Annotated in this window: 46 protein-coding genes and 1 tRNA gene; 33 read left to right on the top strand and 14 right to left on the bottom strand. The window is 37.2% G+C overall.

All coding sequences use genetic code 11. The features are described 5' to 3' along the window. The first annotated feature begins 56 nt into the window (after positions 1 to 56). From CVS92_RS03520 to CVS92_RS03445, 16 genes are read left to right on the top strand one after another with little or no spacing between them, the layout of a single operon-like run. Positions 57 to 1280, top strand: coding sequence for an argininosuccinate synthase (locus tag CVS92_RS03520; RefSeq protein WP_107788522.1), 1224 nt, complete (start codon positions 57 to 59; stop codon positions 1278 to 1280). A 23-nt stretch (positions 1281 to 1303) separates the two neighbouring features. Next, entirely contained in the window at positions 1304 to 1750 is a 447-nt protein-coding gene (gene rplI / locus CVS92_RS03515; protein WP_054196623.1) for a 50S ribosomal protein L9, read from the top strand. Then, complete coding sequence (gene hslV / locus CVS92_RS03510) at positions 1751 to 2284, top strand: ATP-dependent protease subunit HslV (protein ID WP_002940451.1); 534 nt, start codon at positions 1751 to 1753, stop codon at positions 2282 to 2284. It begins immediately after the preceding gene. Positions 2285 to 2292: 8 nt separating this feature from the next. Continuing rightward, positions 2293 to 3615 (top strand): HslU--HslV peptidase ATPase subunit, encoded by a 1323-nt coding sequence (gene hslU / locus CVS92_RS03505; protein ID WP_107788521.1) that lies wholly within the window; start codon positions 2293 to 2295, stop codon positions 3613 to 3615. Further along, positions 3612 to 4481 carry a GTPase Era gene (gene era / locus CVS92_RS03500; protein WP_107708505.1) on the top strand — a complete coding sequence of 290 codons (870 nt, stop codon included), beginning with the start codon at positions 3612 to 3614 and terminating at the stop codon, positions 4479 to 4481. Before hslU ends, era begins: the two co-directional genes overlap by 4 nt. A gap of 59 nt (positions 4482 to 4540) precedes the next feature. Further along, on the top strand, positions 4541 to 6061 hold the full coding sequence (locus tag CVS92_RS03495) for a C4-dicarboxylate ABC transporter (protein ID WP_107788520.1): 1521 nt from the start codon (positions 4541 to 4543) through the stop codon (positions 6059 to 6061). Then, positions 6058 to 6705 (top strand): pilus assembly protein PilO, encoded by a 648-nt coding sequence (locus CVS92_RS03490; protein WP_087584471.1) that lies wholly within the window; start codon positions 6058 to 6060, stop codon positions 6703 to 6705. Before CVS92_RS03495 ends, CVS92_RS03490 begins: the two co-directional genes overlap by 4 nt. Beyond that, positions 6705 to 7118, top strand: a complete 414-nt coding sequence (locus CVS92_RS03485) for a hypothetical protein (protein WP_180381461.1) — start codon at positions 6705 to 6707, stop codon at positions 7116 to 7118. Before CVS92_RS03490 ends, CVS92_RS03485 begins: the two co-directional genes overlap by 1 nt. Continuing rightward, positions 7096 to 8616, top strand: a complete 1521-nt coding sequence (mshL, locus tag CVS92_RS03480; RefSeq protein ID WP_107788519.1) for a pilus (MSHA type) biogenesis protein MshL — start codon at positions 7096 to 7098, stop codon at positions 8614 to 8616. The genes CVS92_RS03485 and mshL overlap by 23 nt, the downstream gene beginning before the upstream one ends. Further along, positions 8609 to 9436, top strand: a complete 828-nt coding sequence (locus tag CVS92_RS03475; protein WP_107788518.1) for an ATP-binding protein — start codon at positions 8609 to 8611, stop codon at positions 9434 to 9436. The genes mshL and CVS92_RS03475 overlap by 8 nt, the downstream gene beginning before the upstream one ends. Then, on the top strand, positions 9429 to 10307 hold the full coding sequence (locus tag CVS92_RS03470; RefSeq protein ID WP_107788517.1) for a transformation system protein: 879 nt from the start codon (positions 9429 to 9431) through the stop codon (positions 10305 to 10307). The genes CVS92_RS03475 and CVS92_RS03470 overlap by 8 nt, the downstream gene beginning before the upstream one ends. Further along, positions 10304 to 10843, top strand: a complete 540-nt coding sequence (locus CVS92_RS03465; RefSeq protein WP_107788516.1) for a hypothetical protein — start codon at positions 10304 to 10306, stop codon at positions 10841 to 10843. Before CVS92_RS03470 ends, CVS92_RS03465 begins: the two co-directional genes overlap by 4 nt. A gap of 9 nt (positions 10844 to 10852) precedes the next feature. Continuing rightward, positions 10853 to 12604, top strand: a complete 1752-nt coding sequence (locus tag CVS92_RS03460) for a GspE/PulE family protein (protein WP_054196613.1) — start codon at positions 10853 to 10855, stop codon at positions 12602 to 12604. Continuing rightward, the gene (locus tag CVS92_RS03455; protein ID WP_107788515.1) at positions 12601 to 13839 is read left to right on the top strand and encodes a type II secretion system F family protein; all 1239 of its coding nucleotides are present in this window, start codon (positions 12601 to 12603) and stop codon (positions 13837 to 13839) included. Before CVS92_RS03460 ends, CVS92_RS03455 begins: the two co-directional genes overlap by 4 nt. 21 nt (positions 13840 to 13860) lie before the next feature. Continuing rightward, a complete protein-coding gene (locus CVS92_RS03450; RefSeq protein ID WP_103618488.1) occupies positions 13861 to 14361 on the top strand; it encodes a PAS domain-containing protein in 501 nt (166 codons plus the stop codon). Positions 14362 to 14363: 2 nt separating this feature from the next. Further along, complete coding sequence (locus tag CVS92_RS03445; RefSeq protein WP_107788514.1) at positions 14364 to 15623, top strand: methyl-accepting chemotaxis protein; 1260 nt, start codon at positions 14364 to 14366, stop codon at positions 15621 to 15623. 9 nt (positions 15624 to 15632) lie between these two features. On the opposite strand, the gene CVS92_RS03440 is transcribed toward CVS92_RS03445, so the two are convergent. The 3 genes from CVS92_RS03440 to CVS92_RS03430 all read right to left on the bottom strand — a co-directional run bounded on the left by CVS92_RS03440 (position 15633) and on the right by CVS92_RS03430 (position 17725). Next, positions 15633 to 16127 carry a SixA phosphatase family protein gene (locus CVS92_RS03440; RefSeq protein ID WP_087577026.1) on the bottom strand — a complete coding sequence of 165 codons (495 nt, stop codon included), beginning with the start codon at positions 16125 to 16127 and terminating at the stop codon, positions 15633 to 15635. Next, positions 16127 to 16936 carry a ferritin-like domain-containing protein gene (locus CVS92_RS03435; RefSeq protein ID WP_107788513.1) on the bottom strand — a complete coding sequence of 270 codons (810 nt, stop codon included), beginning with the start codon at positions 16934 to 16936 and terminating at the stop codon, positions 16127 to 16129. Before CVS92_RS03435 ends, CVS92_RS03440 begins: the two co-directional genes overlap by 1 nt. 108 nt (positions 16937 to 17044) lie before the next feature. Continuing rightward, positions 17045 to 17725 carry an NlpC/P60 family protein gene (locus CVS92_RS03430; RefSeq protein WP_103641090.1) on the bottom strand — a complete coding sequence of 227 codons (681 nt, stop codon included), beginning with the start codon at positions 17723 to 17725 and terminating at the stop codon, positions 17045 to 17047. A 141-nt stretch (positions 17726 to 17866) separates the two neighbouring features. On the opposite strand from CVS92_RS03430, the gene murA reads away from it, so the two are divergent. The 15 genes from murA (at position 17867) to CVS92_RS03355 (ending at position 30760) form a co-directional block, all read left to right on the top strand. Then, positions 17867 to 19135: a UDP-N-acetylglucosamine 1-carboxyvinyltransferase gene (gene murA / locus CVS92_RS03425; protein ID WP_107788512.1), complete on the top strand. Its 1269-nt coding sequence runs from the start codon at positions 17867 to 17869 to the stop codon at positions 19133 to 19135. A gap of 2 nt (positions 19136 to 19137) precedes the next feature. Continuing rightward, positions 19138 to 20298, top strand: a complete 1161-nt coding sequence (locus CVS92_RS03420; protein WP_107788511.1) for a molybdopterin molybdotransferase MoeA — start codon at positions 19138 to 19140, stop codon at positions 20296 to 20298. A gap of 51 nt (positions 20299 to 20349) precedes the next feature. Beyond that, positions 20350 to 20424 (top strand) — tRNA-Gly (locus tag CVS92_RS03415). Between the two features lie 65 nt (positions 20425 to 20489). Then, positions 20490 to 21296, top strand: a complete 807-nt coding sequence (gene flgA, locus CVS92_RS03410) for a flagellar basal body P-ring formation chaperone FlgA (RefSeq protein WP_107788510.1) — start codon at positions 20490 to 20492, stop codon at positions 21294 to 21296. Then, positions 21293 to 21844: a UbiX family flavin prenyltransferase gene (locus CVS92_RS03405; RefSeq protein WP_103599945.1), complete on the top strand. Its 552-nt coding sequence runs from the start codon at positions 21293 to 21295 to the stop codon at positions 21842 to 21844. Before flgA ends, CVS92_RS03405 begins: the two co-directional genes overlap by 4 nt. Next, complete coding sequence (coaD, locus tag CVS92_RS03400; protein WP_012001782.1) at positions 21841 to 22311, top strand: pantetheine-phosphate adenylyltransferase; 471 nt, start codon at positions 21841 to 21843, stop codon at positions 22309 to 22311. Before CVS92_RS03405 ends, coaD begins: the two co-directional genes overlap by 4 nt. Before the next feature lies 1 nt (position 22312). After that, complete coding sequence (tmk, locus tag CVS92_RS03395; RefSeq protein ID WP_107788509.1) at positions 22313 to 22900, top strand: dTMP kinase; 588 nt, start codon at positions 22313 to 22315, stop codon at positions 22898 to 22900. A 28-nt stretch (positions 22901 to 22928) separates the two neighbouring features. After that, entirely contained in the window at positions 22929 to 24155 is a 1227-nt protein-coding gene (gene hisS, locus CVS92_RS03390; RefSeq protein ID WP_107788508.1) for a histidine--tRNA ligase, read from the top strand. Next, positions 24152 to 25987 (top strand): biosynthetic arginine decarboxylase, encoded by a 1836-nt coding sequence (gene speA / locus CVS92_RS03385; RefSeq protein ID WP_107788507.1) that lies wholly within the window; start codon positions 24152 to 24154, stop codon positions 25985 to 25987. The genes hisS and speA overlap by 4 nt, the downstream gene beginning before the upstream one ends. 11 nt (positions 25988 to 25998) lie before the next feature. Further along, positions 25999 to 27177, top strand: coding sequence for a pyridoxal phosphate-dependent aminotransferase (locus tag CVS92_RS03380; protein WP_107788506.1), 1179 nt, complete (start codon positions 25999 to 26001; stop codon positions 27175 to 27177). Then, positions 27177 to 27380 carry a sulfur carrier protein ThiS gene (gene thiS, locus CVS92_RS03375; protein ID WP_103628245.1) on the top strand — a complete coding sequence of 68 codons (204 nt, stop codon included), beginning with the start codon at positions 27177 to 27179 and terminating at the stop codon, positions 27378 to 27380. Before CVS92_RS03380 ends, thiS begins: the two co-directional genes overlap by 1 nt. Before the next feature lie 7 nt (positions 27381 to 27387). Then, positions 27388 to 28239 carry a sulfur carrier protein ThiS adenylyltransferase ThiF gene (thiF, locus tag CVS92_RS03370; RefSeq protein ID WP_107788505.1) on the top strand — a complete coding sequence of 284 codons (852 nt, stop codon included), beginning with the start codon at positions 27388 to 27390 and terminating at the stop codon, positions 28237 to 28239. Between the two features lies 1 nt (position 28240). Then, on the top strand, positions 28241 to 29005 hold the full coding sequence (locus CVS92_RS03365; RefSeq protein WP_107788504.1) for a thiazole synthase: 765 nt from the start codon (positions 28241 to 28243) through the stop codon (positions 29003 to 29005). Beyond that, on the top strand, positions 29005 to 30159 hold the full coding sequence (gene thiH, locus CVS92_RS03360; protein ID WP_107788503.1) for a 2-iminoacetate synthase ThiH: 1155 nt from the start codon (positions 29005 to 29007) through the stop codon (positions 30157 to 30159). Before CVS92_RS03365 ends, thiH begins: the two co-directional genes overlap by 1 nt. Beyond that, positions 30146 to 30760, top strand: a complete 615-nt coding sequence (locus CVS92_RS03355) for a thiamine phosphate synthase (protein WP_234398691.1) — start codon at positions 30146 to 30148, stop codon at positions 30758 to 30760. The genes thiH and CVS92_RS03355 overlap by 14 nt, the downstream gene beginning before the upstream one ends. 161 nt (positions 30761 to 30921) lie before the next feature. Here CVS92_RS03355 and CVS92_RS03350 read toward each other — a convergent pair whose 3' ends face one another. From CVS92_RS03350 to CVS92_RS03300, 11 genes are all read right to left on the bottom strand, one after another. Then, the gene (locus CVS92_RS03350) at positions 30922 to 31365 is read right to left on the bottom strand and encodes a hypothetical protein (RefSeq protein ID WP_199906404.1); all 444 of its coding nucleotides are present in this window, start codon (positions 31363 to 31365) and stop codon (positions 30922 to 30924) included. Continuing rightward, positions 31366 to 31905 carry a molybdopterin adenylyltransferase gene (gene mog, locus CVS92_RS03345; protein ID WP_084041370.1) on the bottom strand — a complete coding sequence of 180 codons (540 nt, stop codon included), beginning with the start codon at positions 31903 to 31905 and terminating at the stop codon, positions 31366 to 31368. Positions 31906 to 31915: 10 nt separating this feature from the next. After that, positions 31916 to 33592 (bottom strand): ATP-dependent metallopeptidase FtsH/Yme1/Tma family protein, encoded by a 1677-nt coding sequence (locus tag CVS92_RS03340; protein ID WP_413784234.1) that lies wholly within the window; start codon positions 33590 to 33592, stop codon positions 31916 to 31918. Continuing rightward, complete coding sequence (gene mtaB, locus CVS92_RS03335) at positions 33555 to 34796, bottom strand: tRNA (N(6)-L-threonylcarbamoyladenosine(37)-C(2))-methylthiotransferase MtaB (RefSeq protein ID WP_199906403.1); 1242 nt, start codon at positions 34794 to 34796, stop codon at positions 33555 to 33557. Before mtaB ends, CVS92_RS03340 begins: the two co-directional genes overlap by 38 nt. Then, positions 34793 to 36382 carry a mechanosensitive ion channel domain-containing protein gene (locus tag CVS92_RS03330; protein ID WP_107788502.1) on the bottom strand — a complete coding sequence of 530 codons (1590 nt, stop codon included), beginning with the start codon at positions 36380 to 36382 and terminating at the stop codon, positions 34793 to 34795. The genes mtaB and CVS92_RS03330 overlap by 4 nt, the downstream gene beginning before the upstream one ends. Continuing rightward, entirely contained in the window at positions 36379 to 37416 is a 1038-nt protein-coding gene (aroB, locus tag CVS92_RS03325) for a 3-dehydroquinate synthase (protein ID WP_107788501.1), read from the bottom strand. The genes CVS92_RS03330 and aroB overlap by 4 nt, the downstream gene beginning before the upstream one ends. 2 nt (positions 37417 to 37418) lie before the next feature. Continuing rightward, positions 37419 to 38837: a COG3400 family protein gene (locus tag CVS92_RS03320; protein ID WP_107788500.1), complete on the bottom strand. Its 1419-nt coding sequence runs from the start codon at positions 38835 to 38837 to the stop codon at positions 37419 to 37421. A gap of 92 nt (positions 38838 to 38929) precedes the next feature. After that, complete coding sequence (locus CVS92_RS03315; protein WP_021090524.1) at positions 38930 to 39490, bottom strand: ABC-type transport auxiliary lipoprotein family protein; 561 nt, start codon at positions 39488 to 39490, stop codon at positions 38930 to 38932. Continuing rightward, positions 39487 to 40419, bottom strand: coding sequence for an MlaD family protein (locus tag CVS92_RS03310; protein WP_087577005.1), 933 nt, complete (start codon positions 40417 to 40419; stop codon positions 39487 to 39489). The genes CVS92_RS03315 and CVS92_RS03310 overlap by 4 nt, the downstream gene beginning before the upstream one ends. Further along, a complete protein-coding gene (locus CVS92_RS03305; protein ID WP_107788499.1) occupies positions 40420 to 41160 on the bottom strand; it encodes an ABC transporter ATP-binding protein in 741 nt (246 codons plus the stop codon). Then, positions 41157 to 42263, bottom strand: a complete 1107-nt coding sequence (locus CVS92_RS03300) for an MlaE family ABC transporter permease (RefSeq protein WP_103580338.1) — start codon at positions 42261 to 42263, stop codon at positions 41157 to 41159. The genes CVS92_RS03305 and CVS92_RS03300 overlap by 4 nt, the downstream gene beginning before the upstream one ends. A 78-nt stretch (positions 42264 to 42341) precedes the next feature. Between CVS92_RS03300 and tgt the strand changes: the two genes are divergently transcribed. Both tgt and CVS92_RS03290 read left to right on the top strand, forming a co-directional pair. Further along, positions 42342 to 43472, top strand: coding sequence for a tRNA guanosine(34) transglycosylase Tgt (tgt, locus tag CVS92_RS03295; RefSeq protein ID WP_103580337.1), 1131 nt, complete (start codon positions 42342 to 42344; stop codon positions 43470 to 43472). Then, positions 43462 to 43974 (top strand): peptidylprolyl isomerase (locus CVS92_RS03290; RefSeq protein WP_107788498.1); only part of this gene is annotated, 513 nt, incomplete at its 3' end. The genes tgt and CVS92_RS03290, both read left to right, overlap by 11 nt.

Genomic DNA, 43974 nt, shown 5'->3' with positions numbered 1-43974 from the left:
ATTAAAGATTAATCAATTTAGGCTAAAATACGACCATTTTCAACAAAAGGACAGCTATGAAAAAAGATGTAAAAAAAGTTGTTTTAGCATACTCTGGCGGACTTGACACAAGTATCATTTTAAAATGGCTTCAAGATGAATATAACTGCGAAGTAGTCACATTTACAGCTGACATCGGCCAAGGCGAGGAGCTAGAGCCTGCACGCAAAAAAGCCCTAGCACTTGGCGTGAAGCCTGAAAATATTTTTATTGAAGATTTAAGAGAAGAATTTGTACGTGATTATGTATTTCCAATGTTTAGAGCAAATGCAGTCTACGAGGGCGAATATATGCTCGGCACATCAATAGCGCGCCCACTAATAGCAAAACGACAAAGCGAGATCGCAAGGCTTGTTGGCGCTGATGGCGTGAGTCACGGAGCAACAGGCAAAGGCAACGACCAAGTTCGCTTTGAACTTGGATACTACGCACTTGGCGACAACCTAACTATCATAGCTCCATGGCGCGAGTGGGATCTAAACAGCCGTGAAAAACTTTTGGCATACGCTGAGAAAAACGGCATAGATATCACCAAAAAACCAGGCAAAAGCCCATACTCAATGGATGCAAATTTACTTCACATCAGCTACGAAGGTCTAGTGCTTGAAGACCCAAGCCACGCACCAGAAGATGATATGTGGAGATGGACAGTAAGCCCCAAAGATGCTCCAGATAAGAGCGAGATCATTGAGATTGGCTATGAAAAAGGCGATCCAGTGAGCATAAACGGCAAAAAAATGAGCCCAGCTGAAATTTTAACTGAGCTAAATCGTCTTGGCGCAAAACACGGCATCGGCAGACTTGACATCGTAGAAAACCGCTCAGTTGGTATGAAGAGCCGCGGCTGCTACGAAACTCCTGGCGGCACGATAATGCTAAAAGCTCACAGAGCGATAGAGAGCATCACACTTGACCGCGGTGCAGCTCACTTAAAAGATGAGATCATGCCAAAATATGCCGAGCTAATTTACAACGGCTACTGGTGGTCACCTGAGCGAAATATGCTCCAAGCCCTTATCGACAAGAGCCAAGAGCACGTAAATGGCTCTGTAAAAGTTGAGCTTTATAAAGGCAACGTGACTATCCTTGGCAGAAGCAGTAAAAATGATAATCTATTTAGCGAGGCATACTGCACATTTGAAGAAGATAGCGTGTATGACCAAAAAGATGCAGAGGGATTTATCAAACTAAACGCGCTTCGCTTCATCATCGCACGCAAAAATGGGCGAAAATTTGACTAAAAATAAAATTTAAAAGGATAAAAATGAAAGTATTATTAATAAAAGATGTAAAGGCGCTTGGTAAAGCTGGCGAGATAAAAGAGGTAAAAGACGGCTACGGCAACAACTTCTTAATCGGCAAAGGCTTTGCAAAAGCAGCTACTCCAGACGTTCTTCGCCAATATGAAGCAGCTCAAAAAAGAAAGGCAGAAGAGCTAAAATATGAGATCGCAAATTTAGAAAAGCTTAAAGAAGAGCTTGAAAAAGTGACAGTTGTCATCAAGAAAACTCTTGGCGCAAATGGCTCGCTTTTTGGCTCAGTTTCAAAAGAAGAGATTGCAGCAGAGCTTGAGAAAACGCATCATTTAGTTGTCGAGAAAAAAGCGATCGACATGGACACTCACCTAAAAGCAGTCGGCCTTTATGACGTTCATGTAAAGCTAGGACACTCGATAAATGCGAGCTTGAAGGTTGATGTGCAAGGAGAATAGATGTTTCATGCGACAACCATCTTAGCCTACAAAGGCAAAAATAAAGCGGTCATCGGTGGCGACGGACAGGTGAGCTTTGGCAACACCGTCTTAAAAGGCAATGCCGTAAAAATTCGCAAAATTCACAACGGCAAAGTTCTAGCTGGTTTTGCTGGTAGCACTGCTGACGCGTTTAATCTTTTTGATATGTTTGAGAAAAATTTAGAGCATACAAAGGGCGATTTGCTAAAGGCGGTTATAGAATTTAGCAAAGAGTGGCGCAAAGACAAGTATCTAAGAAAGCTTGAAGCGATGATGCTTGTGCTTGATAGGGATAAAATTTTCTTACTTAGTGGCACTGGAGATGTTGTAGAGCCAGAAGATGGCAAGATAGCAGCTATTGGAAGTGGTGGCAACTACGCTCTCTCAGCGGCCCGTGCTTTAGATAAATTTGCTGATATCGACGAAGAAGAGCTAGTCAAAGAGAGCCTTAAGATCGCCGGCGAAATTTGCATCTATACAAATACAAACATCAAAACTTATGTTTTAGAATAAGAGAGAAAATGAACTTAACACCAAGAGAAATTGTCAAATTTTTAGATGACTATGTGATCGGTCAAAAGGACGCCAAAAAGATCATAGCGATCGCGCTTCGCAACCGCTACCGCCGCATGAAGCTTGAAAAGAGCTTGCAAGATGACATCATGCCAAAAAATATCTTGATGATCGGCTCAACAGGCGTTGGTAAAACCGAAATCGCAAGGCGTCTTTCAAAGATGATGGGGCTGCCATTTATCAAGGTCGAGGCTAGCAAATATACCGAGGTTGGCTTTGTTGGTCGTGACGTTGAGAGCATGGTAAGAGACCTTGCTATGGCATCATATAATCTCGTAAAAAACGAGCAAAGCGAGAAAAACCAAGACAAAATCAACGCCTACATCGAAGAAAAGATCGTCTCAAAGCTATTGCCACCACTTCCAAAAGGTGCAAGCGAGGAAAAGCAAACAGAATACACTAAGAGCTATGAGAAGATGCTAAATAGGCTAAGAAACGGCGAGCTTGACGAGCTAAGTATCGAGATCGAGGTACAGCAAAACCCGCTTGAAGCTGGCTCAAACGTGCCACCTGACATGGCGCAGATGCAAGAGAGCTTTATAAAGATAATTGGCATCGGCGGTAAAAACATCAAAAAAGAGATGAAGGTAAAAGACGCTAAAAAAGCTCTTCAAAGCGAAGCAAATGATAAAATTTTAGACCTTGAGAGCATAAAAACTGAGGCTTTAAGAAGGGCTGAAAACGAAGGCATCATCTTTATAGACGAGATCGATAAGGTAGCCGTCGGCTCAGGTGGCTCAAACAGGCAGGATCCTAGCAAAGAAGGCGTGCAAAGAGACTTGTTGCCTATCGTTGAGGGCTCTAATGTAAATACCAAATTTGGAAATTTAAAAACGGATCACATTTTATTTATCGCGGCTGGTGCCTTTCATATAAGCAAGCCAAGCGATCTCATCCCTGAGCTTCAAGGGCGTTTTCCACTAAGAGTGGAGCTTGATAGCCTTGATGAGGACGCGCTTTATCAAATTTTAACTCAGCCAAAAAATTCGCTTTTAAAACAATACATCGCCCTGCTCTCAACCGAGAATGTCGAGCTAGAATTTGACGATGAAGCGATAAAAGAGATAGCTAGGATCGCTCATGCCGCAAACGAAAAGATGGAAGACATCGGTGCTAGACGCCTTCATACGGTGATCGAGCGCGTGATAGAAGATATCAGCTTTGAGGCTAGCGAAAAGAGCGGCGAGAAAATAAATGTGACAAAAGAGCTCGTAAAAGAGCGTCTAAAAGATGTTGTCGAAGATCAAGACCTAGCGAGGTATATACTTTGAAATCAGGCTTTGTTAGCATCATAGGACGCACAAATGCTGGCAAAAGCTCATTTTTAAATGCGTTATTAAACGAAAAGATCGCTATCGTCTCGCACAAACAAAATGCAACTCGCAGAAAGATAAATGGCATAGTAATGAATGGTGAAGATCAAATCATCTTCACCGACACACCAGGACTTCACGAGAGCAACAAGGCGATAAATCAACTACTAATTAGTCAAGCGATAAAATCGATGGGAGACTGCGATCTTATCGTATTTTTAGCGCCTATTCACGATAATACCGACGACTATGAGAAATTTTTAGCTCTAAAACCTGAAAAACCACACATACTAGTGCTAACAAAAGTAGATGAGAGCACAAATGCAAAAGTTTTAGAAAAAATTACCCAGTATCAGAAATTTCAAGATAAATTTGCATCTTTGCTTACTTTTAGCACCAAGCAGCCTACCTATAAAAAGCCACTTCTTGATGAAATTTGCAAGCTTTTGCCAGAGCATGAGTACTTTTATGATCCAGAATTTCTTACGCCAACAAACGAGAAAGAAATTTTTAGAGAATTTATACTTGAAGCGATCTATGAAAATTTAAGCGACGAGATCCCATATCTTAGCGACGCAATAATAAAAAGTGTAAAAGAAAAGTCGGGTATTACTGAAATTTATGCAAGCATTATTACAGAGCGTGATATTCATAAGAGTATGATCATTGGCAAAAATGGTGAAACGATAAAACGAATAGGAATTTTTGCAAGAAAGTTAATACAAAATTTAACCGGATCAAAGGTCTTTTTGAAACTCGATGTAATCGTTAAAAAAGGCTGGAGTAAAGAAGAAAAGAGCCTTAATAAAATAATTGGATATTGATTTTTTATTGTAAAAATATTAAAATACAGCCCAATTAGAGCATTATGAGGTAAATTTTTATGTTAAAGCTTAGAAAAATTAACGATAATCCAATCGTTACGCTAAATCCTTATGAATATGAAGGTTTTAGATTTTCTAATAGCAATGTCGATTCGCTAAGTCTCTCAAAGAATATTTTAAAGCGAGACTTTTTTATATCTTATATCGAGTACAAAGATATAATAACAGCTACCATAAACATCTCAAGAACAATAGATGATGAGGATATTGAAAATAATATCTCGATCAAAATTTATGAAGAGCTCTCTCTTGATCCTGCGATTGACTATAAAATAGTTTATTTTGAAAGCAATGTTGAAAAAGAAGACAGAATTTTTAATGTTTTTATTGCCACAAATGAAACGATAAATAAAATATTTAAAAATATTTCTAAAAGAGTACCTTTTATAGATTATGTCGTTGTAGAGCCACTCTTATATAGTGCTATCTACAAAAAGGGCTTACTTCCTAGCACTCAGAGTGATTGTTTTTTGACATTTAGGGCCGATGAAGCATTTATAAGCATTTATGTAAATGGAGAATACCTTACATCAAGAGGTTTAAGATACACACTAAATTATCTAAAAGATAAATTTATAGAGCAAAGCGGCGAAAGAGTAAGCCTAGAAAGCTTTTTAGATATCCTAAAAACAAGAGGACTTTTAGATAGCAATGAAGAAGGCTTTAGCTACGATTTAAATACTGTTTTTGAGGACTATATATTTTACGTAAATGACACGATAAATGTTGTCAATAGAATCTATAGCATAAATATAAAAAATATCTATATTGACTGCGACTATAAAATAGAGCGTTTTGAAAAATTTATCAATACAAAGCTCGGCACAAATGCTACGAAATTAAATACAAGCACTGTAATAAATTCTAAAAATTTAGCCATTAGCGAACGATATAACATGATGGCTTTATATGCAAATTTTTACAAAAAAGAGGCCTTTAATGCCGATTTTAACTTCTCAAATTTACTTAGGCCTGATCCGTTCACAAAGAGAAAAAGCGGTAAATTTATACTGACATGTGCCGCTGCTTTTTGCCTAAGCATGTCCTATCCACTTTATAATTATATAGCTGGCAGTATTTTAGAGGCAGATTCACAAAAGCTAAGTGATGAGCTTGATGTTCTTAATGCACAAGCAGCACAAATAAGAAGTACTCTTGAAAGACTAAAAAAAGATCAAAATGATATAAAGGGATTGACTGACAAAGAGGAAGAGAAGTTAAATTTTAGAAAAGGGTTGCTTCAAGAAATTGAAAATAAAAAAGATCATTACGTAATGAAAGGTTTAAATCTTTTTGAAATTACCGATATGATAAACAACAATAGCGTTTTTATAACAAATATTAAAAATAATGATAAAAATTTAACTGTAACGGTTGTTAGCGATAATGAAAAAAGGATTACGCAGCTAATAAAAGATATCAGCAAGACGCCTAAATATTCAGTAAATACAAAAAAAATTAAAGAAGATAAACAAAATAACGAGTATGAAAGTAATATAAGTATAGAGATTAGACAATGAGACAAGACGTTTTAAGTAAAATAGATAAGTATTTTGACGCAAAAAAACAAAGCGAAACAAATATAATTTTTTTGGGTTCAGCTTTAATTATTATTTATATTGTTTATATGCTTTGTTTTGATCCGTCGCAAGATTTTTATGATGAAAGATTTAATACGCATACTAAAATTAGCAATGATCTTTCAAGAACAAGAGATTATTTAAGATCGACTAGCTCACCTAGTGGGGATAAAAATTTTAAAATAAATGAAGAGTCAAAAATACTTGAAACGCTTAAAGGCAAATATTCTAGCGTTTTAAAATTTAATGCTCATTTTGACTCAAAGCTAAAAGAACTATCGTTTTTATTATTTAACGATCAAAATTGGGCAAATTTCTTAGACAATATCGTATCTTTAGCGAAGCAAAATAATATAAAAATTTTAGAGTTAAAAAGTGATATAAAAGAGCCAAATTTCCAAAAAATTGAGCAAATTTTAAATATTGACTTGACATTTTTGGGAGGTTTTAAAGATATGCTTTCATATATAAATGGCCTTGAAGAATCAAAGCTAGTGGTTGATCTTCATAAAATGGATGTAAATTCTACCCAAAAAGAGCTTGGCGCTAAGATCTCGATATCTGTTTGGGGGATGAAATACTAATGAAAATAAAAATTTTATTGGCTTTTTTATTTTTAAATATTGCTTTTGCTAATCAGCTTCAAGAGGAAATGGATTCTTATGATAAAATTTTTGAAAAAATAAAGGAAAAAAGAAGCGGTCTTAGCGATATTGAGCTTTCTAGTATAAAAAATCCTTTTAAGCAAGAGCCTATCAAGACGGTAACAGATCAAAATTTATCAATTATCACTCAAGCTTCAAAAGGGCTTAGTTTAAAAGCAATTTTATTAAACAAAGCAAATATTGATTCCAAATGGTATGCTGTCGGTGATATTGTTGATGGTTACAAAATAGCTAACATTACTAAAAATAGCGTTTTTTTAGTAAAAGGCGATGAGAAACAAGAGCTAATTTTAAAAAATGGAAGTAAAAATGTTGAGATTAAGATTAAATAAAATATTAATAATGGGTGCACTCATTTGCTTAAATATGAATTATGCTAGTGCTAATGAGAGTAGTTGTTTAAGCAAGAATTTTAATATGAAAATTTCAGATGATGTTGCGCTAGTAGATGTGTTAAATCAGCTTTCAGAAATGTGTAACTTTAGTATTGTTGCAAAGGATACTTATAGCAAAACAGAGCTAAAAGATAAAGTTTTTGGTGTTAATATCAGAAATATGAGTCTTAGCGAAGTTTTCGACCTACTTTTAAGTGAGAAAAATTTAAGCTACGAGTTTTCAAATAATGTATTAAAAATTTCATCTTTAAAAACTCAAATTTTTAAACTAGATTATATAACTTCTATTAGAGAAGGAACTGCTGTCACCCAAGCTTCAGTGGATGCTACTCCATCTGAAATTTCTAGTGGTTCAAGTAGTAGCGATAATTCCCAAGATGATAGTTCTCAAGGCTCAAGCAACCTTATAAAAACTACTGAAAGGTTTGACTTTTGGGAAAAACTAGATGCTGAGCTTAAAGCTATTTTAAATAATAGTAGCGAACATATCACAGCGCCTGATCCTATCATAAATCAAAATGCAGGTCTTATCACTGTTACAGCTACCCCTTCTCAACTTAAGCGAGTTGAGAAGTATATAGATGAAATGCAAAAAAGACTAAAAAAACAAGTAATTATTGATGTTTCTATTATCTCAGTTGAGTTAAATAATGAATACAAACAAGGCGTTGATTGGAGTAAATTTGAACTTGGATTTAATACATACATTGGTAATTCAAGAAACAATCCGAGCTCAAGTGCAACTTGGACAAATAAAGGCAATAGCCTAAGCGATGGATTTGGACGTACATTAAATATCGCAGCTAATTTAAATTTTAGCCTTGATGGAATGATAAATTTTCTTGAAACAAATGGAAAGACAAAGGTTATATCAAGTCCAAAAGTAACAACACTTAATAATCAGCAAGCGCTAATCTCAGTTGGTGATAACATAAACTACCGTGTTCAACAAAAGACTGACAATGGAAACAGCAATAGCGATAGGTTGACAACCACTTACAAACAATACTCTGTTTTTATAGGCATATTATTAAATTTACTACCAGAAGTCTCTGATAATAATAAAATCATGCTTCGAATCAATCCATCGCTTAGTAACTTTAAATACGCTGAAGACGACACAAGACAAAATGCGTTAAGAGAGATTGCTCCAGATACAGTGCAAAAGAAGCTTTCAACCGTTGTTCAAGTTGATAGCGGTGATACTATTATTCTTGGTGGATTAATAGGCCAGACAAAGGGTAAAAATAATACTTCTGTGCCTCTTCTTTCTGACATCCCACTTATAGGTGGCGTCTTTAAAAGTACAAGAGACAATATAAAAACAACAGAGCTTATCTTTGTCATCACTCCTCATGTAGTTGATTTTGACAAAAAAAAGCCACTTAATCAATCATTAAAAGACTTAGGTTTTTCTAAAACGATCTATGAATAATAAGAATATTTATACAGATATAAAAGATATCTTTATCAACGAAGACGAAGTAGCTGATTTTGTTAATCTAGATAACTCAATCACTTGTTACAATAAGATCGTCTCGGCTCTAAAAAAGCCATTAAAGCTTATACTTTTTTATGGCAAGCCTGGCAGTGGAAAGACTTTTTTGTTAAACAAGATAGCCTCTGATCTTCAAAAGGATAAAAAATTAATTTTTTTCCCGCATCCTTTTTTTAGCGAGGCTACATTTATAGAAGCTCTTTGTGAAGATATATACGGAAATAAACTTGATAATATAAATAATTTTGAAAGTTTTGTCGCACACTACTCAAAAGAATTTAAAAATAAAGATGAAATTTTACAAAACCAAATAGTTGTCATCTTGGATGAAGCGCAACTTTATCCTACTGAATTGATCGAAAAAATAAGGCTGATGGCCGATACAAGATTATTTAAATTTCTATTTACGATTCATAAAACTGAAAATGAAGATGTGTTAGCAAAAGACTATTTTCAAACTAGAATTTGGGAGAGTATAGAGCTTGGAAGTGCAAACACGAATGAAATCATAGTCTATTTGCAAAGAAAAATAGGACAAAAAGGCTACGATAAATACCTAAATTTTCATAAAAAAGACTATGACAAAGCCTATGAGCTTTGTTGCGGAAATCTACGCACACTAAATAAAATTATGTATAAATTTTATGAAATTTGTGAATATTACGAACAAAACCAGCCATCAAAATTAAGTAGCGAGGACGCAAATATTAAAATTTTAACAATGTCTGCACTTGATACAGGAATAATTCATGCTTGAATTACAAGAAATTCAAAGGTTAGAAAAGCTCTATGAAGAGTACGAAAAAAAGAATAAAAATAGCTTTTTAAAATTGTTATCACATAAAAAGCTAGGCCTTTTAATAATTATGATCTTGCTAATCGCTTTTATTTTTGGTGCTTTTTTATTTTTCTCAAATGCTAAAAACAAAAAAGAGACAACCAATACTCCAACTTTAGTTGAGAAAAATTTGACGATACAAAAAGATATAAAAGAAAAGAACACAACCTTTACTGAAACTAATGTCAGTAAAAATATTTTAGAAGATGGCAAACAAAAAAGTGAGCAGGCAAAAGAGAGATTTGAATCAGATAAAAAACAAGATGAGCTCGCTGAGAAAATAGCTAAAAAGCTAGAACAATCCATAAAGCTAAATGAAGATAATAAAGAGCAGGCATCAGATAAAAAACAAAGAAATGGTGGCGGTTGGCTAAAGCTAAATTTACCAACTGAAAATGAAAATATACAAAATGGGCAGCCTCTACCAAATGAAGAGATAATAGAATTAGAACCAAAGACAAAGCCAAAAATTGATATTCAAATTTCAAGTGAAAATAATGAAATTTCTATGCTAAAAGAAGATTTTAATAAAAATAAAAATCCAGAAATCGCCCTTAAAATAGCAAGAAAATGCTATCAAGATAAAAGATACAGTGACACTATAAAATGGGCACTATCGGCAAATAATTTAGATAGTAGCATTGAGGAGTCTTGGGTTATGTTTGCTAAGGCAAAATATATGCTAAAACAAAAAGATGACGCATTGCGTGCATTAGAAGAATATAATAAAAATAAAAATAAGCTAGAAATAAATGAGCTAATAAATAAGATAAAAAGTGATACGTTGTGAAATTTTTGCTTGTTATATTTTTATCATTAAATGCCTTTGCGCTTGGGGCGGCTGATATTAAAAGTTATTTTGAAAAAGCTGAATATTCTAAAATTTGTAATCAAAAAATACAAGATCTTTTAAAAGATTCACAAAATGAAGAATTTCTTAATATCTTTGGCATATCTTGTTTAAAAACAAATGATATAGATAGGCTTGCTCTTCCAGCAAGCAAACTATCAAAAACACAAAGTTCAAGAGAGAATGCAGCATATTTTGCTGATATATTGCTTAAAAAAAAGCTATTGCTTCATGCTATCTTGGATGGGGCTGATATAAGCTATATTAGGCTTCCAAAGAGCGATTATATTCTTTCATTTATATTTGATAAATTTGTCAAAAAAGAATACATTGAGGAGCTTGGTGTATTCATTTTTGAAGAGCCAAATTCAGATACAAGATATGAGCTTAGTGCAATCGTTGGCTCAAATTTTGCAAAAATGATTTTAAAAATTTTTAAAAATGACGATCTTACTTCGCAGATTGAGTATAGATAAAGAGAAGAGATGAATAATTTAGAAAATTTAACGCTAAAAACATTAGAGCAACTTAATAAACTAAATGATGAGCAAATTTTAAAGATTATAGAGATAAAAAAGATAAACGAAAAAAGTCTTTTGGCTATTTTGCTTGAAGAAAATATGCTAGAGGAAGAGATTTTTTTTGAAATTCTATCTGATATTTATAGAAGAGGACACACTGACATTGATGAAATTTCGACTAGTCTTCAGATAGATCAAAAGCGCTTTATTCAATATGTGTGCGATAAATTTAAAATCACATTTTTTGATCTTGATGACATAGATATCGACTACCGTATCAGTGAAAAGCTAAGCACCTCGCAGCTAAAATCATATAACGCTATCCCAGTAAAAGAAGATGAGATAAGCGTTTATGTAGCTTTTAAAAATCCTTTTGATGTGATCATTCAAGATAAAGTTCAAAATTTATTTAACAGAAAGCTATTAAAAGTAGCTTGCGCCGATCCAGCCCAGATAGAAAAATATATAAACAAAATAGCTCTTAATGAAAGCATAAAGGACGTTATTACAGAGATTAGAAAAGAGCTTTCAAGCTCTAGCAGCCAAGGACAAAGCACAGAAAGCTCTGGAATTTTAAAGCTAATTGAGATAATTTTAAAAACATCTATTCAAAGCAGAGCGAGCGATATTCACATCGAGCCAACCGAGACAAACTGCATCGTAAGAAGCAGGATAGATGGCATGCTAAGCGAGACATTTATATTTGATAAAGATATCTATCCGCCGATGGTAAGCCGTATGAAGCTACTTTCAAACATGGATATCGCGGAGCGCCGCCGCCCACAAGATGGTAGATTTTCAGCTCAAATTTTAGATAAAGAGTACGATTTTCGTATCTCTACACTACCTATTTTAAACGGCGAAAGCATAGTTTTAAGAATTTTGGACAAATCAAAAGTTATCATAAACATTGAAGACCTCGGTATGCATCCAGATAACTTTGCTAAATTTAAAAAGAGCATGAAAGCTCCTTATGGCATCATCCTAGTTACTGGTCCTACAGGATCAGGAAAAACGACTACACTTTATGGCGCATTAAATGATATAAAAAGTGTAAAAACTAAGATTATTACTGTTGAAGATCCGGTCGAGTATCAGCTAAATATGATCCAACAAGTACATGTAAATGAGAAGGCTGGGCTTACTTTTATCTCAGCTCTTCGCTCTATTTTAAGGCAAGATCCAGACATTATTATGATAGGTGAGATCAGAGATCAAGAGACGCTTAGAATCGCGATTCAAGCGGCACTAACTGGTCACTTAGTCTTTTCTACACTTCATACAAACGACGCTATTAGCGCTCTGCCTCGTATGGTTGATATGGGTATTGAGCCATATTTAGTAAGTGGTGCACTAGTTTGCATTGAGGCTCAAAGGCTTGTAAGAAAGCTTTGCCCGTATTGCAAACAAAAAGTCACGCTATCTCAAAAAGCTCTTGATGAGATCAAGAAATTTCTTCCCGAAGATTATCAATTTTATAAAAGCGTGGGTTGCCAGCACTGCTCACAAACCGGATATCTAGGGCGTGAAATGATAAGTGAGATATTATCTATCAGCGATCACATAGCAAGTATCGTAGCAAATAACGCTTCAAAAGAAGAGCTTAAAAAGGCTGCCTATGACGAAGGCTTTATAGATATGTTCCATGATGGCGTTATACGTGCAGCAAATGGTGTAACAACAATCGAAGAAGTATATAGAGTTGCCAAGATATGAAATTTTATGAAATAGAATATATAAAAGATGGCAAACGCCAAAAGATGAGCCTAAAGGCCAATAGCAAAAATGATGTAAAAAATCGTGCAAATATTCAAGGCATGATAGTAAAGATCAAAGAAACTCAAGTTTCAAGTATCAACAATGATTTTTTGGACTTGCAAGAAAAATTTAATAAAATATTCTCTTCTTCAAAAGTAAAAATTCCAGCTCTAGTTGCTACCATAAGGCAACTTAGCGTTATGACTAATGCTGGTATATCAATACATGATGGCATAAAAGAGACAGCAAATGCTACCGAGGATAAAAGGCTAAAAATAATATTTCAAACATTAGATGAAGACCTAAATCAAGGTGCAAGCTTAACTCAAAGTATAGAAAATTTTCAAGAAGAGCTAGGCGATGTCACTGTTGCCATGGTAAGGCTTGGAGAGAGCACTGGTAATATGGCTGATGCATTATCAAAGCTAGCTTCTATCTTGCAAGAAGTCTGGTATAACCAGCAAAAATTTAAAAAAGCTATAAGGTATCCAATAACCGTAATATGCTCTATAATTTTGGCTTTTATTGTGCTTATGACATCAGTTGTTCCACAATTTCGAGAAATTTTTAGCCAGCTTAATGCCGACCTCCCCCTTCCTACTAAAATTTTACTAAACATTGAATACATAATGAGCAATTACGGCATATATATAATAGTTGTTCTTGTTGCATTTGCTTTTTTGCTAAAAAAGCAATATTCAAATGATGAAAATTTTAGGGATAAGGTCGATAGATACCTACTAAAAGTCTATCTTGTGGGCAAAATAATATTTTTTGCAAATATGAGTAGATTTAATCTAATCTTTACAGAGCTTGTTCGTGCTGGACTTCCTATCGCTGATGCGCTAGATACTGCCGTTGTAACTGTTTCAAATCAAGACATAAGAAATAAACTAACTGCTGTAAAAGTGCTGGTTGGCCGTGGCATAAGCTTAACCGAGGCCTTTAGGCAAACTGGACTTTATGAGGGTATGCTTATACAAATGATAGGTGCTGGCGAACAAAGTGGTAGCTTAGATGACATGACACAAAAGGTTACTGATTATTATAGAGTGAAATTTAATGATATTATTGATAATATTTCAAACTATATTGAGCCGATACTACTAATATTTATCGCAGCTATGGTGCTTTTGCTCGCCCTTGGTATATTTATGCCAATGTGGGATATGGCAAAAGCTGTTAAAAATTAAATCTATATTTAAAGGAGTAAAATGTCTATAGAAAAAGAATATGGCGTTGATGAGAACGCATTTTTAGTTTCAAAAACGGATACAAAAGGAAGGATTACTTATTGCAACGAGCCTTTTTTAAATATCGTAGGAGTAAAACAAGGTGATCTCTTGGGAAAACCGCACAATATAATAAGGCACACTGATATGCCAAGAGTTATTTTCAAGCTACTTTGGGAACGTATACAAAATAAAGAGGAAATTTTTGCCTTTATTAAAAATAAAACTCTCAATGGTGGATTTTACTGGGTATTTGGTAATATCACAGCCTCGCTTGATCAACAAGATAATATCGTTGGATACTATTCTGTTAGACGTAAGCCAAATGCAAAAGCGATAGAGATCATAAAACCACTTTATGCAAAATTACTTGAGCTAGAACGAGATGGCGGTATTGAAGCATCTAAAAAATATTTATTAAAATTCTTAGAAGAAAAATCAACAAGCTATGATGAATTTATAAACAACTTGCAAAGGTTCTAGATATGTTTAAGAAAAAATCAAATGCAATAAATGAGATTTTAAGTGTTGTCAAATCGGCAAGAAATGGCATACTAGAGCCTCGCATTGTAAATGTTGGAGAAAAGGACGAGATGTATGAAGTCGCCCTTGGCATAAATGATTTGCTAGATCAAGTTGAAGCGCTTCAACGTGAAATTTCAACCTCAGTCCAAGCTGCACAAAACTCAAAAACATATAGAAATATATTTGTAGAAGGGTTTAGAGGCGCATTTAAAAGAAATGCCATATCTATGAGTAATGGAGTCATTGGTATAAAAGAAGGACTAAAAAGTAAAATCAGAGGTCTTCTCTCAAGTGAGCTTGATAAACTTGGAAACGGCATAAATGGCATAAATGATGTAAGAGATGATCTAAATGAAAGTATCAAAAATTTAAGCCAAACAGCAACAGATGCTGGACAAACCGCACAAATAGCAAGAGAAAATATGTCAAACATCGCCGAGCTTAGTCAAAACATGGGAGAGCTTGATGGTCTAGTACAAAGCTGCTCAAATGCTACTGGCATGCTAAGCACTAGGGCTTCTGAAATAAGCTCTGTTTTAAATTTAATAAAAGATATTGCCGATCAGACAAATCTGCTTGCTCTTAATGCCGCCATTGAAGCTGCTCGTGCAGGAGAGCACGGACGTGGTTTTGCGGTAGTTGCTGATGAGGTAAGAAAGCTAGCTGAAAACACACAAAAAGCCGCAAGCGACATAGAAGTCAATATAAAAACACTTCAGCAAGAGGTAAATGATATCGATGAAAATTCTAAAAAAATCGATGAAATTTCTAAACTAACAACACAAAATGTAGAAAATTTCAAAAAGGTATTGAGCGAGTTTAATGCAAACGCACAAAATACCGCTCAAACATCAAAATATGTCGAAAATAAAACCTTTGCCATAATCGCAAAAATTTCGCAAATCGCTTACAAAACCAAAGTGTACTCTGACCTTATAAACGAGCAAGGATACAGTGAGGAAATACGTAATTTAGCGCAGAGCCTGCTAGACTGGTATGAGAACGAGAGCATAAGTGAACACAAACAAAACAAAAATTTTGATAAGTCAAAAGAGCTTACATCGTCGCTAAATAATGAAATCAAGCTCTTGCTCGAGAAGTCGGCCTCTGGCTATAATGAACAAAATTTAAATTATTTTGTTGATAAGTCTAAAAAAATAGAAGATCTAAGCAAGCAAATTTTTACTTCATATAACGAAATTTTTAAAGATAAAAACTAAAGTGTTAAATTATCTTTGATGTTTTTTGGGGTGGTCAAAAAATAATGCTTTTGCACCACCCTCTTTTAACTCACTAAATTTACATCCAAACTCAACGCAAAATATTCCAGAAGTTGGGATATTGTCTATTGATGAATCGCTTAAATACTCGCAAATTTCAGTTATGCTTGGGTTGTGCGTGATGATAAAAATCTCATCCAAACTCTCATCTATATTTTTGACAAATTTTAAAAGATCTTCAAAACTTATATCATAAAGCTCATCTATAAGACTGGTCTCTTCTTTAAATTTTAAAGTTTTAGCGATAATCTTTGCCGTTTGCTCGCATCTTTTGGCACTACTGGAAAAGATAGCCCCTGGCATCACATCATACATTTTTAGTCTATTTGCCATAAATTTAGCGTCTTCTTTGCCTTTTTGACTAAGCTCCCTTAAGGCATCTTTAGCTCCGTCCTTATTCTCATCAACCGCTTTTGAATGTCTTATGAAATAAATTTTACTCACTATCTCTCCTTTGAGAAATTCTTTATCAAGCAAAGCTCTTCTTTGCTAAATCCAGCTTTTAAGCGATCTTGTTCATTGATCTCTCTAACATTTTTAAATGAATTTGGATATAAACTTAAGATAATGCCAAAGTAGCTATTTTCGTCAATGCCCTCTTTTTTACAGGCAAATTTAAACCACTTATCGCCCTTATAAACGTGAGAAACTTCCTCTTTTAATATGACTTTTAGGCACTCTATTAGCTCTTCTTGCCCGCCCTCGCCTTCAAGCCTTTTTATGATATGAGCATTTGCATCAAGCCCATTTGCCTCCATATATCTTGGCAGTAGCGCCATACGGCTAGTTAGACTATCTGAAGTCTTTTGAAGTGCGATAAAAAGCCCATCATGCACACTTAGCTCGCCGTATCTACCGCCCTGCTTTAAGAGCAAATTTTCTATCATGCAAAAGTGTCTGATCTCATCTTCAGCCACTTCTAGCCAGTCTTCATAAAATTCTCTTGGCAAATTTCTAAATCTATAACAAGCATCAAGCGCGATGTCAATAGCACTAAATTCAATATGAGCTACCGAGTGGATAAAATTTAAATTTTTATCCTTTGGCTTTACTTTTTTGTTTAGCTCTTTCATGCTAACTACTTCACAAAATTTTGCATAGCTAGGCGTTATTAGCTCGTTTGGTTTAGAGCTTTCGTAAAAATTTATATTAAAATCTCGTTTAAATTTCTCATAAAATAGCTCAAATTTTAAAAATTTAAGCCCAATCTCGTCTTCATTTAAAATTTCCCAAATTTCATCAAAAAAATTCATATTTTCTCTTTATTTAAATCTGTATTTACGAGTGTAAATTTATATAAATAATGCTTAAAATTTGAGCCTAGTATTTGTTTTAAAAGGTTTTTAGTAAAAATTTCTGATTTATTTTGCTTTGCCATATCCAGCAAATCTATTTGCTGCCAAGCAACTTGAGTTTGAACACCTTACAAGGTAGCTATTTATCTCTTGGTTTCCTTTTAGATGCACATTTTTTTGTTTTAGATTCATATAGCTATGAATTATCTTTCCGCCAGAATTATGTATAAATTTTACTGTCTCATCGCCAAGCACAGCCGTAACTATGCCAACATGAGTAATATTTTTCTTATCTTTATTTTTCTGAACGCCCTTACCAAGAGTATTTGAGAAAAATACAAGATCACCTATTTTTGGATTTTTATGAGTAATTAAATTCTTACTTTCATAAAAATTATAGATCGCTTTTGACTTTCTACCGCCATTATCGTAGTAGCGATTTATTGTCTTTTCATCAAAATACATATTTTGATACTTTGCATTTACGATAGAAACGAATCCTGAGCAATCACCGCCAGCTCTTGTATTTAGGTATTTTTTAAAAAAAGAACCAAATTTTTTATCTTCTCTATCATTATCTTCATCTATGATTTCACCAATCATTTGCTCACTAAAATCAACACTTGAAGTTACGGTTTGATTTGTTTCATTTTGCGGAGTTGTCGGTTGATTAGAATTAAAAGAACAACCTGTAAAAAATATAATGCTAAGTATAAAAAAGATTTTTTTATTTATTGAATTTGACATATTTATATCCAAAAATTTTAGTGTTTGCAATTTTAACTTTTAAACGTAAATGAACCGGAAATAGTGCTTTGCTTTCTTTATTCTAAGTTAAAAAGCAATATAATATCGGCAAAAAACATATTTTCTTAAGGCAAAAAAACAATGATGCACTATTTAAAGATAAAAGGAAATGCCAAATTAAGTGGCGAAGTAAAAATAAGCGGTGCCAAAAATGCTGCTCTACCGATCATCGCCCTAACCTTACTTGCAAAAAAAAGTGTAAATTTAACAAATATCCCAAATGTCGCTGATATAAAAACGCTTTGCCAACTGCTAACTAACCTAGGAGCAAAGTGCGAATTTAAAGATAAAAACTCACTAAGTATAGACACAAGCTGTGTAAGCTCGACGACTGCAAATTATGATATCGTTAGAAAGATGAGAGCATCAATCTTAACTCTTGGACCGCTTCTTGCACGTTTTGGCCACTGTGAAGTGAGCCTACCTGGAGGATGTGCGATCGGACAAAGACCTATCGATCTGCATCTAAATGCGCTTGAAAAAATGGGAGCAAATATCGAAATAAAGCAAGGCTACGTCGTCGCAACAGCACTAAATGGCCTAAAAGGCGCAAAGATCGTCTTTGATAAGATCACCGTAACTGGCAGCGAAAATATCATCATGGCTGCAGCTCTAGCGCACGGCACGACAGAGCTTTTTAACGTAGCGCTTGAGCCTGAAGTGGTGCAAATTTGTGAAATTTTGGCTAAGAGTGGCGTTAAAATAGAAGGCATCGGCACAAGTGAACTAAAGATAACTGGAAGTGGCCAAAAATTACTTGAAATTTGCGAAATTGAAGTAATCCCTGATAGGATCGAGGCTGGCACATACCTTTGTGCTGGAGCTATAACAAATAGCAAAATTTCAGTCACAAAGGCAAATGCATCCCATATGACGGCTATTTTAAATAAATTTGAAGAGATGGGCTTTGGTATCGAAGTAGACGGCGATAAGATCACGATATTGCCAGCAAAAGAGATAAAACCAGTGGAGATAAGAACCACCGAGTATCCGGGCTTTCCAACAGATATGCAAGCTCAATTTATGGCGCTTTGTCTTGCAGCAAATGGCGTTAGCACGATAGATGAGAGACTTTTTGAAAACCGCTTTATGCATGTTAGTGAGCTTGCTAGAATGGGAGCAGATATTAAATTAAATGGACATATCGCAAGCGTTTATGCACCAGCTAAGCTAAATGCAGCCGATGTGATGGCGACAGATCTTAGAGCTAGCTCAGCGCTGATACTAGCTGCTCTTATAGCAAATGGCGAAAGCTTGGTACATAGAATTTATCACCTTGATAGAGGATATGAAAATTTAGAAGAGAAATTTCAAGGCCTTGGTGCAAATATTATTAGGCTTGAGGAGTAAAAATGCTACTAAATGATGCATTAGATGCGCTTAAATCTAAGTTCAAATTAAAAATAGATAGTGAAATTTTACCTATCAGCATGGCTCTTGGTAAAACATTGGTAAATGATGTAGTGGCGGTAAAAGACTTGCCATGTTTTGATAACTCTGCACTTGATGGCTTTGCTGTGAAATTTGAAGATAAAGACAAGCCATATAAAATAGTTGCAAGTGCCTTTGCAGGCGATAAAGAGCAGCTAAGCATTGGCAAAAATGAGTGCGTTAAGATAATGACTGGTGCGAAGATGCCAAAGGGTGCTGATACGATCATAAAGATTGAGGATTGTGTTGTTGATGGAAATTTTATAAAAGCACCAAATAATCTTAAAAAAGGTGATGGGTATCGCTTTAAAGGCGAAGAGGTAAAGATTGGTGAAATTTTGCTAAAAAGTGGCGAGGTTATAAACACTAGAGGCATAATGATGTTAGCAGCACAGGGCATAAGTTTTATAAATGTAAAAAAACAGCCTAGTGTTGGAATTTATTCAAGTGGAAATGAGATCATAGAGCCTTGGCAAAGAGCGAGCGAGGATGAAATTTACAATGCAAATGCTTTTGGCATCGCTGCACTTTTAAGGTATATTGGACAAGATAGCTCATATCTTGGCATCATAAAAGATGAGCTAAGTGCTGTCAAACAGGCATTTCTAAATGCCACAAATTACGACATTATTATCTGCTCTGGCGGAGCAAGCGCTGGTGAGGCTGACTTTATGAAAATAGCTCTAAGTGAGCTTGGATACAATGAAATTTTTTCACATATTGATATAAGACCTGGCAAACCTTGCAAGGCTTATGAAAAAGATGGCAAACTTATTTTTGTCCTTCCTGGAAATCCAATGGCAGCTTATGTTTGCATGATGATGCTTGTTTTGCCTCTTTTAAAAGAGGATTGCTTTGTGATGCAAAATGCTACAAATGCACAAAATTTAAAGGTAAAATCAGGCAGGATCAATGCCATTTTTGGAAATATTGAAAATGATAAATTTATAGTAACAAATGGTGGAAAATACGGCTCTGGCATGATAGATCATATTTTAAAAAGCACTTTTATGTTTTTAACTAGCCCAGATCAAAGCAAAATTTTGCAAAATAGTGAAATTTCTCTTATAAAACTTCCATAAAATCTTGACAAATGAAAAACAATCTGATAGAATGCGGACTTCATTTTAACTGCGGGAATAGCTCAGGGGTAGAGCACAACCTTGCCAAGGTTGGGGTCGCGAGTTCGAATCTCGTTTCCCGCTCCATCTTTTTTATACTCTTTTTTTTATTTTCCACAAAACTTTTTGCAAATGAAGTCAGCATTTATCCAATGTATTGCGTTCTAAATGATCAAATTTCACTTAGTACTTTTGGCTTTGATGGCGAAGACAATGAAATTTTAAACCTAGAGGGCAAAAGAGCAGCCAAGATAGATAGCAAAAAACTCTATGAAATTCTAACAGCAAATTTTAAAACATATAATGACAAAAGCGGTGGAAGCGTTGCTTTTGTGAAAAACTGCTCTATTATGGATGAGATTCAAATGCAATTTTTAAGATCAATTAGCGATGAATATCCTGGTATCAGCATAAGTGATCTTAGCATTAGCCCACAAAATAAGCTTCCAACAAATTTCAAAGAGCTCGTCCTAAAAAATATCTTTTTAGGTGATCAAAATAGTCAAAAAGGTACATTTAGAGCATCATTTGAGGATGTTGATCTGAGTCTAAAAAGTATCTATTTTAAATTTAGCTTTAACGCTAAGATGCCAGCCTTTATAGCAATAAATTCAATGAATACAAACCATATTTTAAGCCTGCTTGACTATCAGCCAACGATGATTGAGTTTGGCAAATGGCCAAAAGATGCACTTTCTAGCTCAAATAGCTTGGCTCTTATAACAAAAGTGCAGATAAAAAGCGGTGAAATTTTAACCAAGCGTCAGTTTAACGCCATAAGCTTAGTAAAAAAAGGCCAAATGCTAAATGCAGTTTTGAGCGAGGATGGCGTTAAGATAATAGCTGAAGTAAAGGCACTTGAGGATGGAAATTTAGGTGATATGATAAAGATAAGAACAAAAGATAATAAAATTTTACAGGCCACAGTTTCAGGCAAAGATGAGGCAGTAATAAGATGAAAAAGATAGTATTTGCAGCCACTGGAGCAAGTGGGGCTGGACTCTTTTTAAAGCTTGTCAAGGCTGCCAAAGATAGTTGCGAGGCGCACGTCATAGTTAGTAAAAATGCCATGAAGGTTTTGGAGGCTGAAGAAAATTTGAAGCTAAATTTAAATGATCTTGGCGTGAAAATTTATGATGATCAAGACCTTAGCGCAGGCCCAGCGTCAGGCTCATTTGGTGTTGAAGCAATGATCATAGCACCCTGCTCTACCAACACGCTAGCAAAAGTTGCAAATGGCATAAGCGACACGCTCATCACAAGAGCCGCAAGTGTCGCGCTAAAGGAGAGGCAAAGGCTAGTTTTGGGAGTTAGAGAGATGCCGTTTTCTACGATCACGCTTTCACAGATGCAGTTTCTCTCATCTCTTGGAGCTACCATCGCGCCGCCGGTTTTAGGCTACTACGCAGGCATAAAGAGCCTTCAGGAAGTGGAAAATTTCATCATCGGCAAGTGGCTTGATGCCTTAAAAATCGAAAATAATCTTTACAAAAGGTGGCAAATTTGAAAAAATCTTGCATCTATCCAGGGACATTTGACCCCATTACAAACGGCCATTTGGACGTTATAATAAGGGCAACAAAAATTTTTGACAAGGTAATCGTCGCAGTTGCAAAAAGTGACAGCAAACAGCCGATGTTTGCACATGAAAAACGCATAGAGATGGCAAAAGAGGCAGTTTGCGAGCTAAAAAACGTAAGCGTTCTTGGCTTTGATAACTTGCTTGTTGATTTTGCTAAATCGCACGGCATAAACACCGTCATCAGGGGACTTCGTGCGGTTAGTGACTTTGAATACGAGCTACAAATAGGCTACGCAAACGCTGCACTCTGGGACGAATTTGAGACGGTTTATCTTATGCCAAGTTTAAATAACGCCTTCATCTCAAGCTCGATCGTCCGCTCAGTCTTGCGCCACGACGGCGATGTGAGCAACCTAGTGCCAGCAAAAATTCTTAAAAATTTAAAGGCGTAAAATGTATGTTTTGTTTGAAGGCATTGACGGCGTTGGTAAGAGCACGCAGATAGAAATTTTAGCTTCTAAATTTAGTGACGCCATCGTCACAAAAGAGCCAGGTGGCACGCAGCTTGGTGAAAATTTACGAGAAATTTTACTAAGCTCAAACATAAAAATAGGCAAAAGGGCTGAAATTTTACTCTTTTTAGCTGATAGGGCTGAGCATTTTGAAAAGCTAGTCGCTCCAAATTTAAATAGGCTCATTTTAAGCGACAGGGGCTTTATCTCTGGCATCGCCTATGCTTTGGCAAATGATGAAAATTTAGATGAAAACGTACTTTTAGAACTTAATAAATTTGCGTTAAATGATAAATTTGCAGATAAGATAGTTTTTTTTGAAGCAAGCCATGAGCTTATAAGCGCACGGCTAAAAAATAGAGGCACAAGCGATAAGATCGAGGCTCGTGGGCTAGAGTATCTTTTAAAAGTGCAAAGTCTAATGAAGCAAATTCTTATCAAAAATGGCTTTGAAACGCTTTTTATAGACGCGTCTAAAAGCATAGAGCTAATTTCAAAAGAGATAGAAAATTTTATAAATTTTAAGTAAAATCACAAAAAATAAAAAGGATAATGCGATGATAACGGCACTTCGTGGCATGAAAGATATGCTTCCAGCTCGCGCAAAACTTTACGCACAGATAATAAAAACCTGCGAGGAAGTCGCAAAAAACTACGGATATGAGCAAATTTTGACCCCGCACCTCGAAGAGACGGCGCTTTTTAAACGAAGTGTCGGCGAGAGCAGTGACATCGTGGGCAAAGAGATGTATCAGTTTGAAGACAAAGGCGGCAACGACGTTTGCTTGCGTCCTGAGGGCACGGCTGGCGTGGTTAGAGCGTTTATCGAGGCAAAACTTGACAGGGCAAATGTGACAAAGCGCTGCTTTTATCACGGCTCGATGTTTCGCTATGAGCGCCCACAAAAAGGTCGCTTGAGAGAGTTTCACCAGTTTGGCTGTGAGTGTTTTGGCGAGGGCAGTGTCTATGAGGATGCGAGCATTATCTTGATGGTGAGCGAAATTTTTAACAGACTAAACATAAAAACAATCCTAAAAATAAACTCCCTTGGCGACGAGAGCTCGATGAAGTCTTACAAAGAAAAGCTCGTTAAATTTTTAGATGAAAATGACGATAAAATTTGCGAGGACTGTAAAAGACGCAAGCTTTTAAATCCTATCCGTGTGCTTGACTGCAAGGTTGAGAGCTGTCAAGAAATTTACAAAAACGCTCCGGTTATCACTGATAGCTTAAGCGATGAGGCGCAGGCTGATTTTGCAAAACTACAAGAAATTTTAACGGCAAATGGCGTTAAATTTGAGATAGATACAAAGCTCGTTCGTGGGCTAGACTACTACTGCAAGACGGCGTTTGAGTTTATCAGCAATGAGATCGGCTCACAAAGCGCAGTTGCCGGTGGTGGCAGATATGATAGGCTTGTAGAGTATCTTGGCGGTAGAGCCAGCTACGGCGTTGGATTTGCGATGGGCGTTGAGAGGATAATGGAAATTTTAGGTGAGGCCGAGGATGAGCGAGATGGAGTTTATCTTTGCGCGCTTGATGCGACGAATTTAGACTTTGTCTATGCGCTTGGCTCAAAGCTTCGCAAAAAATATCAGGTTGAAATTTCTTATGAAGCCAAAAAACTTCAAAAACATCTACAAAATGCCGACAACAAAAATGCGAAAATTTTCCTTTGCGTAGGTGAAAACGAGATGAAAAAGAATAAAATCTGGTACAAAAATTTAGAAACCAAAGATGAAAAAACGATAAATTTAGATGAGCTTGAAAAGGAGCTGGGATGAATGATTTTGGACTTAGCATTTGGGGCAATTCAAATTTTGTTATAGAAGATGGCAAAGTCTGTATAAATGCAGCCAGCAAACCAGCGATCATAGACATAGTAAAAGAGATAAGAGACGACGGATATAGAGGGCCACTACTGCTTCGCTTTCCGCACCTTATCCAAAAACAGATCGAGCAGATCCACGCAAGCTTTGCAAAAGCAAAGAAAGAATTTGCCTACAAAGGCAGCTTTAATGCCGTATTTCCACTTAAGGTCAATCAATATCCAGGCTTTGTAAAAAACCTAGTTCGCCTTGGCAAGCCCTACAACTACGGCCTTGAAGCTGGTAGTAAGGCTGAGTTACTTTTAACTATGGCTTACAATAACGAAAAAGCTCCAATAACCGTAAATGGCTTTAAAGATAAGGAGATGATAAATATAGGCTTTATAGCCGCTGAGATGGGGCATAACATCACGCTAACGATCGAGGGCTTAAACGAGCTTGAAGCGATAATCGCCATCGCAAAAGAACGCTTCAAACCAAAACCAAAGATCGGACTTAGAGTAAGACTGCACTCGACAGGATCGGGTCTTTGGGCAAAAAGTGGTGGCATACACTCTAAATTTGGCCTAACATCAACAGAGCTAATAGAAGCTGTAAAGATGCTAAAAAAGGCAAATTTACTTGAAAATTTCACAATGATACACTTTCACATCGGCTCTCAAATAAGCGAGATACATCCGCTCAAAAAAGCACTAATCGAAGCTGGCAACATCTATGCTGAGCTTAGAAAAATGGGCGCCTCAAATTTAAAAGCGATAAATTTAGGTGGCGGCCTTGCGATCGAATACTCGCAGTTTAAAGAAGAAAGTAGCAGAAACTACACACTAAACGAATATGCAAACGACGTTGTTTATATGCTTAAAACTATAAGCGAGCAAAAAAAAGAGATCGAGCCAGACATATTTATAGAGTCAGGTCGCTACATCGCCGCTTCTCACGCACTTTTAGTCGCTCCCGTGCTTGAGCTATTTTCTCAAGAATACACCGAAGAGAAGCTAAATTTAAAGAAAAATAATCCAAATTTGATAACCGAGCTAGTCGATCTTTATAAATCAATCAAACCTTCAAATGCCCTAGAATACCTGCACGACGCTATCCATCACACAGAGAGCGTTTTAACACTCTTTGATCTAGGCTATGTCGATCTGCAAGATAGATCAAATGCAGAGGTGCTTTTAAGGCTCATCAGCAAAAAGGCTGTCGTGATGCTTGGTAACAAGAGCAACTCAAGCGATCTGGCCAAAATTCAAAAAGAGGTGCAAGAGAGATACTTGCTAAATTTCTCGATCTTTCAAAGCTTGCCTGACTTTTGGGGGCTAAAGCAAAATTTCCCTATTATGCCGCTTGATAGGCTCGATGAACGCCCTACTCTGCCAGCTTCGATCTGGGATATCACCTGCGATAGCGACGGCGAGATCAGCTATGACGATGAGAAAAATCCACTGCTTTTACACGACGTGGATGTGGAGAAGGAGGATTATTTCTTGGGATTTTTCCTAGTTGGCGCATATCAAGAGGTGATCGGCATGAAACACAACCTCTTTACTCATCCGACAGAAGCTACAGTGGAGATAACAAGCGATGGCTACAAGATCACAAATTTACTAGAGAGCCAGTCGATCCTTGATATCATGGAGGACATGGACTACGATATCTACGAGATCCAAGACACTCTAAATGAGCGCTTAGAGAAATCAACTCTGATAAACGAAACACAAAAGAAGCAAATTTTGGGCGAACTTTATCTATTTTTAAATGATAATAGCTACTTAAAGACAATCAACTAAAAAGGACGAAAATGCAACTAGCAAACAGAATGCAAACATTGAGCGAATCAATCACAATCGCTATCAGCACAAAGGCCAAAGAGATGAAGGCTGCTGGCATCGACGTGATCTCGCTTTCAGCTGGTGAGCCTGACTTTATGACTCCAAAAAAGATAAGAGAAACTGTAAAAAACGCACTTGATAACGATAGCAAAAGCGGCAAATACACGCCAGTACCGGGCCTGCCAGAGGTTATAGAGGCCATTAGAGCAAAGCTAAAAAGAGATAACGGGCTTGATTATAAAGCAAATCAAATCGTCACAAACATCGGCGCAAAACACTCACTTTTTAATGTATTTCAAGCGCTTATCAACCCAGGCGACGAGGTTATCATCCTATCTCCATACTGGGTGAGCTATCCTGAGATCGTTAAATTTTGTGGCGGTGTGCCTGTATTTATCGAGGCGGACGAGAGTACAAATTTTAAAATCACAGCCGAGCAGCTAAAAAAAGCGATCACACCAAAAACAAAGGTCTTTTCGCTAAATCATCCAACAAACCCAACTGGAGCTGTATATACGAAAGAGGAGATCACGGCATTTGGCGAGGTTTTAAAGGGTACTGACATCATCGTTACAAGCGATGAAATTTATGAAAAAGTGATCTACGGCAAGAAATTTCACGCAGTGGCCTCAGTGAGCGAAGATCTTTTTAAAAGAACGGTCACGATAAATGGCCTAAGCAAGTGTGGCGCGATGCCTGGCTGGAGATTTGGCTATATCGCAAGCTCAATGGACTGGCTCATCGCTGGCATCAAAAAGCTTCAAAGTCAAAGCACAAGCAACATCAGCTCGATCGTGCAAATAGGCGCTATCCCATCACTTCTAGGCGAAACTGACGAAGATATCGAAAACATGAGAAAAGAGTATGAAAAAAGACGCGATGTGGCAGTTGAGATGATAAATGCTATCCCTGGGCTAAGCGTAGTTAAGCCTGATGGCGCGTTTTATCTATTTATAAAATGCAAAGATGTAGATAGTGACTCGCTTAGATTTTGCAAAAAAATGCTTGAAGAGGCGAACGTAGCGACCGTGCCAGGTGTAGGCTTTGGTATGGAGGGATACTTTAGAATTTCTTTTGCAACTGACATCGAGAGCATAAAAAAAGCGATCGAGAGGATCGCAAATTTTGTAAAAAGCTACAAAATTTAATGATCAAATTTAGTGTAAATGGCAAAATTTTCGAGCTTGAAAACGATATAAATGTTTATGAATTTTTAGCTCAAAATGGCTATGAGCTTAAATTTATAGCCCTTGAGCGAGACGGAGAAATTTTGCCAAAAAAGCTTTGGCGTGATAGCTTTATGAGCGAGGGCAAAGCTTATGAGATCGTCACTTTAGTTGGCGGTGGATGAGGAGAAAATGATAGAGATTGTATTAAATGGCGCAAAATTTAAGGTGCCAGTAAAAAGCCTTAGTGAGCTAAAAGAGCTTGCACTTGGTGATAAAGAGAGTGAAATTTATAAATTTTTAGAGAAATTTAACGCGACAAAGCCAGATATTTTTATCGTTGATGGCTTTGCTATAAAAGAAGATAGCGAGCTAAAAGATGGCTCAAATGTCGTATTTATAAGGCGTGGCGTGATGCCTGAGCGTGAAGTTTTACGCGCGATGATCGCCTCACGAAACAGCCCTGAGCTAAATTTAGCCCTAAGTAAAGCGGTGATCGGCGTGGCTGGACTTGGCGGTCTTGGCTCAAATATCGCGCTAAGCCTAGCTAGAGTTGGCGTAAAAAAGCTAGTGCTTGCCGACTTTGACGTCGTTGAGCCAAGCAATCTAAACCGCCAGCAGTATTTCGTCCGCCACATCGGCTTAAAAAAGACGCAGGCGCTTAAAGAGCTGATAAATGACGTCAATCCCTTTGTCGAGGTCGAAACTCACGATATATTTTTGGACGAAAAAAACGTGGCTAGCGTCTTTGGCGAGTGCAAAATTTTATGCGAAGCCTTTGACAACGTCGCTGGCAAGGCGATGATACTAAACGAAGCTGGGGCAAGCTTAAAAGATAAAAAGATCATTGGCGCCTCTGGCATGGCTGGATACTTTAGCTCAAATCTCATAAAAACCATAAAATTTGCCAAAAATGTCTATCTTTGCGGTGACCTCACGAATGAGGCGAAGATCGGTCAAGGGCTCATGGCACCACGCGTTGCAATCTGCGCAAATCACGAGGCAAATTTAGCCATTAGACTGCTTATGGGTTTGGAGGCGTAAGTTGCAAAGTGATAGTTTGATCCTTGGCGGCAAGGAGTTTCAAAGCCGCTTCATCCTTGGCTCTGGCAAGTACTCGCACGAGCTCATCGACTCAGCCATAAACGAGGCTGGCGCGCAGATCTTAACCCTTGCTCTTAGGCGCATAAACGAGAGCAAAGAGCGAAATATACTTGACTTTATCCCAAAAGGCGTGACGCTTTTGCCAAACACAAGTGGCGCTAGAAACGCCAAAGAGGCCGTTCGCATCGCCCAGCTCGCACGTGAGCTTGGATGCGGCGAGCTTGTTAAGATAGAGATCATAACTGATTCTAAATTTCTCTTTCCAGACAATATTGAAACGATAAAAGCGTGCGAAGCCTTGGCAAATGACGGCTTTGTGCCGATGCCTTACATGTTTCCGGATCTAAACGCTGCAAGAGCGATGCTAAGTGCGGGAGCAAGTTGCATAATGCCTCTAGCTGCGCCCATTGGCTCAAACCAAGGGCTAGTTTTTAAAGATATCATCGAGATTTTGATAAACGAGCTTGACACGCAGATCATAGTTGATGCTGGCATAGGCAGGCCATCACAAGCGTGCGAAGCGATGGAGATGGGAGCAGCTGCGATCATGGCAAACACAGCTATCTCCTCATCTAAAAACATTCCACTCATGGCAAGAGCCTTCAAAGAGGCGATCATCGCTGGTCGCAACGCCTATCTAGCAGGCCTTGGCGCAAAGAGCAAAAGCGCAAACGCCTCATCGCCGCTCACTGGATTTTTAGACTGATGAAATTTTCTAAAACCGATCACATGCAGCTACTACCTCACATGCAGGATGTTGGCAGTGAGATCATGGATGAGATTTTAAAAGAGCGCGCGAGCTATAAGCCTGAAATTTACAGCGAAGCAGACGTAAAAGCAGCTCTTAATGCAAAGCACTGCTCACTTGAAAATCTAAAAGCCCTGCTCTCGCCTGCTGCAGCGCCATTTTTAGAGCCAATCGCCCAGCTAGCTCAAGCAAAGACAAGAGCAAATTTTGGCTCAAATATCACGCTTTTTACGCCGCTTTACATAGCAAATTACTGCGATAACCTCTGCGTTTATTGCGGCTTTAACGCTAAAAATAATATAAAAAGGGCAAAGTTAAGCGACGAGGAGATCACAAGGGAGCTAAGTGAAATTTCAAAGAGCGGCTTAGAAGAAATTTTGATCCTAACTGGTGAGAGCGAGACCAACTCAAGTGTAGCCTATATCGCAAACGCCTGTGCTTTGGCAAAGAAATTTTTTAAAGTCGTTGGGGTTGAAATTTACCCGCTAAATTCAGACGGCTATGCCCTTCTTCACAAAAGTGGCGCAGACTACGTGACCGTCTTTCAAGAGACCTACAATCCCACAAAATACGAAAAAATCCACCTTGGTGGCAATAAAAGAATTTTCCCATACCGCTTAAATGCGCAAGAGCGAGCGCTTCTTGGAGGCATGAGAGGAGTTGGCTTTGCGGCACTTCTTGGCATAGATGACTTTAGGCTTGACGCCTTTGCTACGGCACTTCACGCAAGCTTAGTTCAAAAAAAGTATCCGCACGCTGAGATCGCATTTTCATGCCCAAGACTTCGTCCTATCATAAATAATGATCGCATAAATCCGCGTGACGTGGGCGAGCGCGAGCTTTTGCAAGTAATCTGCGCTTATAGAATTTTCATACCAACAGCCAGCATAACGATCTCAACCAGAGAAAAGGCGAAATTTCGCGATAACGCCGTAAAGATCGCCGCAAATAAGATAAGCGCTGGCGTAAAAGTAAGCATCGGCGCTCACGGCGAAGAGAAAAAGGGCGACGAGCAGTTTGAGATAAGTGATAGCAGAAGCGTGGACGAGATCAAAGCTATGATAAAAGCAAATGGCTTAGAACCACTAATGAGCGAGTATGTCTATGTTTAAAATTCTCTGCGTGGCTGACTTTGAAAGCTACGAGGGCAATGACTTTTTAAAGAGGATACAGCTACTTTGCAAGGCTGGCGTGGATGAAATTTTGCTTCGTGCAAAGGGGCTAAACGAGGCTCATTTTTACGATCTTGCTAGGGTTGTGGCTCAAATTTGTGAAAACTACCGCAAGAAATTTATCATTAATCAATTTTTTGACGTAGCCTGCAAGCTAAAAGGCGACTTTTGGCTCACTTCGGCGCAGCTTGAATTTTTTAAAAATCACAGCGTTTTTTTAGATGAATTTAGAAAAACAGCTAAAATTTACGCCCCAGCTCACGACCTAGAGCAGGCTAAAATTTCAGCCTCTATCGCCGATGTGCTGGTCGCTTCTCATATATTTACCACCTCTTGCAAGGCGGATTTAGAGCCAAAAGGAATAAATTTTATAAGCGAGCTAAAAAGCTTAGATAAAGAAATTTACGCACTTGGCGGACTGGGCAACCAAAACTACAAAGAGACCATAAAAGCTGGCGCAAACGGCATTTGCTTTATGAGCCTAGCAATGAACGGCGATATGAAGCTTATAAAAAAGATAGCAGAGAGCAAAAACGGCTAAATTTAGTATAAATTACATAAAATAATACGTAAAATTTTACTCATTTTTGCTAGCGATATATGTTTTTATATCAAATATAAGTAGCGTCACAAGCGATGGCAGCATATAGGAGTTTAGCACTAAAAGCAGCGACTTTGTCAAATTTGACTTTATTAAAGTCTCTATGTCAAGGCTGCTGTTGTAGTTAAAAAATATAGCAAGGCAAACTCGCTAACAAGAACTATGCGAGAGATCTTTAGCAAGATGTCATTTCCCAGTCTTGCAAATTTATCATCGACCACAAGCGACAAAGTGATCCAGCCAAGCAGCCAAATTGAGCAGGCTAAAGCATAAACAGTAATGCTTTCATCAAATTTTTCAAGTAGTAAAAATACCAAAGGTTGCAAAAATACAAGGCTAGCGATAAACCAAAGAAGTGAGCTAAAGGCTAGCAGGCAAACACAGCCAAAGATAGAAATGGCAGAGATAAAGCCAAAAACCTCTAACCCAAGATAGTAGGCCAGCGCATAGGATAAAAAAGAAAAAACAAGCCAAATTTTAATAACAAGTCGCCACCTATTTGCAAAGGCAGTGGCTTTTAAATTTAGGCTATCTGTCAAACCCATTTACGAGATTTTCTTTTGTTTTGGACGAAATACTTTCATGACATTTTCGTCAGTTTCAATAAATGCTCCCTCTATCAAGTCAATGCAGTACGGAACTGATGGAAATACCGGCTCCAAGCACTCTTTTATAGCCTTTGGCTGACCTGGTAAATTTATGATGAGTGCATGGCCTCTGATGCCTGCTGTTTGGCGTGATAGGATCGCTGTTGGGACGTATTGCAGGCTTGCAGCTCTCATTAGCTCGCCAAAGCCTGGCATCATCTTCTCGCAAACCACCTCAGTAGCCTCTGGCGTAACGTCTCTCACTGCCGGTCCTGTGCCACCGGTAGTGAGCACAAGGTCGCAGCCAAGCACGTCCACCATGTACACAAGCCTCTCTTTTATCAGCTCAAACTCATCTGGTATAACCTCGTAAAAGTACTCACGCTCGCTCACTATCCAGCTGTCAAGCACCTCTTTGATCGCTGGACCTGATTTGTCCTCGTATGTGCCTTCGCTTGCACGGTCAGAAAGGGTTAATATACCTATTTTTGCTTTCACTTTTTCTCCTTTAGTAGTTTTCATTTAAAATTTTTACCAGCGTCTCTTTATCTACACTCTCGTACGCTAGCAGATATGAGCTGATCTTTGCGATCTGCTCGTTTGTACCCTTTAAAAAGGACATTATCTCTTCTTTTGCTTGTTTTAAAATTTCTTCTACATCATTTGGATTAGGGACAAATGAACTTCCCATGCCGTATTCATAAACCATCTTTGATGCGATCTCTTTGGCTAAATTTAGATCACTGCTCGAGTTTGAAAAGATGTCGTTTTCATCTATCTCAAGCTTGCACATACCAGCGATGAGCACCTTGATACGAGATATCATCTGCGACTTTGACTCGATCTCTTGCTCTGTGGCCATAAACCTATCTTCTATAAGAGAAATTTTTTCAAATTTCACATCAAACCAGTAAGCACTTAGCGCCTTTGCTCCTTGATAAATGGCTTGAATTTTCTTTTCGTTTTCGCTATAGCTTAGCACCTTTTTCTTACCGAGCAAGACCTTGTTTAAAACAGCCTCAAAATCTCTCATTTTAAGCACACTCTCGCCGTTTCTTAGGGCATTTATCGCAGCTTCATTTACAAGCGTACTAAGTGCCGCACCTGAAAAGCCAACGCTCATTTTGGCGATATCCTCAGCCGCCACTTCGCAGTTTTTATCTTTTAGATATGTGTTTAAGATCGCTACCCTATCGTTAAAATCAGGCATAGAAAGAAAAATTCTCCTATCAAAACGCCCTGATCTAAGTAGTGCCTCATCGATCATTTCGATCCTATTTGTGGCAGCTATAACGATGACGCCCGAGTTATCTTCAAAGCCGTCCATCTCAGTTAGCAGCTGATTTAGCGTGGCTTCTCGCTCGTCGTTTCTAGTCCCACCCCTGCTCTTACCAACAGCATCTATCTCGTCGATAAAGATGATTGACGGCGCATAGGACTTGGCTCTACTAAAAAGCTCTCGTACTCTCTTTGCGCCCATGCCGACATAAATTTGCACAAAGCTTGCACCGTTTTGATAAAAAAATGGCACATTTGCCTCACCAGCAACTGCCTTTGCCACAAGCGTCTTACCAACGCCTGGAGGGCCGATCATCAGCACGCCTTTTGGCATTTTGATACCAAAATTTCTATATTTTTGTGGATTTTTAAGAAAATCAACTATCTCGCTAAGCTCGCTTTTAACCTCACTAATACCAGCTACATCGCTAAATCTCACATTTGAGATGACTGGCATAGTGTTTTGATTTAGCACGCTTTCTATCTCAAATGCGCCATCTTTTTTGCTAAGCAAGCTCTCCTCTTTTTTTCTGATACTTCTAAAGATATAAGCATACCAAAGTACAAAGCAGACAAAGATGATAAATCCCCAGATCATGCCAGGAGTGATGTATTGCTTAGTCTTTTCAACAGGCACTTTTTTAATAAGCTCTTTTAGATCGATGCCCTCTTTTATGATAGAAAAGCGATTGTTTTGTGCATAAAGTATAACTTCATCACCGTCTATGACTGCTCTATCGACAAAATTTCCCTCCATGAGCTGCATATACTGAGAGTATGTGATATTTCGTGGCTCTTTGCTAACGGCAAAAAGTAGCACACCTATTAAAGCAATGGCGGCGATTATTAGGATATTTTTTCTACTAAATTTAAATTTTTGCATAATTGGCATCTGGCTTAACTTCATATTCGCTTACCTCCACCCACTCTTTTGTTATATCTTTTTGGCTTAAAATTTTAGCTTTGTTGTAAAACTGATCAAAACCCTCGTAAAACTCACCATTTTTTTGCTCGACTAAAATTTTCAAAGCTCCGTTATGTTTTTTTCTAAAATTTTCATTATTTTGCAAAGCTATACCTTGTAAAATTTTTAGCCTACTTTTTGCTACATCGCCGCTAACATCGCTTTTTAGCGTAGCTGAGTGCGTATCACGCCTTGGCGAATAGACAAAAGCATGCAGATGCGTAATAGGAAATTTTTTAAAATTTTCAACCGCCTCTGTCCATATCTCCTCACTCTCACCAGGATGACCCACGATATAGTCCGTGCCAAGGGCAAAGCCAAGAGAGCTAAGCTCATTAAAAAGTTCCAAATCACTAAATGCGTTATTTCGTCTTCGCATGATCTTTAACATCGCCTGACTCGTGTGCTGAAGTGCGATGTGCAAATGACGCTCCAGCCACTCTTCTTTTAAAATTTCTCTAAAGCTCTCATCTATCTGGCTTGGCTCAATGCTTCCAAGCCGAATGCGTCTAATGCCAGAAATTTTACCCAAGTTTGCTAAAAGCTTACCAAGAGAGCTATTTGTATCTTTGCCGTAACTGCCTATATTTGTGCCAGTTAAGACAAGCTCATTATAGCCGTTTTGGGCTAAAATTCTTGCCTCTTTTAATATCATGGTCTCATCCATACTTCTAGCCTTACCGCGGACCGAAGGGATGATGCAGTAGCTGCAGCTAAAGTTGCAGCCTTCTTGAATTTTTATAAAAGCCTTTGTGTGATTTTCATAATTTGTAACTATATTTTTATCGACCGAGTTTAAATTTCCAAGCTCAAAAAATGGCTTTTCTTGCTTTAAAAGTTCATTTAGATCGCTCTTCTTGCTAGCTCCAAGTACGCCAAATATACCGCTATTAAATAGCTCTTTGCCCTTACTAACCGCGCCACATCCAGTCAGCACCACCTTTGCCCCACGCCTTTTTACGCCGTTTATGTAGTTTCTGACACCACTATCAGCAGAATTTGTAACAGTGCACGAGTTTATGACCACGATATCAGCGCTCTCTTCATCATTTGTGATCTCGTAGTCCTTGATATAGCTTTTTAAAAGCTCTGTATCATAGATATTTGTGCGACATCCAAATGTTTTAAAAAATATCTTTTGCATCAAACACTTTCGCTCTCTTGCTCACCATAGGCTGTATGATCGCTTGGATTTTCTTTTTTGCCTATAAACATAGTTTGTGTTGGATAAGCGATCTTTATATCATCTTGAGCTAAAAATGCTTCTATTATCTCTGCGCTAATAGTGCTTCTAAGAGCCAAAGTCGCATAAGAATTTGCCATATACCAACATGAGACATTTATACCATAAGGCTCAAAAAATGTATAAATTCTTGGCTCGACATTTGGGTTTTTGATGCTGTACTGGCTTCTTAGTTTATTCATCTGGCGTTTTGCGATATCGGTATAGCCTTTTGAGTATTTTTTAACGACATTTCTTGCTAGATACACAGCTTTTTTATGATTACTATCAAAGCTTATAACGATATCTATACCATCCCAAACGGTCTTCATACCATAATGAGCATAGTTTGCGATGAGGTCAGTAAAGATATAGTTATTTGGCACAAAGATAATTCTACCTGCACGGCGGTTCGTCTTATAAGTCGAGTAGCTAACATCCTCAAAAACGGTCAGCCTAAGTAAAGAGATATCGATCACATCGCCCACAAATTCGCTACCATCATGAAGCACCCTTATCCTATCACCCACATGTATAGAGCCGCCAAACATGATCACCATCCAGCCAAGCATACTCATAAACATATCTTTCATCGCAATGGCGATACCAGCTGAAGCAAAACCTAGCACGGTTACTAGATATGTGACGTTTTCGATATACGAAAAAAGTAAGATTATGATGATAACGGTGATATTTAAAACGTTTAAAAATTTATTGACCGTGTAAAATCTCTCATTATCGGTAATTGTTCTTTTAACGATAAATTTAGCGATAAATGTTAGCCCGATCGTCAAAAGAATGATGATAGCTGTATAGCCCATACTTAAAAACTGGGCTTTTATATCAGAGGTGGTTAAATTTATAGCCTCATCAGCTCTTTTTTCATAGACATTATAAGTTGTATCAGCGATCTGTTTTGCAGCTTTAAAGTCACCTATTTCTTGTTTTACCAAGTTTAGGCTTTCCCTATTTTGCTCATTTTCTTCTATCAAATTTAGTCTATTTAGTAAATTCTCTTTTGTTTCAAGCTTTTCTAAAAGCGTATCAAGCTCTTTTATATGCCTTTGATACTCAATCTTATCACTCTTTATCTTTTTGATATACGAAAAGCCAGATATAAGTGCAACAGGACTTGTTATCCTTGGTGGAGTATCCATTTCAGGAGCTGCTAACATATTTGAAAATGGCGTTTTTTCATACTCTTTTAGTAAATTTATCTGCTCTTTTAGAGTTTGGATTCTCTTTATGATATCACTGCCTCTTCTTGAGCTTTTATCTAGCTTTTTTAGTTCATTTTCATTTTTTTCAAGCTCATCAATAAGCCTTTGATAAGTGTTATAGTTAGCATATCTTGTGATCCAGATATTGTTTTTTAGGGAGTTATCTAGATTTGAAATATCTTTTATAAGCTCGTTATTTTGTAAATTTTGCGAGCCATTTTGCTCAAGCGTAACGTTTTCTTCGGCATAAAGGGTAAAGCAAAAAAGTATTAAAACTATGATCTTTTTCATTTAAATTCTCTTAAAATTTTTAAAACATCTTCTTTTTTGACGTCATTTTTGATGATCGCACTGCCGATTTTATCTGCAATGATGAAATTTATCTTATCATCTTTTGTCTTTTTATCCATAAAAAATGCCTCGTAAAATGCATATTCATTTTCTATTTTGTAGCTTACTGGAAGGCCAAATTTCATTAAAACCTGTTTGATATTCTCTGCTTCTGCCTCGCTAATGAGCCCTAGTTTTACACTTAAGCGATTTGCCATATTCATACCTATTGCCACCGCCTCGCCATGTAAAAATTCTTTATAATTTGTCTCATTTTCTATAACGTGAGCAAAGGTATGGCCGTAGTTTAGGATGGCTCTTAGCCCTTTTTCTTTCTCATCTTGTTCAACCACTTTTGCTTTTAAAATTACCGACTTTTCAACCAGCTTAGCTAAGTTTTCATCATCTAAATTTACGCTTTTTAGCCAATCAAACATCTCTTTATCAAAGGTTATCGCCATCTTTAAAGCCTCAGCCACGCCAGCTGCAAATTCTCTCTTTGACAGTGTTTTTAAGAAATTTATCTCACAAAAAACCGCCTTTGGCTGATAAAAAGAGCCTATTAAATTTTTGCCAAATTTATTATTCACTCCAGTTTTTCCGCCCACACTCGCATCAACTTGCGCTAGAAGCGTAGTTGGAATATTTATGAAGCTTATTCCTCTTTCATAGATGCTCGCCGCAAAGCCAGTCATATCGCTTATGACGCCACCACCAAAGGCGATTAGCGTAGATGAGCGATCAAATTTACTAACAAAAAGCTGCTCTAAAATTTGCTCTATCGTTTCAAGGTTTTTATACTCCTCGCCGTCAGGCACACTTATAATAAATTTCTCATCGCATTTTAAAACACTAAGTAGTTTTTCAAGATGAAGCCCTGCTACTTTAGCATTTGTAACGATACCAACCTTACCTTTTAACTCAAGATTTTTAAGCTCATTTATATAAATTTTATAGCCTGACGCCTTTTCTTTAAGATTTAAATTTATCTGCATTTCTACTCACTTACTGGCACAAAAAGCTGTGCATTTTGGCTTAGTTTTTTATAAAGCCTATTTAAATTTGTCGATAAAAAGGCAAATGCCCCACCATTTGCCACGCTTTTAGTAAACATTACAAAATGAAGCAAATCTTTTGTATTTTTTAGTTTTACAAGCGGATTTTTAAGATTGTGATTTTCTATCTTTATGCGTTTAGAAAATAGCGCGCTAATGCTCTCAAAATGCTCTCTTAACGCCTCATCATCGCTATGCTTATTATCAAAATAGTAAAATTTCATCTCCAAATCAAGCTGTGCACAGCAGTCTGTTATCACGGCTGATTGATTCTCCACTTCTTGACTTTGATCGCCTAGTATAACGCCCTCTTTTATATTTGAGAGCAAAATTTTACCCGTTTTTAGCACTGGAAGTTTTAGTTCGTAAAATAGCTTTTTAAATTTAAAAAAGTACTTATCATCGCTTAAGATTAGGCCGATGTCGTGCTTTAAAACATCATGTTTTATAGATTTGTTATCACTATTAAAATAATCCATCAAAACGATGATGTTTTTCTCTTTTATCGCTTTTAAAGTATCTAAATTTTCACCTAAAGTTGGATTTATCACTCTAAAAAAAAGGCGTTTATTATTTAGCTTTGAATGCAAATACAAGCTATCCTTTATGAGCTTGCTAACACGTTCTTTGTCCATCGAGATCATATCGATCAGCACATAGATGTTGCTACCAAACGGACTTGGAAACTGCCCACTTTCACGCTTGATCGAGCGATAAACATTTTGAAGCACATTTGGATCACCAACGATTAGTAATATATCGCTTGGCTGAATCATTACATTTGGCTTTGGCAAGATGATCTCGCTGCCTCGATATATGAGAGCTATTCGCCATTTTTTTTGAGCTACTGAGCTAATGTGACGATACATATAAGAGCTACCTATTGGTACCTTAACTTCCATGATCTCGCCCTCACTAAGCCCGATATTATCGGCTAAAACTGGTAGATCTGGCAAATAGTCCATAAGCCTTGATGCTGCAATATCTCTGATATCAACCACGCTTAAGTGTTTATCACTTGCAAATATTTCTTTGCATTTTTCATCAAGCTCCCACGAGTTCATAAAAACAGCCTCGGTCTTTGTGCTGATCTGTCTTAAATTTTCATAAACTGCAACCGCTTCATTTTTATCATCGCAAACTATACAAAACTGACTAAAATAGTCATCGCTCACGCTTTTTAGCTTTGAGAGGCTAGTTGGGTCAAACTGGTAAAATGTAAAATTTTCATAATTTGATTTTTGGCTGTAATCCTCACTTGAAACAACGATATAGTGATGTAAATTTGATTTTGTTTCAAGCAGTCTGTTTAAAAAATTTCTTGCGAAAGTTCCATCTGCGATTATTAAAATTTTCTTCATCAATTCTCCGTATTTTAAAGCTCACATTATAACAAAAGGTCTTTAAAATAAGCTATCTTGGCTATAAATTTAAAATTTACAGCCAAGAAAATTTAAGAGATTATTTCAGAGATTAGCGTATCGATTGCTAAATTTGTAGCCTTATTTATCGTATCAAAAATAGTACTTGAGCTTGGATCTGGACAGAAAATTTCTTTTGTGATCATGCCTGATTTTAGTGAAGTGTTTGCATTAAATAGCTCGTAAGCTAGTGAAACTTCGGCTTTGTCGCCTCTTATCTGAAGTGAGATGATGCTCACTTTTAGTCTAAGATCCTTTGCATTTGGTGAAAATATCGGCTTTGCAGCACAGTTTGAATAAAGTCCTTTTACAAGCGATTTATAGACCATTTCGCTTGGCTCAGATACAAATTTAGCATCGCTTAGGTATCTGATTTTATTATTCTCAGCTACGATCAAAATTTTTCTAGTATCGACCATATCAAGAGCGCTTACATTTTCGATGAAGACATTTTTTAGCTCTTTTTGCTTGTTTTCAGCTGAGCATGCCTTGTTTGAATAGTGAATTTCATACATCGTTGCAACTGGCACATCCGTCTTTAGCGAGCAGCCAAGAAATAAAAGCGTAGCCGTTAGAAAGATTAAATTTCTCATTTTTTATCTCCTTTGTCATTTGGCACTGGATTTGTAAAGAAAAACTCGTAAGGATTATCTTCAAGCCTTTGAAGCGCGCCTCTAAATTCGCGAAGCGTCTTGTCAAATCCATTTAAAAAATCACTCGCTTCTCTTAATAACGGCCCAACTGTATTTCTAAGGTCGTATTCACCATCTTTAGCCTTTTTTGTGATGAGCTCTTGCAGCGAATTATATCCGGTGATAGCCGAATTTGCCGATACAAAAACTTGGTTTGCATTTGAAATTAGTCTATTTAAATTTTTAACCAGTTCTTTTGTGTCGGTTTTGTTTAAAGTGTCTGTAAAATTTTTCACATTTTTAACGATACTATCAACCTCACTTAGCCCCTCTTCGTCTGTTAAAACTTGTGTAAATTTATCGATATTTTTAAGGACCGACTCTACGTGAGCGATATTTTCAGGCGAGAAAAAGTTATCGACTTTATCAAGTGTTTGATTTATCTTTAAAGTAATGTTTTCAGCGTTGTTTCCAAGCTTTGAAAAGAGGCTCTCTTCAAGCTGCAAGATAGGCTTTTGACCTGATGTAAAGTCTTTTGTGCCACGGCTTATATTTATACTAGCCACACCGCTGATGGCCTGAACTTCTATACTTGCCACGCTATCAGCCTTTATCGGCAGATCTTCTCTAATTTTCATTGTGATGTTTATAAGAGCGTTTTTATCATCGACAAAATTTATATCACTAACACTTCCAGCTGGCACACCGATAAATTTAACCGTAGAATCGACCTTTAGACCACTTGGTAGCTCGGTTGTGTGGATGTAGTACTCTTTAAAATCAACCTTTGTATTGTTTTTACTAGTCATCCACCAGATAAATATCGCAAATGCTGTAAGGCAAGCCATAAAAAACATGCCAACAATGGTATAAGAATTTCTATTTTCCATCTACTTTTTCCTCATTTTAAATAGCTCTTCAAGTGGGTTGTTTTTAAGATATTCAAGCTCTTTTATATTTCCCTCAAAGGCTATTTTTTTGTTATCTATTATCAAAAATCTATCCAAAATATCAAAAATACTATCAGCATCATGAGTCACCATGACAACAGTCACGCCGATGCTATCACGAAGCTCTTTTATGAGCGCGTCCATCTGCCGCGAGCTAACAGGATCAAGGCCGCTGTTTGGCTCATCTAAAAATAGTACCCTTGGGCTTAGCACCAAGGCTCTTGCAAGTGCGGCACGCTTTTTCATACCGCCACTTAGCTCACTTGGATAAAGCATCGAGACCTCTTTTTTAAGCCCCACTTTTTGTATCCAAAACATCGCTATCTCATCGATCTGACGTTTGTTAAATTTAGAGTACTCATGAAGCAAAACGCCCACGTTATCAAGGATCGTCATCGAGCTATAAAGTGCGCCAAATTGAAACATCGTCCCACTTTTTAGCTTGATCTCTTGCTGCTCTGCTTGACTACTTTTCCACATATTGACGCCATCAAAAAATATATCGCCCTCGCTTGGCTTTTTTAGATATATCATCGTCTTCATAAGCGTCGTTTTGCCAGCGCCACTGCCACCTAAAAAGCCATAAATTTCAGCCTCTTTGACGCTCCAGCTCACGTTATCGTGCATTATCTTATCGCCATAACTTGTCGTTATGTTTTTTCCAACTATTATCTCGTTCATATCTTTAGCCACATAAAAATTATCGCAAAAAACGCATCAAGTGCAATGACCCAAAATATCGCATTTACAACGCTAACGGTTGTCATTGCTCCAAGGCTTTGAGCATTTTGACTCACACCAAATCCTCTCATGCAGCCAATTATTGCTATTACTGCGCCAAAAAATGGAGCTTTTATCATACCAACAGCAAAATGCCTAAGCTCGACCATCTCGCGAAATCTATTTAGATAGTCGCTAAAACTGATATCAAGTATCGTTTGGCAAATGATCATCTGCCCTAAGATGCTTATGCTATCAGCTATAAAGATAATGACTGGCACACAAAGCACCATTGCGATGATGCGCGGCAGCACCAAAAAGTTAAACGGCTCAAACCCCATCGTCTTCATCGCATCTATCTCCTCAGTTAGCTTCATGGCGCCTATTTGCGCTGTAAAGCTAGAAGCTGACCTACCTGCGATGACAATAGCAGCGATGAGTGGAGCCACTTCTCTAAGCGTCAGCATACCCATGATCTCTACTATAAAGATACTTGCCCCAAAGCTTGCAAGCATCGCACTGCCAAGATAGGCAAGCACGACACCTATCAAAAAAGCGGTGAGTGAAACGATAAAAACGGCATTTACGCCGCCATCTTTTATATAGTTACTAAATTCTCTAAATCTAAGACTGGCTGGATTAAATAAAATTTTTACGCTTTTTATTAAAAATTCGCCCAAAAATGTACCAAACTCAGCTAAATTCACAAAACCTTCACAAATTTTTTCACCGAGTCGTGAGAAAAAATTTAGACTATTGTGCGGCGGCATGTAGTTAAAATCGATCTTTTCATCATTTAAAAGATCGCCCATTGCCTTTATATTCTCATCATTTGTAATGATCTCAAATTTCTTACCATTTAGTGCATTTCTTAAAAGTATCAAAACAGCGTAATCAATGCTTTTTAGCTCACTAAAATCAAATTTAACATTGCCGCTAAGTTTTTGGATTTTTTTAAAAATGCTTTGTAAATTTTTTGCGTCTTTATAGCTAAACTCACCTATAAATTTTATAGTCTGAGCGCCATTTGCCACTACAAAAATGACATCATTTTTATTTTGCAAAAAGTTCCTTTGCCTTAAAATTTCTGGATTATATTATAAATTTTGTTAAAATAAAAAATCAGAAAATAAGGGATAACAATGAAATTTGAAGTTATAAAAAAAGATGGCAACGCAAGGCGTGGTATCCTAACAACTGCCCATAGCGTTATACAAACGCCAGTTTTCATGCCAGTTGGCACGGTTGGCGCGGTTAAAAGCTTAGACGCCTTTGATATGAGTGAAATTTTAGACGCAAAGATAATCTTAGCAAACACTTACCACATGTATCTACGCCCTGGTAGCAAGGTCGTGCGCGAGTTTGGCGGACTTCATGGATTTTCTAAATTTGAGCGCTCATTTTTAACTGATAGCGGTGGATTTCAGGCATTCTCGCTTAGATCAAACACCAAAAATGATGATGGCGGGATAAAATTTAAAAGCCATATCGACGGCAGCACACACTACTTCACACCAAGATCTGTCCTTGACACGCAGTATGACCTAGGTAGCGATATTATGATGATACTTGATGATTTGGTTGCCCTACCTGCTGAGCCAAAGAGGATCGATCTAAGCATAAAGCGAACGATAAAATGGGCAAGAGAGGCGATTGATTATCACAAATTTATGCAAAACAAGGGCGTTGGGCTAAACCAAAATATCTTTGGTATCGTTCAAGGAGGTACTGATTATGATGCGCGTAAATTTTGCGCCGAAGCTTTAAATGAGTTGCCATTTGATGGCCTTGCGATAGGAGGTCTAAGCGTTGGCGAGAGCAACGAGGCGATGTATGACACTGTTGAGGCGGTTATGCCATTTATGGATGAGCTAAGGCCGCGTTATCTAATGGGCGTTGGCACACCAGAAGATCTCGTGGAAAACGTGGAGCGAGGCGTTGATATGTTTGACTGCGTAATGCCAACAAGAAATGCAAGAAACGGCACGCTCTTTACTAGCTTTGGCAAGATAAATATAAAATCAGCCAAATTTATAAACGACCACGCGCCAATCGACCCACAGTGTCAGTGCTATACCTGCAAGCACTACTCCAGAGGCTATCTAAATCACCTTTTTAAGGCAAGGGAGCTCACATTTTTTAGGCTAGCAAGCCTTCACAACCTGCACTACTATCTAAATTTAATGAAAGAGATGAGAGAGGCGATAGAAAGAGGCGAATTTGCCAAATTTAAGAAAGATTTTTATGCTAAAAGGGTAAAAAATGAGCTATAAAAGTTCAGTTTGTGGATATTTTTATGGCGATGAATACGACTATATTTTACTTGTTTCTTTCACACAAAAACAAAGCTATAAATTTTTATTTAAAAATAGCAAAATTTACAAAGAAGATTTTGATCACGAATGCGATAAAAACGAGTTTGAAGCGGCCCTTAAAAAACTATGTAATGAATATGCAAATAAAATTTTAGAGCATCAAGATGAGCTAAATGAGTATGAAAAAATTTATGCTAGTCGAAAAAACTTTAATCAATTTATTAAAAGACACCACTTTTTAAAATATGAGATTAGAAAATTTCAAAACAAGATATCTCATTTTTATGAAACCCTTTCGATTTGTCAAAGTGAGCAACAAAATTTAAAAAAAGAGCTTAAAAATAGTACTCATGAGGCAAATGTTTTTAGAACAATGGCTAATGAATATGCCTGCAGAATCGATGATATTTATACATTTATACAAAGTATAAAAAACGACAAAATCAATCAAAATATTTAT

It is taken from the genome of Campylobacter concisus (genome assembly GCF_003048555.1).
Classification (GTDB): domain Bacteria; phylum Campylobacterota; class Campylobacteria; order Campylobacterales; family Campylobacteraceae; genus Campylobacter_A; species Campylobacter_A concisus_AO.
This window is presented reverse-complemented; position numbering and strand designations above follow the sequence as displayed.

Bases quoted from the DNA above. Each gene is read 5' to 3' on its own strand.
- CVS92_RS03520 (WP_107788522.1), top strand. From the start codon at position 57: ATGAAAAAAGATGTAAAAAAAGTTGTTTTAGCATACTCTGGCGGACTT.
- rplI (WP_054196623.1), top strand. From the start codon at position 1,304: ATGAAAGTATTATTAATAAAAGATGTAAAGGCGCTTGGTAAAGCTGGC.
- hslV (WP_002940451.1), top strand. From the start codon at position 1,751: ATGTTTCATGCGACAACCATCTTAGCCTACAAAGGCAAAAATAAAGCG.
- hslU (WP_107788521.1), top strand. From the start codon at position 2,293: ATGAACTTAACACCAAGAGAAATTGTCAAATTTTTAGATGACTATGTG.
- CVS92_RS03495 (WP_107788520.1), top strand. From the start codon at position 4,541: ATGTTAAAGCTTAGAAAAATTAACGATAATCCAATCGTTACGCTAAAT.
- CVS92_RS03490 (WP_087584471.1), top strand. From the start codon at position 6,058: ATGAGACAAGACGTTTTAAGTAAAATAGATAAGTATTTTGACGCAAAA.
- CVS92_RS03485 (WP_180381461.1), top strand. From the start codon at position 6,705: ATGAAAATAAAAATTTTATTGGCTTTTTTATTTTTAAATATTGCTTTT.
- mshL (WP_107788519.1), top strand. From the start codon at position 7,096: ATGTTGAGATTAAGATTAAATAAAATATTAATAATGGGTGCACTCATT.
- CVS92_RS03475 (WP_107788518.1), top strand. From the start codon at position 8,609: ATGAATAATAAGAATATTTATACAGATATAAAAGATATCTTTATCAAC.
- CVS92_RS03470 (WP_107788517.1), top strand. From the start codon at position 9,429: ATGCTTGAATTACAAGAAATTCAAAGGTTAGAAAAGCTCTATGAAGAG.
- CVS92_RS03460 (WP_054196613.1), top strand. From the start codon at position 10,853: ATGAATAATTTAGAAAATTTAACGCTAAAAACATTAGAGCAACTTAAT.
- CVS92_RS03455 (WP_107788515.1), top strand. From the start codon at position 12,601: ATGAAATTTTATGAAATAGAATATATAAAAGATGGCAAACGCCAAAAG.
- CVS92_RS03450 (WP_103618488.1), top strand. From the start codon at position 13,861: ATGTCTATAGAAAAAGAATATGGCGTTGATGAGAACGCATTTTTAGTT.
- CVS92_RS03445 (WP_107788514.1), top strand. From the start codon at position 14,364: ATGTTTAAGAAAAAATCAAATGCAATAAATGAGATTTTAAGTGTTGTC.
- CVS92_RS03435 (WP_107788513.1), bottom strand. From the start codon at position 16,936: ATGAATTTTTTTGATGAAATTTGGGAAATTTTAAATGAAGACGAGATT.
- CVS92_RS03430 (WP_103641090.1), bottom strand. From the start codon at position 17,725: ATGTCAAATTCAATAAATAAAAAAATCTTTTTTATACTTAGCATTATA.
- murA (WP_107788512.1), top strand. From the start codon at position 17,867: ATGATGCACTATTTAAAGATAAAAGGAAATGCCAAATTAAGTGGCGAA.
- CVS92_RS03420 (WP_107788511.1), top strand. From the start codon at position 19,138: ATGCTACTAAATGATGCATTAGATGCGCTTAAATCTAAGTTCAAATTA.
- flgA (WP_107788510.1), top strand. From the start codon at position 20,490: ATGTATTGCGTTCTAAATGATCAAATTTCACTTAGTACTTTTGGCTTT.
- CVS92_RS03405 (WP_103599945.1), top strand. From the start codon at position 21,293: ATGAAAAAGATAGTATTTGCAGCCACTGGAGCAAGTGGGGCTGGACTC.
- tmk (WP_107788509.1), top strand. From the start codon at position 22,313: ATGTATGTTTTGTTTGAAGGCATTGACGGCGTTGGTAAGAGCACGCAG.
- hisS (WP_107788508.1), top strand. From the start codon at position 22,929: ATGATAACGGCACTTCGTGGCATGAAAGATATGCTTCCAGCTCGCGCA.
- speA (WP_107788507.1), top strand. From the start codon at position 24,152: ATGAATGATTTTGGACTTAGCATTTGGGGCAATTCAAATTTTGTTATA.
- CVS92_RS03380 (WP_107788506.1), top strand. From the start codon at position 25,999: ATGCAACTAGCAAACAGAATGCAAACATTGAGCGAATCAATCACAATC.
- thiS (WP_103628245.1), top strand. From the start codon at position 27,177: ATGATCAAATTTAGTGTAAATGGCAAAATTTTCGAGCTTGAAAACGAT.
- thiF (WP_107788505.1), top strand. From the start codon at position 27,388: ATGATAGAGATTGTATTAAATGGCGCAAAATTTAAGGTGCCAGTAAAA.
- thiH (WP_107788503.1), top strand. From the start codon at position 29,005: ATGAAATTTTCTAAAACCGATCACATGCAGCTACTACCTCACATGCAG.
- CVS92_RS03355 (WP_234398691.1), top strand. From the start codon at position 30,146: ATGTCTATGTTTAAAATTCTCTGCGTGGCTGACTTTGAAAGCTACGAG.
- CVS92_RS03350 (WP_199906404.1), bottom strand. From the start codon at position 31,365: ATGGGTTTGACAGATAGCCTAAATTTAAAAGCCACTGCCTTTGCAAAT.
- CVS92_RS03340 (WP_413784234.1), bottom strand. From the start codon at position 33,592: ATGAAGTTAAGCCAGATGCCAATTATGCAAAAATTTAAATTTAGTAGA.
- CVS92_RS03330 (WP_107788502.1), bottom strand. From the start codon at position 36,382: ATGAAAAAGATCATAGTTTTAATACTTTTTTGCTTTACCCTTTATGCC.
- aroB (WP_107788501.1), bottom strand. From the start codon at position 37,416: ATGCAGATAAATTTAAATCTTAAAGAAAAGGCGTCAGGCTATAAAATT.
- CVS92_RS03320 (WP_107788500.1), bottom strand. From the start codon at position 38,837: ATGAAGAAAATTTTAATAATCGCAGATGGAACTTTCGCAAGAAATTTT.
- CVS92_RS03315 (WP_021090524.1), bottom strand. From the start codon at position 39,490: ATGAGAAATTTAATCTTTCTAACGGCTACGCTTTTATTTCTTGGCTGC.
- CVS92_RS03310 (WP_087577005.1), bottom strand. From the start codon at position 40,419: ATGGAAAATAGAAATTCTTATACCATTGTTGGCATGTTTTTTATGGCT.
- CVS92_RS03305 (WP_107788499.1), bottom strand. From the start codon at position 41,160: ATGAACGAGATAATAGTTGGAAAAAACATAACGACAAGTTATGGCGAT.
- tgt (WP_103580337.1), top strand. From the start codon at position 42,342: ATGAAATTTGAAGTTATAAAAAAAGATGGCAACGCAAGGCGTGGTATC.